Below are 56,158 nucleotides of genomic sequence, written 5' to 3' on the forward strand. Positions count from 1 at the left end.
CGCAATCAGGGTGCGCGAGCAGGGCATCGAGCGCCGTGCTCGGTTCCGCAGCATCTCAGAACCGCTGGGGCTGCTGATAGCCCTGGTCGTTCTCCTGATCGTCTTCTCCCTGCTCAACGACCGATTCCTCACGATCGGCAACGCGCAGAACATCCTCACCCAGGCGTCCATCCCGCTCATCATCGCGGTCGGCGCCACCCTCGTCATCCTGCTCGGCTCCATCGACCTCTCCGTCGAGGGCGTCATGGGAGCCGCAGGCATGACCTGGATCCTCCTCACCGCGAACTCGCGAGGAGGCGAGGGTCTCGGAGCGTGGGCCTGGGTCATCGCGCTCGGCGTCGCCCTCCTCTTCGGCCTCGCCAACGGCCTCATCTTCACGGGCCTGAAGGTCCCGTCCTTCATCGTCACCCTTGGCATGTGGTACGTCGGGCTCGGCTTCGCGACGATCCTCTACGGCCGCGACCTGTTCCCCCGCCTGGAGGACGCCGCGCTCAAGGGATGGACCTCGCAGCTAACGCTCGGCCTCCCCAACGCCTTCTGGCTCGCCCTGCTCGTGATCGGCATCGGGCTCGCCGTCGTCCGGTACACGCGCGTCGGCCGCGTCGCCCTCGCGATCGGCAACAGCGAGACCATCGCCCGCGCAGCCGGACTCCCCGCCTTCCGCGTCAAGGTCGCCGTCTTCGCGATCGCCGCCGTCCTGAGCGGCCTGGGCGGCATCCTCGCCACAATCCAGCTCGACATCGGGTCGCCGCTCGTCGGCTCCGGCCTCCTATTCATCGTCATCCCGGCCGTCGTGATCGGCGGCACGAGCCTCGGCGGCGGCAGGGGCGGCATCCTCCGCACCGTGCTCGGCGTCTTCCTGCTCACGGTGCTCAACAACGGCCTGATCCTCTCGGGCGTCGACACGAGCTGGCAGTCGGCCGTCTCCGGCGTGATCCTCGTCGCCGCGATCGTCTTCGCGGCGTGGTCGCACCGCGACCGCCTGGGGGTGGCGAAGTGACCGCTCGAACCGCAGCCGACGCATCCGCCCGCACCGCCCACGAGAACGAGGTGACCGCCATGAGCGACACGACCCCGGTGCTCCGCCTGTCAGGGATCTCGAAGACGTTCGGCATGAACAAGGCGGTCGACTCCGTCTCGTTCGAGATCCTGCCCGGCGAGGTGATCGGCCTCATCGGCGAGAACGGTGCGGGCAAGTCCACCCTCCTGAAGATGCTCTCCGGCAACTACCGCCCCGATGCCGGCACGATCGAGGTCAACGGCGCCCCGCAGACCTTCCGCGGCCCGGCCGACGCGCTCCGCAGCGGCATCGGCGTCGTGCACCAGGAGCAGTCGCTCTTCACGAACCTCACCGTCGCCGAGAACATCGAGATCAACACGCCGGCCGGGCGCGGCGGAGTCAGCCGCCTCGGGCTCTACAACTGGCGTCGCCTCAACCGCGACGCGGCCAGGGCGCTCGAGCTCATCGGATCGAAGCTTGACCCGAACACCCGGGTGAGCGACCTCACCTTCGTCGACCGGCAGATGGTCGAGATCGCCCGCGCGATCCGCGTGAGCGCCTCGAGCCACACCCCGCCGCTCGTCATCCTCGACGAGCCGACGGCGATCCTCGAGCGCACCGAGACCGAGATCCTCGAGCGCGAGATCAGCAAGTTGCGCGACATCGGGTCGGTCATCTTCGTCTCGCACCGCCTCGACGAGGTTCTGCGCATCTGCGACCGCGTGCTCGTCATGAGCAACGGGCGCCTCATCGCCGACCGCCGCTCGCGCGAGACGAACGAGGACGAGCTGTTCCGCCTCATGGTGGGCCGCGAGGTGCACGCCGCGCAGCGCGCCCGCTCGAGCGTCGCACCCGGCACGACCCCCGTCATCGCGGTCTCGGAGCTCGCCCGCACGGGAGAGTTCGCGGACGTCTCGTTCGACGTCTACCCCGGCCGGGTCCTCGCGGTACTCGGCACTAGCGGCTCCGGGCGCGAGTCGCTCGTCCGCACGATCTTCGGCGCGGAGGCGGCGACGTCGGGCACCGTCGCGATCGGGGGGGATGCCTCGGCCAGGCCGTCGATTCAGCGCTCGGTCAGGAGCGGCATCGGCTACCTGCCCGCCGAGCGCAAGACGGAGGGCATGGTGGGTGAGATGCCCGCCGACGAGAACCTCACGCTCACGCACCCCGGCCGCGCCGCGGTCGGCCCGTTCGAGCTGCCCCGCCGCCGCCGCGCGATCGCCGCCGAGTGGTTCGAGACACTCGACATCCGCCCGCGCACCCCCGAGCGCCAGCTCGGCGAGTTCTCCGGCGGAAACCAGCAGAAGGTCGTACTCGCCAAGTGGCTCAACTCCGACGAGCTGCGCGCGCTCCTGCTCGACCACCCGCTGCGCGGCCTCGACCCGGGGGCCGCCGAGACGGTCAACGAGCAGGTGCGCGCCGTGTGCGACGCCGGGACGGCGATCGTGCTCATCCCCGACACGATCGAGGAGGCGCTCGAGATTGCGGACGACATCATCGTCATGCGCGACGGCCGAGTCTCCGGCCGGTACGACCTCGGTCACGACGATCCCACCACGCTCGACCTGCTCGAAAGGATGCTGTGATGAGCACCACGGTCACGGAGGCCACGCCCACGACGGACGCCGCGCCTCGCCCCCGCCGTAGGATCCCCGGTCGCCACGCCTGGCAGGCCGTCGGCCCGATCGTCATCTTCGTGGCGATGCTCGTCGTCGTCGCCATCCTCACCCCGGCATTCATCGGCGGCGGCGGCCTCGCGATCGTCGCGACCTCGTCGGCGCCCATCCTCCTGCTCGCCCTAGGGCAGGCGATGGTGCTCAACGTCGGCTCGATCGACCTCTCGAACGCGGCGATCGCCCTGCTCGGCGCGATCCTGCTGGCGCTGACCCTCGGGCCCGTCGCCGGGGCGGCCCCGCTCGTGATCCTGCTCGCCACGACTCTCTTCGGGGCGGTCAACGGCTTCCTCGTCGCGACCTTCCAGGTCCCGTCGTTCGCACTCACGCTCGGCACGCTAGGCATTTTCCAGGCGGCGGCTCTCGTCCTGAGCGGGCGGACCACCGTCTACGTCTCGGCCAACAGCGAGGTCACCTCGACGCTGTACCAGACCGGTATCGCGAACGTGCCTATGACCTTCTGGATCGCGGTCGTCTTCGCCGTCGTGCTGTGGGTCATGATGCGCTACACGCGCGTCGGGCGCGGCCTGACCGCGATCGGGAAGAACGAGTCGGCCGCGATCTTCTCGGCCGTGCGCACGCGCAGCCTCAAGGTGCTCGCCTTCGCGCTCTCCGGCTTCGCCGCCGGACTCGGCAGCATCGCGATCATCGCGCAGGCCGGGTCGGCCTCCCCGAGCGGGCTCGGCAGCGACCTGCTGCTGCCCGCGATCGCCGCGGCCCTCATCGGCGGCACCTCGATCTCCGGCGGCGTGGTCAACCCGCTCGCCGTGATCTTCGGAGCCCTCACCGTCGCGCTCGTTCCGATCGCGTCCGCCGCGATCGGCATCCCCACCCAGGCGCAGAGCCTCGTGTACGGCGTCGTCATCATCGCGATCGTCGCCCTCACGATGTCGCGCAACAAGTCCAGCATCGTCAAGTAACCAGCGAGAGGAATCCACCGTGACCACGACCGAACTCATGGAGGCGAAGAACACCGGCGTTCTCGCCCACCTCGAGCCCCGCGAGGTGTTCCAGTTCTTCGAGGTGCTCACGAGCATCCCCCGCGGGAGCGGCAACGAGGAGCGGATCGCGAACTGGGTCCTCCGGTTCGCCGAGGCCCACGGCCTCGAGGCGTCGAAGGACGACGCACACTGCGTGCTCGTCCGCAAGCCCGGCCAGGGCGGGCTCGAGAACGCCGCACCGCTCGTTCTCCACGGCCACCTCGACATGGTGTGTGAGAAGGCGGAGGGCGTCGAATTCGACTTCGAGAACCAGCCTCTGAGCCTCCTCGTCGACGACGAGTTCATCTCGGCCGACGGCACCTCGCTCGGCGCCGACAACGGGATCGGCGTCTCTTACATCCTCGCGCTGCTCGCGTCGACGGACCTCGCCCACCCGCCGCTCGAGGCCGTGCTCACGGCCATGGAGGAGAAGGGCAAGGTGGGCGCCGGCCAGTTCGACGTCTCCCGGCTCTCCGGCAAGCGCATGATCGACTTCAACTGGATCACCGACAAGGAGATCCTCGCCGGCTGCTCGGGCGACGTGACCTTCATCGTCGATGTGCCGGGCGAGCTCGAGCCGACCCCGGCCGATCTCGACGCGGCACGCTCGCTCGACGTGCGCGGCCTCAACGGCGGCCACTGCGAGTTCGACATCCAGCTCGAGCGTGCGAACGCCCTGCAGGTGCTCGCCCGCGCCGTGCGCAGGCTGACACAGTCGTTCGACGTGCGCATCGCGCAGCCCTACGGCGGCGCGCAGAACAACGCCATCCCCGCCGACGCCTCCGCAGTGCTCGTCTTCCGCTCCTCCGACGCCGCCGCGATCGAGGTGGCGCTCGCCGAGCTCGACGGCGAGCTGAAGAAGGAGTACGAGCTCGCCGATCCGGGCATCCGCGTCGAGCTCACAGGGGCAGAGCGCCCGGAGACCGTGTTCTCCGCCGCCGCGACCGAGCGCCTCATGTCGCTCCTCCGCCTCATCCCGCACGGCGTCGTGAGCTGGAACCTCCACGTGCCCGGCCGCGTCGAGACGTCGAACAACATCGGCACCGTCCGCCCGACGGCGAACGGCGCGCGCATCATGTCGACCATCACCTCGGCGCTCACCTCGCGCAAGCACGAGCTGTGGGATCGCATCCGCGCAGCCGTCGACCTCGCGGGCGGCGGCGTCACCGCCGAGCTCTTCGGCCTCGACGCCCCCGAGTTCCCGTACCGCCCCGACTCGCAGCTGCTCGCGACGGCCTCGCAGGCCTACCGCGACGTGCTCGGCGCCGAGCCGAACGTCGAGGTGTCGCAGTGCTCGCTCGAGCTCGGCATGTTCAGCCGCCGCGTGCCGGTGGAGGACATCATCTCGATCGGCACCGAGCTGCACGCCCTGCACTCGCCCGCCGAGAAAGTCAACCACCGCTCCGTCGAGCGCGTCTGGCCGCTCATCAAGGAGGTCGTCTCGCGGCTCTGATCGCGGATGCTCGACCCTCGTGGCCCGGATCGCGCACGCTTCCGGGCCACAAGCCGTTCCCGGGGCTGCGCGCCTCGAGCCGGCTCGATCAGGAGGTCGCGGGACCGTGCTCGACGAGGTACTCGGCCGACTCCTCGTCGGTCACGAGCACGTTGATCCATCCGCCGCGGACGGCTGCCAGCAGCGCGCGGTGCTTGCTCTCGCCGCCGGAGACGGCGATGCGCTGGTCTGCTCGCCGGAGCTGCTCGAGCGTGACCCCGACCACGTGAGGGTCGAGGTCACCGTCGATCGGTGTCCCGTTCTCGTCCATGAAGCGCAGGTTGATCTCGCCCACGGCGCCGAGCTCGCGGGCGTGCGCGAACTCCTCCTCCGTGAAGAAGTTGTCGCCGGCGACCAGCGGCGCGACGACCGTGGCGTTGCCGATTCCGACGAGCGCGATGTCGAGCTCGTCGAGCGCGTCGAGCGCCTGGCGGGCGAACGGGTCGTTGGCGAGGATGGCGTCGCGCACCTCGACCGAGGGCGCCACGCCATGCACGCGGAGGAACACCGGCTCAGCATCCGTGAGTCGCGCGAAGCGCTCCGTCGCGGTGGTGGCCTCGTGCTGGACGGTCGGCTGGCCGACACCGCCGAGCATCTCGACGATGCGCGTCGCCTTCCCGTGCGAGAAGCGGGGCAGGTTGTCGACGAAGCGCCGCATCGATCGACTCCAGGAGGTGAAGCCGATCGTCTTGCCGTCGATGGGGTACGAGCGGAAGACGCTCGCGAGCGCCCGGCCGAGGGTCTCGGTGCGCTGCGACTCCGACTCGCCGGAGGCGTCGACGATGTGCACCTCGCGGAGCCCGAACATCGTCTCGACGCGGTCCTCCAGGTCGGCGTTGAGACCCTGGGGCGTGACGACGACCGTGCGGACGATCCCGGCGCCTTCGGCGGCGGAGAGCAGGCGCGAGACGCGAGCCTGGGAGACGCCGAGCGTTCGAGCGATCTCCGTCTGCACCAGACCGCGCGTGTGATAGAGGTGCGACACCTTCGTCATCATCCTGAGCTGGTCGAGGTCCCGATTGTCGATGGGCATCGCGTCCCCTTCCTGTTGGCGGGCGAGTGTGCTGGAATGGGCTCGCTGAGAGCTCCTCGATTCGATCGGTCCGTCGGACCTCGATACCCCCTCAGTATACGGAATCCTTAGTCCTTTTTTGACTGAAAATTCAAGGATTTCCGTTCTCTCGCCCGTCGCCATCATCGGCGATCTGACGCGCGTGCTGAGCGGCGGCCATCGAGGCGACACTATGCGGGCGCCAGCGCTCACCCCGCTGCCGCGGCTTCGGGGTCACGGAGGGCTCGACCCGCTTGACGGCGGTGGCCAGATCGGCCTTGACACGGTGTCCTGCGATGCCTACTCTCGAACCATGCCGAATGAGAATTCGGTCACTGAATAGAATTTCAGACGGTCAGCGACGACCGAGAACCACAGGAGCGGAACCGGCCATGAGCCTCTTCGAGAGCATCAGCGACCCGACCGATCTCGACGCTCTGCGCCGAGTCGTGGCCGAGTCGACGCGCCCCGAGGCACTGGTCCCGCTCGGCATCGACCGGCTCGCGATCGGCCCGGGTGCCGCGCTCGCCGTCGCCGATGAGCTCCACCGTCTGATCGATCGCCGGAGGATCCGCGCGACTCGCATCCACGTGCTGCTCATCGCGGACGCCACACTGATCCGCCGGGGCGAGGCCGATCTCAAGGCCCTGGTCCGCAACCAGCTCGACGATCACGGGTTCGCCGTCGAGACGCTCGTGCTCGGCGACCGCGAGCACTCCCTCCACGCCGACGACGATGCCCTCGACGCTGCGGCGGCCGCGGCCGCCCGCGTCGACGCCGTCGTGTCCGTCGGCTCCGGAACGATCAGCGACATCGCCAAGGTCGCGACCGACCGCGCCGGGGGCATCCCGTTCATCCTCGTGCAGACCGCCGCCTCGGTCGACGGCTACACCGACAACGTTTCCGTCATCCTCCGGGCGGGCGCGAAGCGCACGATCCCGTCCCGCTGGCCGGACGTCGTGCTCGCCGACACGACGACGATCGCGACGGCACCGACCGCGCTCAACACCTCCGGCTTCGGCGAACTGCTGTCGCTGTACACGGCCCCGGCCGACTGGTGGCTCGCGTCCCGCATCGGGCTCGACCCGAGCTTCCACGAGACGCCGCGCGACCTCCTGCTCGCTTTCGCGGGATCTCCGCGCGAGTGGGGCGCGGGCCTCGCCGACGGGGCGCCCGCCGCCGTCGAGCAGCTCACGCGCGTCCTGGCGATCCGTGGAATCGGGACGGGGATCGCCGGGACGACCGCGTGCCTGTCGGGGGTCGAGCACCTCGTCAGCCACATGCTCGACATGCACGCCGCCGCGCGCGGGCTCGAGACCGGCCTGCACGGCGCCCAGGTCGGCGTCGCGTCGCTCGTCGCCGCCGCGGCCTGGGAGCACCTGCTCGCCCGCCTCGCGGCCGAGTCCGCGACCCGTCGGCCGGTCGATCGCGACGCGGCCCGTGCGTCAGTCGAGGCGACCTTCGCCTCGCTCGATCCGAGCGGGGCCCTCGCGGGCGAGTGCTGGGCCGATGTCGCGCGCAAGCTCGACGCTGTAGAGGCCGCCGGCGACCGCATCGACGCGGTCCTCGCCGAGCTCCCGACCTCCGTCGCCGCGGGCGAGCCCGCCCTCATGCCCGTCGACGACGTCGCCGCCGCTCTCCGCGTCGCGGGCGCCGCCGCGTCCCCGGCCGAGCTGCAGGGGTGGATCGACGACGACATCTGGCAGTGGGCCGTCGCCCACTGCCACCGCATGCGCAACCGGTTCACGGTGGTCGATCTCCTCGACCTCCTGGGCTGGTGGGAATCCGCCGACGTGGGCGCCGTCCTCCGTCGCGCCAAGCAGGCCGGCGAGGGGGTGCTCGCATGACCGCGACTGCGGTTCCAGTCCGCTCGCATGCGGCCCCCCTCGTCGTCGCCGTGGACTGCTCGACGACGAGCGCCAAGGCGATCGTGTGGGATGCCGCGGGCGCCCGCGTGGCGAGCGCGCACGCGCCGCTCCCTCTCAGCACGCACCAGCCCGGCTACGGGGAGCAGGACCCCGCCGATTGGTGGAGCGCAACCGCCGAGGCCATTCGCGCCGCGGTCGATGGCATCGATACCGATCGCGTCATCGCCGTCAGCGTCACTCACCAGCGCGAGTCTTTCGCGTGTCTCGATGAATCCGGCGCGGCCGTGCGCCCCGCGATGCTCTGGCTCGACGTGCGGGCCCGCGAGCAGGTCGAGCGCTTCGGCACCAACCGCGTGCACGCGCTCACTGGAAAGCCCGCCAACCCGACTCCCGCTTGGTACAAGCTCCTCTGGATCGCCGAGCACGAGCCCGAGACGCTCGTCCGCACGCACCGCATCGTCGACGTGCACGGCTATCTCGTTCAGCGGATGACCGGGCTCTGGGTCACCTCGATCGCGAGCGCCGATCCGCTCGGGCTCGTCGACCTAGTGACCGGCGACTACTCCGACGAGCTCCTCGACGCGGCGGGCGTGCGCCGCGATCAGCTCTGCGAGCTCGTGGACCCCGGCACGCGCATCACTACGCTCACGGAAGACGCTTCGGCCGAGCTCGGCCTGCGCGTTGACACCGTCGTGATCGCCGGCGCGGGCGACGGTCAGTGCGCCGGGCTCGGGGCAGGGGTCACCGAAGCGGGGCGCGCTTACCTCAACCTCGGCACCGGACTCATCGCGGGCATCGTGAGCGAGAGCTACGCGCCGAGCGCCGCGTACAGGGCGCTCACCGGCGCCGTCCCCGGCACCTTCGACTTCGAGCTCTTCATCGGCGCGGGCACCTACATGGTGACCTGGTTCGTCGACACGTTCCTCGAGCCGCCGGGCGTGGGTGGTAGCACGCCCGGCGGACTCGAGCTCCACTGGGAGCAGCAGGCGGCGATGATCGCGCCGGGCAGCGACGGACTCGTGGTGGTGCCGTACTGGAACGGCGCCATGACGCCGTACTGGGACGCCCGTGCGCGCGGCATCATGGTCGGCCTCACCGGCGCACACGGCCGCGCGCACATCTACCGCGCCATTCTCGAGGGCATCGCCTTCGAGCTGCGGCTGTGCGTCGAGCACGCCGAGGCCGGGCTCGACCGCCCGGTCTCCGAGTTCGTGACGATGGGCGGCGGCTCGCGCAGCCCGTTCTGGTGCCAGTTGCTCGCCGACGTCCTCCAGCGCCCGATCGTCCTCGCGGGCGAGGACGAGGCGACCTGCCTCGGCGCCGCCATGCTCGCCGCCGCCGGTGCCGGCATCCACGACGGCATCGAGGCCGCGTCGGCTGCGATGAGCGCACTCGGCCGCCGCTTCGAGCCGGATGCATCGGCCCCGGCGATCTTCAACGGCCTCTACGCAGGCTACCGCGCCGTGTATCCCGCGCTCGCCCCGGTCTTCCCCACTCTCGGCGGGGTCGCCGCATGAACGCCATCTCCGTAGCGGAAGTCGCGGTGCGGCTGAGCTCGCCCTCGCGCTTCTACAGCGCCTATCTCTTCGATCTCGACGGCACCATCTACCTGGGCGACGAGCTGCTCCCCGGAGCGCGTGAGCTGCTCGCGGCGCTGCGGTCCCGCGGCGCGCGCACGGTGTTCCTCTCCAACAACCCGACCAAGGATCCGGCGATGTACGTCGAGAAGCTCCGGCGCCTCGGCATCCAGGCCGAGCTCGGCGATGTCGTCAACACGGTCGTCTCGACGGTCGGCTGGCTCACGCGGAACCACCCGGGTGCGACGGTGTTCGCGATCGCGGAGGAGCCGCTCGTCCGCGCGCTGCGCGAGGCGGGCATCCGCATCTCGGAGGATCCGGCCGAGATCGACATCGTCATCGCGAGCTACGACCGCGCGTTCGACTACCGCAAGCTCCAGATCGCGTTCGACGCCATCTGGCAGAACAAGCGCGCGCAGCTCATCACGACCAACCCCGACCGGTACTGCCCGTTCCCGGGCGGTCGCGGCGAGCCCGACGCCGCAGGCATCGTCGCCGCGATCGAGGCGACCACGGGCATCACGTGCTCGGCCAACATGGGCAAGCCCGACCGCATCATGATCGACACCGTCCTCGCCACCCTCGGCGTGCCAGTCGAGGACGCGATCATGGTCGGCGACCGCCTCGGCACCGACGTGCGCATGGCCGTCACCGCGGGCATGAACTCGGCGCTCGTGCTCACGGGCGACAGCACGCTGCACGACGTGCAGGCGACGCCCTCCGCCGAGCGCCCCACTTTCGTGCTCGACCGCATCGACCGCCTCCTCCCCGAAGGGACGAGCCCGTGCGGCAACGACTGACCCTCATCCACCTGATCCCAGCCGGCGAGAGCGTCGGAGAAAGGGGGTTCCCATGGAAACCCTGAGCATCGACACGTTGCTCGAGATGCAGCGGCGCATGCTGCGCATCCGCGCCTTCGACGAGCGCGCCTCGAAGATGGTCAAGCGCGGCCACATCCCCGGCACGGTGCACACGAGCATCGGCCAGGAGGCGCAGGTCGTCGGCGCCACGATGGCTCTGAGCCCCGGCGACTACACGACCGGCAACCACCGCAGCCACGGCCACCCCATCGGCATGGGCTCGCCCCTCGGCCCGCTCATGGCCGAGCTCGTGGGCAAGGCCACGGGCGTCTGCAAGGGCAAGGGCGGCTCGCTCCACCTGGCCGACTTCGCGGTCGGCAGCCTCGGAGAGTCGGGCATCGTCGGGTCGAGCATCCCGATCGCCATGGGGGCCGCTCTCAGCGCGAGCGTCCGCGGCACCGAGCAGGTCGCCCTCGCGTTCTTCGGCGACGGCGCCGCCAACCAGGGCGTGCTCTACGAGTCGATGAACCTCTCGGGCGTGTGGAACCTGCCCGTGATCTTCCTGTGCGAGAACAACCAGTACGCGCTCAGCACTCCCGCGCACACGGTGACGTCCGGCGTCATCGCCGACCGCGCCGCCGGCTTCGGGATGCCCGGCATCCGCGTCGAGGACGGCCAGGACGTCCTCGCCGTCCACGACGCCGTGTCGACCGCGGTCGCGCGGGCGCGCGCCGGCGAAGGCCCCTCGCTCATCGAGGTCGTCACCTACCGCTACAACGAGCACTCCGAGGGCCTGCGGCTGGGCACCGACTACCGCCCGGCCGACGAGCGCGAGGCGTGGCTCAAGAAGGACCCGATCCAGCTGTTCCGCGAGCACCTGCGGTCGCAGGGCGTCTCGGCCGACGAGCTCGACGCCATGGAGGCGGAGGTGCTCGCCGAGGTCGATGAGGCGGTGGCCTTCACCGACGCGAGCCCCTACCCCGATCCCTCGGTCGCGTTCGACGACCTCTACACCGATACGGAGTACGCAGCATGACCGTCATGAGCTTCCTCGGCGCGATCGGCGCCGCACAGCGCGAGGCGATGGACGCCGACGAGCGCGTGATCATCTTCGGCGAGGACGTCGAGGCGAACGTCTACGGCACCACCGGTGCGGGCAAGACGCGCTCCGACAAGGGGGACTTCCTGCAGATGTACGGCCGCAACCGCATCCGCAACACTCCCATCTCGGAGGAGAGCATGGTGGGTGCCGCCGCGGGCGCCGCGATGACGGGCCTGCGCCCGATCGTCGACCTGTCGTACTCGTCGTTCCTGTACATGGCGATGGACCAGTTCGTGAACCAGGTCGCCAAGAACCGCTACATGTTCGGCGGCCAGGCCTCGATGCCGGTGGTCTTCCGCTCGGCGATGTTCTACGGCCTCAACACCGGAGCCCACCACTCCGACCGTCCGTACCCGATGTTCATGAACGTGCCGGGCCTCAAGATCATCGCGCCGGCAACGCCGACCGATGCCAAGGGCCTGCTGCGCTCCGCGATCGACTCGGACGACCCCGTGCTGACCTTCGAGGCGTGCCTGCTCTGGGGCAGCAAGGAGGACGTGCCGGAGGAGGAGTTCTGGATCCCGCTCGGTGAGGCGCGCACTGCTCGCGAGGGCACCGACGTCACAGTCGTCGCCATCTCGAGCTCGGTGCCCGAGGCCGTCGCGGCCGCCGAGGCGCTCGCCGCCTCGGAGGGCGTCTCGGTCGAGGTCATCGACCCGCGCACGCTCGTGCCTCTCGACCGCGACGCGATCCTGCGCTCGGTGCACAAGACCGGTCGGCTCGTCGTCGCCGAGCCCGCGCACCGTACCTGCGGCGCGGCTGCCGAGATCAGCGCCCACGTCGTCGAGGAGGCGTTCGGAGTGCTCAAGGCTCCGATCGTGCGCGTGACGGCACCCGACATGCAGATCCCGTTCAGCACGGCGCTCGAGAAGCAGATGTACCCCACCCGCCACACCATAGAGGCCGCCATCCGGCGCGTCCTCGACCTCCCCGCCTCCGCCGAGGCGACCGAGCTCGCGTCCGCGAGCGCGCAGTAAGCAGAGCACAGAAAGAGAAGAAGAGATGGCACGAGTAGAGGTTCTGCTCCCTCAGTGGGGCATGGGCATGAGCGAGGGCGCGATCGTCGAGTGGCTCAAGAGCGTCGGCGACCGCGTCACCGAGGACGAGCCGCTCGCCGAGGTCGAGGCCGAGAAGGTCGAGGAGACGCTGGAGTCGCCCGCGACCGGCACGCTCGTTGAGATCCTCGTCCCCGCCGGGGGAGACCCCGTCGAGGTCCGCACGGTCGTCGCCGTCATCGAGACCGACTGATCGCACAACGGAACCCGCCGGTGAAGGCCGACCGGCATCCCCTCATCGAAAGGACGACCCCTATGTCAGCGGTCACCCCTCGCGAGATCGTGCTGGCCGCCCAGGCGGGCGGCTACGCGGTCGGCGCGTTCAACATGCACAACCCCGAGACGACGCAGGCGCTCATCCAGGCGGCGCAGCTCGCGGAGGCGCCCGTGTTCCTGCAGATCGGCCGCGCGATCGTGCCGCACCTCGGTCTCGCCGAGGCGTACCGCATGGTGCGCCACGAGCTCGACCGCTCGGGGCTGCAGGCGCCCATCCACCTCGATCACGGCACCTACGACGAGGTCTTCGAGGCGATCCGGCTCGGGTTCGACTCGATCATGTTCGACGGCTCGCACATGCCGTTCGAGGAGAACGTCGCCGCGACCAAGCACGTCGTGACCGTGGCGCACTCGTTCGGCATCCCCGTCGAGGCCGAGCTCGGCAGCATCCCCGATGCGAGCGACTCGATCGACTGGGAGTCGCACTACACGAAGGTCGACGAGGCAGATCGCTTCGTCGCCGAGACGGGGGTCGACTTCCTCGCGATCTCGGCGGGGGTCATGCACGGCGTCCCCGACCTCGAACCGAAGCCGCTCGCGATCGAGCTCATCGAGCGCATTCGCGACGTCACGAACGTGCCGCTCGTGCTCCACGGTGCGTCGGGTGTGCCGGCGGACGAGCTGCGCCAGGCGACCGCCGCTGGCGTGCACAAGTTCAACGCCGACACCGACCTCCGCCACGCGTTCCGCCGCGGTCTCGAGCAGGTGTTCGCCCAGGGAGACCGCCAACTGGAGGAGGCCATGGCCGAGGGCCGCCGTCAGATGATCGAGGCGACGATGGAGAAGATGCGCGAGTTCGGCGCCGCCGGTCGAGCGCGTCGCCCTGCCCCCGAGATGGCCGCGGTATGAGTGCCGCGGTCGAGTTCGAGGAGGGCGTGACCACGCCGCTCACGGGCATCCGCCGCACCGCCGCGCGGCACATGGTGAAGGCGTGGGCGGCACCCGTGTTCCACCTCACGGTCGAGGTCGACATGGGCGAGGCCGCGCGCGTCAAGGAGATCTCCCCGGGCGCGACCGTCACCGACGTGCTCGTGCGCGCTGCGGCCCGCGCGCTCGTGGCCGTTCCCGAGGTGAACGTCCTTGTGGGCGAGGATGCCGTGGTCGCCTTCGCGCGCGCCAACGTCGGCATCGCGGTCGCGACCGGGAAGGGACTCATGGTTCCCGTCGTGCATGGCGCCGACGCCCTGTCGATCGATGAGATCGCCGCTCGTCGCAGCGAGATCGTCGGTCGCGCCCGCGAGGGCGCCCTCACCCGGGACGACATCACCGGCGGAACCTTCACGATCTCGAACCTCGGCATGATGGGCGTCGCGCGCTTCGACGCGATCGTCAACGTCCCGCAGGCCGCGATCCTCGCGGTCGGCGCGACGACCGACCGCTACGTGCTCCGCGACGGCGAGGCGCAGTGGCGCCCCATCGCCGACCTGACCCTCACGTGCGACCACCGCGCCCTCGACGGCGCGACGGGCGCGCGCTTTCTGAACGCCCTCGCGGTGGAGCTCTCCGCTCCGCTCGGCTGAGGCGCAACGTGACGACGACCACCGCACTCCGGGCCGCGGCGCGGGGATCTGATCGGGATCCCTCGACGGTCGTCGTCAACGGTCGGCTCGAGCAGTCGCCCGACCCCGGCTCGCTCCCTGCGCGAGCGAGCCGGGGCACCCTCCTCCTCCGAGACGACTCATCGCGTGGCGCCGTCACCGACCTCGCCGACTCGGTGCGGCTGCTGAGCGCCGTCGCGCAGTCGGGTGCCCACGACCGCGTCGTCCGGGTCTACCGCCCATGGCCGACCGTCGCGCTCACGCGCCGCGAGCGTCTCATGCCGGGCTTCGACGCCGCGTGCGTCGCCGCGCGCGCCCGCGGATTCGAGCCCGTCGTGCGCCCGACCGGCGGCCGCGCGGTCGCCTATGACCCGAGCTGCCTAGTCGTGGACGTCGTCGATAGCGAGCGAAGCGGTCGCGGGGACGCCACGAGCGCCTTCGTCTCGATCGGCGAGCGCTTCGTCGACGCTCTCATCGAGGTCGGCGTCGACGCGCGCCTCGGCCCGGTTCCGGACGAGTACTGCCCCGGCGACTACAGCGTCAACGCGCGCGGAGCGGTCAAGCTCGTCGGCACGGCCCAGCGCGTCGTCCGCGGCGCGCGGCTCGTGAGCGGGTCGCTGCCTCTCGGGTCCGTCGACGCTCTCGTCGAGGTCCTCACGGCGGTCAACGCGGCTCTCGACTTCGAATGGAACCCTGCGACCTTCGGCTCGGTCGCGCTCGAGGTGCCCGATGCCCGACCCGTCGACGTCGAGGAGGCCATCATCGAGAGCCTGCTCCTCGGCGATGCGGTGCCCGCCACGCTCGTCGAGCTGCTCCGCCCCTGACGCCCGGCGCACCTCTCGGCGCAGGCCGCCGACCGTGCGCTAGGGCCGCGGGCGCCTCGGCAGCGACCGCGTGGCGGCTACGGCGTCGGACCAGCCCTCGTAGAGCCACTCGCGCTCGTCGGCGCTCATCGTCGGCTCGAACACCCGGTCGCACGACCACCGGTCGGCGATGCTCTCGACGCTCCAGAGGCCCGCACCGGCACCGGCGAGATGCGCGACGCCGAGGGCGGTGCGCTCGAGCCCGTGCGGGCGCTCGACGGGGATCCCCAGGATGTCCGCCTGGAACTGGCACAGGACGTCGTTGACGACGGCTCCGCCGTCGACGCGCAGCGACGGGATGCTCACCCCGCCCCGTAGCAGAGCGTCGACGTTGTCCCGTGTCTGGTACGCCATCGCCTCGATCGCCGCGCGAACTACGTGCGCCGAGGTCGACTCGAGCGTGAGACCGACGATCGTCGCGCGCGCGTTCCGATCCCAGTGCGGATCGCACAGACCGGCGAATGCGGGCACCATGTACACCCCGCCGTTGTCGGGCACGCTCGCCGCGAGCGACTCGGTCTGGGTGGCGTAGGAGAAGAGTCCCAGCTGGTCGCGCAGCCACTGGATGGTCTGCCCGCTATGGAAGACGACGCCCTCGGCCTCGTAGGTGATGCGGTCGCCGATGCCCCATGCGACGCTGCTCGACATGCCGTCGAGGATCCGCGGGCGACCGCCGACGTTCACGGTGAGGACCCCTGCAGTGCCGAAGGTGTTCTTCGCCATGCCCTCAGCGATGCACGCCTGCCCGAAGAGCCCCGCCTGCTGGTCGCCGAGGATGGCGTGGACGGGGACGGGCCGCGGCGAGGAGCCCGGCAGGACGCTCTCGGCGAGGTCGCCGAACCACGCGTTGGAGGGGCGGACCTCCGGCATCAGCGAGACGGGGATGCCGAGCATCCCGCACAGCTCCTCGTCCCACGTGGCCGTCTCGATGTCGAGAAGCGCGGTGCGCGAGGCGGAGCTGGCATCGGTCGCGTGCGACGCGCCTCCCGTGAGGTTCCAGAGCAGCCATGTGTCGACGGTGCCGACGGCGAGGAGACCGCGCTCTGCGTCCTCGCGCACGCCCGGCACGTTCTCCAGGAGCCAGGCGATCTTGCCGGCGGAGAAGTAGGAGTCGTTGCGAACGCCCGTGCGACGGCGGAACTCCTCGTCGAGCCCAGCCTCCGACCAGCGCCGCACGATGCCGTCGGTCTGCTTCGACATCCACATGATCGCGTTGTGCGCGGGGCGACCGGTCGCGCGGTTCCAGATCACGCACGATTCGCGGTGCGTCGTGAGTCCGACCGCAGCGACGTCGGCCGCCGTCGCGCCCGCTTTCGTCATCGTCTGCCCGATCGAGAACGCGAGAGCGCCCCACAGCTCCGCAGGGTCGAGCTCGACCCACTCCGGTCGTGGGAAGAGGGGCGTGATCGGCACCGACGACTCGGCGACGGTCGCGCCGTCGAGGTCGACGAGAACGGCGCGGGCGCTGCTCGACCCTTCGTCGAGTGCCAGGACGTAGCGTGGGCTCATCATCGAACCTCTCGCGGCTGGGGAGTCGGTCACGTGGTCAGGGCGCCGTGGCGGCAGCCGGCACGCGCAGGTGGTCGAGCCAGCGCTCGTAATCCGCGATCTGCGCGGATCGCTCAGCGGCATCCCAACCGAGTCGTTCGCCGAGGATCTCCGCGGCTCTCTCCACTCCGCCGCGGCCGTGGCCCGGCTCGAAGGCGAGCAGGATCCGCCGAGCGAACACATCGGCGAGCGTCGTCGCGAACTCCTCCTCGACCGCGAGGACGAGCTCGGCGGCGATCGCGGGGCTCTCCGGGTCGAAGCGTTCAGCGAGCGCAGGTTCGCGCCGGGCGATCTCGAGCACGCGCTCGGCCCGCACCCCGTAGAGGTCCAGCAGGCGCTCCGCGGTGTCGGCGTCGACGCTCGCGTCGCGCAGGAACGCCGCACGGAAGGCGCCGAGGTCGGCGACGCGCGCACCGGGCAGCGGCACCTCCTTGGAGACAGTCCCTCCCCGGCGGCCAAGAAGCTTCATGACGTCGTCGACGGCGTCCTCCGCGAGCTGGCGATAGGTCGTGAGCTTGCCGCCGACGATCGAGAGCAGCCCGGGCTGGCCCCTCTTCGCGTGGTCGACGACGATGTGGCTGCGGGGGATCTTCCACTCCGGCACGCCCGGCACGTAGGGGAGCGGGCGCACTCCGCTGTAGGTGAACAGGATGTCGTCGCGCGTCAGCTTCGCCTCCGGCATGAGGGTGTTCGCCTCGGTGAGCAGGTAATCGATCTCATCGACCTCGGCGCGCGCGGCGTCGGGCTCCTGATCGAACAAACGGTCCGTGCATCCGATCAGGTACCGACCCATCCACGGGATCACGAGGACGAGACGCTGGTCGGTCTGGGACTCGTAGTAGACGACGTCGGTCGGCGCCCCCGGGAAGGCGTCGACGATGATGTGGCTGCCCTTCGAGCCGCCGATGAGGCGGGGCGCGGCCTCGGTGCCATCCCCCTCGACGTCGTTCACGCGGTCGACCCACGGCCCGGCTGCGTTGATGACGACGGATGCTCGGAGCTCGGCCTCGCGGCCGTCACGCGTCTGCGTGCGCACGCCAACGACACGTCCATGCTCGCTCACGAGACCGGTCACGCACTCATGGGTGCGGATCACGGCCCCGGCTCCCGCGGCGGCGATCGCGAGTTCGACGCACAGCCGTTCGGCGTACTCGACCTGCCCGTCGGTGAACAGTGCCGCGCCGCTCAGGCCGGCCGCGGACATCCCTGTGAACCGCTCGCGCACAGCGCTCGCCGAGAGGATGCGGTGCCACGCGACCGACTTGTCGAAGGAGAGCACGTCGTACGCGAGCATGCCGAGGCGGATGAGCCACGACGGGCGCTTGTTGCGGGAGTAGAAGGGCATGATCAGTCGCACGGGCTTGACCAGGTGCGGGGCGAGCCGGAAGAGGCGCTCGCGCTCCTTGAGGGACTCCCGAACGAGGGGGACGTCGCCGTGCTCGAGGTAGCGCAGGCCGCCGTGGACGAGCCGCCCGGACCACGCGGAGACGCCGAAGCACAGGTCCTCCTGCTCGACCAGCGCCACGTGGAGACCGCGCTCGGCGGCGTCCCGTGCGATGCCGAGGCCGTTGATGCCGGCTCCGATCACGATGACATCGAAGGGAGCGGGGGGTGCCTGGGCGGGTGCGGCGGTCATGCGGGCGGCTCCTCGTCGAGATCGCTGTCGAGTGCTCTGCACGTTTATGCAAGCATTGTATGAGCATTCAGTTTCTACTGATTCTAAGACCGCCGCCGGGCACTGTCAACACGATCGACGCCGCCCAGCGCTCGTGCCGCGACCCCTCGTCGACATCCTCGCACCGGCCCGCGGAGGCGGGCACCTGCCGCCCGGCGACCCGTCCAGACCGCGCGAGTACCGTGGAACCCATGGCCGACCGTCACCACCGACCCGTGCGCGTTCCGAGCGCGCACTTCGAGGCCTACGAGGGCGGACCCGACCCGGCCGTCGAGCTGCGCATCGCCCACGACAGCGCGCGCGCTCTCGTTCATCGGGTGCGCGCGAGCGACGACCCCGACCTCATCGAGCGCATGGTGGCCTACACCGACGAGCACGGGCTCGACACGCTAGCCGAGCTGTGGTCGCGTGCCGGAGCGCGGTCGCTGCCGGGCGCACTGTGGCGGCTGTCGCTGCTGCGCGCTCTCATCCGGGCAGACCCGGCGGGCACGGCGCTGCTGTTCCAGCGCGGCAGCGAGGTGCTCTCGACGGCGGATGTCGTGGTCGCCGGAGCGGAGGCCCCCACCGGGCCCGATCAGATCAGCGACCTCGCCGACGCCGTGCTGCGCGGCGCGTACGTCGGCGACTTCGCGATCGCCCTCGAGCGCGCCGCCGCCTTCTGCCGCACCGCCTCAGCCGGTGCCGCCGACCTCGCCGACGACTCCGACTCCGTCGACGACGCGCGAGCGGCCGACCTCACGACGCGCGCTGCGCGGCTCGCCGCCTCGGGCCGAGACTTCTCCGCGTGCGCGCGCCTCGAGCGCGCCGGCGACCTCGACTGACTCGTCCTGACCCGCTGGCGGCGCCGCCTGCGCCCCGTTCGGGTCGGGCCCGATGCGCAACTCAGGAGCCGAGTGCCCGGTCGGCCCCGGCGCGCCCGCGACGACGCGCATGTTCGTTCACCTTTTCTGAGTTGCGCATCCCGAGGCCGAGAGAGACGACCAGGACCGGCCGAACATCGCTACCAACCACGCAGCCTCCCGAACCTGGACGCCCGCGGAATGCCGCAGGCGACCCCGCCGTTACACTCGTCAGTGCCGGTCCGCAGTAACCCCGGGCTCCAACTTCAGCCGCTTCGAGCGGCCACGCGCCGAGAGGCGTTCTGCGGGCCGGCACTTCTGTGTCCGGATGCTGCGCCCGGCCATCTCGCCGCCCGAGCGTCCCCGTCCGCCCCTCCGGCCGCTCGCCGTCCCGGCCGGCCGCCCACCAGCCCGCCTGCCTCGTCGCGACGCTTCGCCGCGGTCACTCCTCTCTCGTGAACCCCGCTCACCCATTCCGTACTTATCGAGGCGCGGCGAAGGCGTCACCCGTTCCGCGAGCCCGATGCCCCGCCGCGCACCTCGCGCACCTCGCGAACCTCGCGAACCTGAGAGTCCGCCGAACTCGCCCTCCACGCGCAATCCCCCGGGCCGAGGGTGCCGAATCCCTTGCATGTCAACCACCACTCGGACCCTCCGCCCCGGGCGAGCACGCCTCGCCGGCCTGCTGATGATCCCTGCGGCTCTGCTCGTGCTCTCGGGATGCGCCTCCGCGGCGCCGACCGAGGGCGCTCCAGGGCAGCAGAGCGAATCGGCTCCGGCCGACGAATCGTCGTCCCAGGGCGAGAACGAGGTGATCTCCATCGGGCTGAAGTTCATGCCCGAGACGATCACGGTTCCCGTCGGCACCACGGTGACGTGGACCAACGACGAGACGATCGGGCACACGATCACCTCGGGTGCATGGGGCGACATCAACGAGAGCACGGGCATCCGTGGGTCTCAGTCGGCCGACGGCCTCTTCGATCACGATCTCGCTCCGAAGGGCCAGGAGGGCGACACCTTCACGTTCACCTTCGACGAGCCGGGGGAGTATCCGTACTTCTGCGAGCCGCACCTGGCGATGAACGCCATGGTCATCGTCGAGGGCTGATCACGAAGACGCACGACCGCACGTTCCGCAACTGCACACACAGAGCACCACTCACAATCAAGGAGCACACAATGCGCAAGACCACTGCTTTCGCCGGACTCGGCCTCGCCGCCGCGCTCGTCCTCACCGGCTGCTCGGCGACCGCCGAGGAGACCGCCGAGGAGCCCATGACCTCGGAGGAGAACGAGGTGGAGGAGGCGCCCATGATCGACACCGTGAACAGCGACGGCTCGAACCTCCGCGCTCAGCTGACCGCGCTCCTCGCCGACCACGTGTACCTCGCCGGTGCCGCGATCGACCAGGCGCTGCAGGACGGCGGAGACCTCACCACCGAGCAGGTCGGCGCCGCCGTTGCCGCGCTCGACGAGAACTCCGTCGAGGTCGCCGCGCTCGTCGGCTCCGCCTACCCGGACGCCGAGCAGCCGTTCCTCGACTCGTGGCGCTCGCACATCCCGTTCTTCGTGAACTACACGGTCGCGAAGGCCACGGGAGACCAGGCCGGCGTCGACCAGGCTGTCGCCGACCTCGGCGGCTACGCCGTCTCCTTCGGCCAGCTGATCAACTCCGTCGTCCCCGAGCTGCCCGCCGAGGCCGTCCAGGGCGAGCTGGAGATGCACGCGCAGACGCTGCTCGCGGCGATCGACGCCAACATCGCCGGTGACCCGGCGTACTTCGGACTCCTCAAGGAGGCCGCGAGCCACATGCCGATGACCGCTGCGGCGCTCGCCGGTGGCATCGCGACGAACCTCGAGCTCCAGTAACCCTCGAGTACCTGCAGTAACCGCACCACCTCGGCCGGTGGAGGTCGCCCTAGGCACCTCCACCGGCCGTTCCCGTTCCCGCCCGCAGCACATCGCCCGAAGGACAAGGACACCCCATGCGCGCACTCCGCTGGGCGGCCACCGCCGCTCTCGCAGTGGCCCTGATCGTCAACGCCGTGATCCACTTCCGGCTCGCCACCCCGTTTGACGCCGTTGCGGGAACCCTGGTCACCCAGGGCGACCTCTTCCGCATCCAGGCCATCGCGAACCTCGCCGTCATCCCGCTCGTCGCCATCGTCCGTCGCCGTTGGGCGGATACTCTCGCCCTCGTCTTCGCAGCCGGCGGAGCCGCACTCATCGTCGTGACCGCTCTCGTCCCACTCGACCTGTCGGCGATCGGCATGCCCGTGCTCTTCGAGCCCGCCTACTACCCGGACAAGACGACAGCCCTCATCGCTCAGCTCTTCGCGGTGGCGGCTGCGGGCGCGCTCCTCGTGCTGCGACGTCGACCGGCCAGCACCGGCAATCGGTCGCGATCCGGGGAGACCGGCACCGCGGACGCCGGGTCATGACCCTCCTCGCGGCTCACACGCGTCGCCATCGGGTCGCGTCCCCGGCTCCCCAGAGACCGCCGAGCAGACCGCGGGATCAGCGTCGACCTGGGATGCTGGTACTCGTGAGCACCCAATCCGCGTCCGAGCGCGATCCGCTGGCCGACCTCGACGTCACCAACACGCTGCTGCAGCGCGTGGCGACCGGAGACCAGCGGGCCTTCAGCGACCTGTACGACCTGACGGCCTCGCGCATGCTCGGCCTCGTGCGGCACGTCCTGAAGGACCACTCGCAGTCGGAGGAGGTGGTTCAGGAGGTGATGCTCGAGATCTGGCAAACCGCGAGCCGTTTCGATCCGAATAAAGGGAAAGCGGTGACCTGGATGCTCACGATGGCCCATCGCCGAGCGATCGATCGCGTGCGCAGCGCGCAGTCGAGCCGTGACCGCGACACCAAGGTGGGCATCCGCGATCTGGACCGGGAGTTCGATTCCGTCTCGGAGAGCGTGGAGATCCGCGTGGAGCACGACCGAGTGGAGAAGGCGCTGTCTCGACTGACCGACCTGCAGCGACAGGCCGTCGAGCTCGCCTACTACGGAGGCTACTCGCACAGCGAGGTGGCCGAGATGCTGAGCGTGCCGATCGGCACGGTCAAGACACGATTGCGCGATGGCATGATCCGCCTGCGCGAAGAAATGGGGGTGGCATCATGAGCCGCTCTGGTACCCACGACCCGGCCGACCCGCGGCGCTCCGGCGCCGACGACGTCGACACCGACTTCGACTTCGACTACGACGAGTTCGGCGACGTCGCGACCGAGCTCGCGCTCGCCCTCCCGCCCGTCGACCCCTCGCCTGACCTGAAGACACGACTTATGGCGCAGGTGGCCGCGACTCCGCAGGTCGCACCTCTGCCCACTACGGCGCTCAGGACGGCGCCGGCAGATCCCGGGCCGTTTCCGATGACGGATGCCCGGCCCGCGTCGCCCGCCGAGGAGCGCGCTCGCGCCCGCTGGTTCACGCGCACCTCGGCGACTCTGGTCGCTGCGGCGGCCGCCGTCGCCCTGTTCTTCGGGGGAGTCGTCACCGCGAACGTCCTGTCGCCCGCCGACGACTCCGCGCAGCAGCTCGCGGCGATCGTCGCGGCGCCCGACGTGCAGACCGTCGTGGCGCCCGTCACCGAGGGCGGAAGCGCGACGCTCGTGAGCTCCGAGTCGCTCGGACTCTCGGCGATGGTGTTCGACGGCCTGCCCGAGCTGAGCGCCGACCAGGCGTACGCGCTCTGGTACATCACCGACGGCGAGCCGACGCCGGCCGGGCTGTTCACGGTCGAGGCGAACGGCGAGGTCGTCCAGGTGCTCGACGGCGACTTCCAGGCAGGCACGATCGTCGGGGTGACCGTCGAGCCGAGCTCCGGCAGCCCGGCACCGACGACGTCCCCGATCGTGGCGATCCCGACGGAGGCGTAGGCGCCGCCGCAACATCCGCAGCGACGAAGGGCCCGGGAGGAGAGGCGGGTTCTAGCGATCCCCGCAACACCCTGAGGTTCAGGGAGTTGCGGGGATCGTGGTTTCTCAAGAGTTGAAGGTGCAGTTCTTTCAAGCGCTCGATCGGGAGAGCGGCAGCATCACTGCTGCGGCTCGTGTGGTGGAGGTCAACCGTCACACCGCCTACGGGTGGGCAAGGAAAGCGGGCCTTCGCGGCCTTGGGAAGTCAGGAGTGGGCCCGCATCCCGGCCGCGGGGATTACGAGCGGTTGCGCGCTGCGGGTGTTCGGCGGCGCGACGCCGCGGCGTGGGTCGGTATCAACGAGCGCACAGCGCGGGACTGGGACAAAGGGATCCGGAAAACGGGCAACGCGCGCCTGCACCCGGATGGGCGCCGGGTGGATTACAACACGGGTATGACCACCATTGTTGATGTGACGGTGCCCGTGAGGGCGCTTGAGGCGCAGTTGCATCCGCGGTTTCTGACGTTGGCCGAGCGGGAGCAGATCGCGGACCTGCATCGGCAGAGTGCGTCGCTGCGTGAGATCGGTCGACAGTTGGGCCGGCCGGCATCGACGATCAAGCGGGAGCTGGATCGCCGGTCGGATGTTGGCTCTTACCGCCCCTACGCCGCTCACCGCTCCTGGGTCAAGAGCCGCGCCAGGCCCAAGAACAGCAAGCTCGCCGCGGACAGCGCGTTGCGCGCGTTCGTCGTCGACAAGCTGCGGGTGCGGTGGTCGCCAGAGCAGATCTGTCACGCTCTGGTGAAGGACTTTCCCGATGACGAGAGCATGCGCGTGAGTGCTGAGACGATCTATCAGGCGATCTACGTTCAGGCCCGCGGCGGCCTGCGCCGCGAGATCGCCGCGGCGCTGCGCACTGGACGCACCCGCCGAAAGCCGCACAGACTCCCCGAGCAACGCACGCCGCGATTCACCGACCCTATGGTGATGATCTCCGACCGGCCGGCGGAGGTTGAGGATCGTGCCGTTCCCGGGCACTGGGAAGGGGATCTGATCGTCGGCACCCGCAGCGGCTCCGCGATCGTGACGTTGGTGGAGCGAACCACCCGATATGTGATGCTGGGACACCTGCCCGGCGGACACAGCGCCGAAGAGGTTCGTGACGTTCTCGTGCCGCTGATCACGAGCCTGCCCGAGCATCTGCGCGGCTCGTTGACCTGGGACCAGGGCAGCGAGATGGCCGCTCATAAACAGTTCTCGATCGAGACGAACGTGCCGGTGTATTTCTGCGATCCTCACTCGCCCTGGCAGCGCGGCTCGAACGAGAACACCAACGGGCTGCTGCGTCAGTACTTCCCGAAGTGCACCGACTTGTCCATCTTTGGTGCGGAGGACCTTGAGCATGTTGCACAGGAGCTCAACGGCCGCCCGCGCAAAACGCTCGGCTGGGATACCCCAGCCGAGCGTTTGCGTGATCTGCTGACGACGCCATAAGTCGCCAGGTGTTGCGAGGACCCCTAGATTCCGCCAGACTCCCGGGCCCTTCGTCGTGCAGTCATGCGGTCTACCCGAACTTGCCGGAGACGTAGTCCTCGGTCGCCTTGACGCTGGGGTTGGAGAAGATGATGCGCGTGTCGTCGTACTCGATGAGCTTGCCGGGGTGGCCGGTGCCGGCGATGTTGAAGAACGCGGTGCGATCGCTCACTCGCGAGGCCTGCTGCATGTTGTGCGTCACGATGACGATCGTGTAGTCCTGCTTGAGCTCCTCGATGAGGTCCTCGATGGCGAGGGTCGAGATGGGGTCGAGGGCCGAACAGGGCTCGTCCATGAGGATGACTTCGGGCTCCACGGCGATCGCGCGCGCGATGCACAGTCGCTGCTGCTGCCCGCCCGAGATGCTCGCGCCCGGCCGCTCCAGGCGATCTTTGACCTCGTTCCAGAGGTTCGCGCCGCGCAGGGAGCGCTCCACGAGCTCGTCGGCGTCCGACTTGGAGATGCGCCGATTGTTGAGCTTGACCCCGGCGAGCACGTTGTCGCGGATCGACATCGTCGGGAAGGGGTTGGGGCGCTGGAACACCATTCCCACCTGCCGGCGGACGAGGACGGGGTCCACGCCCGGGCCGTAGAGGTCGTCGCCATCGATGAGGACCTGCCCCTCGACGTACGCCCCCGGGATCACCTCGTGCATGCGGTTGAGTGTGCGAATGAACGTCGACTTGCCGCAGCCGGAGGGGCCGATGAAAGCCGTGACGCTGCGGGGCTCGATGAGCATGCTCACGTCCTCCACCGCCTTGAACTTGCCGTAGTAGACGTTGAGGTCGTTGACTTCGATGCGCTTGGACACGTGGGGTCGGATTCCTATCGGGTCGATCGGTGGCTCAGCGGCCGAGCTTGGGGGCGAAAAAGCGGGCAATCAGTCGCGCAAGGAGGTTGAGCGCCATGACGATGAGGATCAGGGTGAGCGCGCCCGCCCAGGCGCGGTCGAGGTAGGCCTGCGTGTCGACGCCCTGGTTGGCGTACGAAGTGAAGACGAACACCGGGAGCGACTGCATCCGATCGGCGAACATGTTCGTGTTCATGCTCGCTGTGAAACCGGCGACGATGAGCAGAGGCGCCGTCTCGCCGATGACGCGTGCGATCGCGAGCATGATCCCCGTCGCGATGCCCGCCGCCGACGTCGGGAGCACGACGTTGAGGATGGTCAGCCACTTCGGCACCCCGAGCGCGAACGACGCCTCGCGGAGCTCGTTGGGCACGACACGCAGCATCTCCTCGCACGATCGCACGACAACCGGGATCATCAGGACGGCGAGAGCGGTCGCTCCTGCGAAGCCCATGCGGACGCCCGGGCCGAAGAAGATGGCGAAGAGCGAGAAGGCGAAGAGCCCGGCAACGATCGAGGGGATGCCCGTCATGACGTCCACGAAGAAGGTGATCGCCCGCGCGAGGGGGCCACGCCCGTACTCCACGAGGTAGATGGCCGTGAACAGCCCGATGGGGATGGAGATGATCGCGGCCGTCCCGGTCATGAGCAGCGTGCCCACGATCGCGTGGACGGCGCCTCCGCCCTCGCCGACGATGTTGCGCATCGAGAAGGTGAAGAACTCCGCGTCGAAGCGCTCCGAGCCCAGGATGACGACGGTGGAGACGAGCGAGACGAGCGGGGTCATCGCAATGAGGAACGCGCCCGTCACGAGCGCCGTGACGAGGCGGTCCGTCGCCTTCCTGGAGCCCTCGATCTGGCGGCTCAGTATGACGATCATCACGAGGTAGGCGAGCACCCCGAGCGCGACCGTGCCGACGAGGGAGAACTCCTCGCCGCTGGCCATCGAGATGAGGGAGACAACACCCGCGGCTCCGGCGATCGAGAGCCCGAGGACGACCCAGGGGGTGCGGGGATGGAGCTGACCCTGCGTGAGGGTCTTGGGCATCGAGACGGTGGTCGCCACGTCAATTCGCTCCTGAGAAGTCTTTGCGGCGGTTGACGATGTAGCGGGCGATCGAGTTCACGATGAGGGTGATCACGAACAGAACGAGCCCCGTGAAGATAAGCAGGTTGACGTTGACGCCGTACGACTCCGGGAAGCTCAGCGCGATGTTCGCCGCGATCGTCGAGGGGTTGGTCGACTGCAGGAGAGCGAAGGATACGATCGCGGTCGGCGACAGCACCATCGCGACGGCCATGGTCTCGCCGAGCGCACGGCCGAGACCGAGCATGGCCCCCGAGATGATGCCGGGGCGGCCGAACGGCAGCACCGACATCGTGATCATCTCCCATCGCGTCGCGCCGAGGGCGAGGGCGGCCTCCTCGTGGAGTACGGGGGTCTGCAGGAAGATCTCGCGGCAGATGGCGGTCATGACCGGGAGGATCATCACGCCGAGCACGATGGACGCGGTGAGGATGGTGCGACCCGTGCCGGAGACGGGCCCGGAGAAGAGCGGGATCCAGCCGAGGTTTTCGGTCAGCCAGGCGTAGGCGGGCAGAACCGCCGGGGCGAGAACGCCGATTCCCCAGAGTCCGTACACGACAGAGGGCACGGCGGCGAGCAGGTCGATGATGTAGCCCAGGAACTGCGAGAGCCGCCGAGGCGCGTAGTGCGAGATGAAGAGCGCGATCCCGACGGCGAGCGGCAGGGCCATCGCCAGGGCGAGAGCAGACGACCACAGGGTCCCGAAGACGAGCGGCCAGACGTAGTCCCAGAGCGACGGCGGAGAGCCGATGAACTTCTCCGGGTCGACGACCAGGGCGGGCAGGCTCTGCGCGATGAGGAAGACCGCAACGAGGGCCAGGATGACGAGGATCGCCGCGCCGGACGCGAGCGAGGTCCGGGAGAAGACGATGTCGCCGAGGCGCTGCTTCGCTTTGAGGGGGGTCGTCTGCGGTGGCGCTTCGGTGGCTGTCATCGTCGCGTCGTTCCTTATGGGGGAGGGTGCGGGAGAGGGGGCTGGGGCGGACGGCCCGCGGTTCAGTCTGACGGCAGTGGGGTGCGGAGGCAACTGCGCCCGCACCCCACCGATGTCATCGGCTGTCAGCTCAGCTGATCGCCTCGATCGCCGCGCTCACACGCTCGAACAGCGCGTCCGAGATGGGCGCCGAGCCGGCGTCCGCCGCGGAGGCGGCCTGGCCCTCAGGGCTCGCGAGGTAGGTGAAGTAGGCCTTCACGAGCTCCGCCTTGGTCGCGTCGTTGTAGGTCTCGCACCCGATGCTGTACGCGACGAGCACGATCGGGTATGCAGCGGAGTCGGGCGTGCGGTCGAGCTCGATGCTCAGGTCGACGTCGGCGCGACCATCGATGAACGGCGAGGCGTCGACGATCGCCGCAGCGGCCTCCGGCGAGAACGGCACGAACTCGTCGCCGATCTGCACAGCGACCGTGCCGAGTCCGCCGGCGCGCGAGGCGTCCGCGTAGCCGATCGTGCCGGTGCCGTTGGTGACGGCATCGACGACGCCCGACGTGCCCTGCGCGGCCTCACCCGACTCGAACGGCCAGACGCCGTCCGGCTCCTCGGTCCAGACCGACGGAGCGGCCTGGAAGAGGTAGTCGGTGAAGTTCTCCGTCGTGCCCGAGTCGTCCGAGCGGTGCACGGCCGTGATCGCGAGGTCCGGGAGCTCGACGCCCTCGTTCAGCTCGGCGATGGCCGGGTCGTTCCAGTTGGTGATCTGCTCAGCGAAGATGCTGGCGATGACATCGGCGCTCATGTTGAGCGACTCGATGCCTTCGAGGTTGAAGATCACGGCGATCGGCGAGATGTACAGCGGCAGCTGCACGATCGCCGAGTCGGGGGCGCACGCGGTGAACTCGATCTCGCCGCCGAGCTCCTCGTCGTTGAACGCGCGGTCGGAGCCGGCGAAGTCGGAGCCGCCGCCAGCGAAGGTCTCGCGTCCGGCACCCGATCCGGTCGGGTCGTAGCTGACGGTCACATCGGGGTTCGCGGTCTGGAAGCCGGCGATCCAGGTCTCCTGCGCTGCGCCCATGGACGAGGCGCCGGCGCCGACGAGGTTGCCGGAGAGGCTCGAGGGGGCCTCGCCCGACTCGGTGGGGTCGGCGGGGGCTGCGCCCTCGTTGGCGGCGCATCCGCTCAGCACGATGGCGCTGGCGGCGATGAGAGCGGTGAAGCCGCTCGCACGCGTGATGTTCACTGTGTTCCCTTCGGGGATTGGTGACGGGTTCTGCGCGGCGCAAGGGATGCCGCACGAGGTCCGACGCTACGAAGCGCTGGTGTCCAGCGTCGGCCAGGTCGGTGAACGGAAGGTGAACGAGCGGGGAACTGCTACAGCGCCGACGAGTGCGTCTCGACGGCCACGAGCCACGGAGTCGCGCTCTCGAGCGAGAAGTGCAGGACCGAGTACTCGCCCGTGCCCAGAGCCGCGCTGCGCCGCAGGTCGCGCGTGGCGGTGGCGCAGCCGAGGGATGCCGCGGCCTCGATGATCTGGGGGATCACGGGGCCGTGCGAGCACATGACGACCGACTGGCGCTTGGCGACCCGCTTCGCGACGGCCGCGCGGACGCGCCCGCCCTCCCCGGTCCACGCGTCCTGGCTGAGCGTCGTCGACGCCTTCACGTCGAGCCCGGTGACCGCGGCGGTCGGCCCGATCGTCGATAGGCACCGGGCGGCGGTCGACGAGACGAGGCGTTCGGGTCCGTAGGCGGCAATGCCGCCCGCGACTGCGAGCGACTGCTCGATGCCGCGGTGCAGCAGGGGGCGCGTGTGGTCGGGGCCGTCCCACCGCTCGGGCGGCATGGCCTTGCCGTGCCGCAGCACGACGAGCGCGAAAGTGCGCGCGTGCCCCGCCTCGACCTGCGCGGCGAAGCGGTCGAGCACGTCGGCGTCGTGCTCGTAGGTGAGGTGCTTGGCGGCCTTCGCGATCGGCAGCCACTCGAGGGCGAGGATCTCGCCGTTGGCCTCGTAGGCGTGCCGCTCAGCGGCCCCGGGGTCGACCTCCGCCGACCAGTAGTGCACGATCTTGCGCCGCCCGTTCGGCAACGAGTACTCGACGGCGCCGAGCGGAGCGCCGAGGTCGACGTCGAAGCCCGTCTCCTCCTGGATCTCGCGCACCGCGGTCTGCGGCAGCGTCTCGCCGGGGTCGACCTTCCCCTTGGGGATCGTTACGTCCTTGTGCTGGGTGCGGTGCACGAGCAGCACCCGCACCTTGCCGTCGACGAGCTTCCACACGACCGCCCCCGCAGCGACGACGGTGTCCGTCAGGACGTCGAGCCGAGCATCCGTCGGGCTCATCGGGCGCCGCCGAGCCGGCGTCGCGTGGTCACGGTGGTCATCACGACATTCTGCATGTCGGCGAGGGCGCGGCCCTCGTCGTCGCGGTGTCGGCGCTCCCACTCGCCGTCGGGACGCAGAGCCCACGCGCTCGTCGAGTCGCTCATCGCGAGATCGAACATCGCGTCGACCTGAGCGAGGTGGAGCGGGTCGGTCAGTCGGACGAGCACTTCGATGCGGCGGTCGAGGTTGCGGTGCATCATGTCGGCGCTGCCGATCCAGACGTGGGGCTCGCCGCCGTTGCGGAACGAGAACACGCGCGAGTGCTCGAGGTAGCGGCCGAGCACGCTGCGCACGCGGATGTTGTCGCTCGCCCCCTCAAGCCCGGGCACGAGCGTGCAGATGCCGCGGACGACGATGTCGACTGGCACGCCGGCGTTGCTGGCGCGGTAGAGCGCGTCGATGATCGCCTCGTCGACGAGCGAGTTGACCTTGATGCGGATGCCCGACTCGCGCCCCTCCCTCGCGGCCTTGATCTCGCCGCTGATACCGCGGAGCAGCCCGCGCCGCAGGTAGCGCGGCGCCACGAGGAGGCGCTTGTACTTCTTCTCGATCGCGTAGCCGGAGAGCTCGTTGAACAGCCGCGTGAGATCCTTACCCACCTGCGGGTCGGCGGTGAACAGTCCGAGGTCCTCGTAGATGCGGCTCGTCTTCGGGTTGTAGTTGCCCGTGCCCACGTGCGAGTAGTACTTCAGCTCGCCGTTCTTCTCCTGCCGCACGACGAGCGCGAGCTTGCAGTGGGTCTTCAGCCCGACGAGGCCGTAGACGACGTGAACGCCCGCCTTCTCGAGCTTGCGGGCCCACTCGATGTTGTTCTGCTCATCGAAGCGCGCTTTGATCTCCACGAGCGCGAGCACAGCCTTGCCGGCCTCGGCAGCGTCGATGAGCGCTTCGACGATGGGGCTGTCGCCGCTCGTGCGGTAGAGCGTCTGTTTGATGGCGAGGACGTTCGGATCGCGCGCCGCCTGCTCGAGGAAGGCCTGCACGCTCGTCGCGAACGACTCGTAGGGGTGGTGGACGAGGACGTCGGAGCGCCCGATCGCGCGGAACAGGTCGGGCGTCGCGTTCGGCTCGCTCGGCTGCAGCTGCAGGGGCGTGACGGGCACGTGCTTGGGGTACTTCAGGTGCGGCCGATCGAGCTTCGAGATCTCGAAGAGCCCCCCGAGGTCGAGCGGGGCAGGCAGCCGATAGACCTCCTGCTCGGTGATGCCGAGCTCGCGCACGAGCAGCCCGAGGGTCAGGTCGTCCATGTCGTCGGTGATCTCGAGGCGGATGGGCGGGCCGAATCGCCGGCGGAGCAGCTCGCGCTCGAGGGCCTGGATGAGGTTCTCGGTCTCGTCCTCCTCGATCTCGACGTCCTCGTTGCGGGTGACACGGAACTCGTGGTGCTCGAGGATCTCCATCCCGGGGAAGAGCTCGCCGAGGTGATGGGAGATGAGGTCCTCGAGGGTGAGGAAGCGCTGCAGCCCCGAGCCGTCGTCGGGCAGCGGCACGAAGCGCGGCAGTACCTGCGGCACCTTCAGCCGCGCGAACTCGACCTTCTCGGTCTTCGGGTTGCGGACGCGCACCGACAGGTTGAGCGAGAGCCCCGAGATGTAGGGGAAGGGGTGGGCGGGATCGACGGCGAGCGGCATGAGGACGGGGAAGATCTGCCGCGAGAACGTCTGATCGACCTGGATGCGGTCGGCCTCGTCGAGGTCCGCCCAGTTCTCGATGTGGATGCCCGCATCGTCGAGCTCGGGCTTCACGAGATCGTGGAAGCAGAGGGCGTGCCGATGCTGGAGCTCGAGGGCCGTCCTGTTGATGTCGGCGAGGACATCCGTCGGGGCCCGCCCGATGTTGGTCGGCACGGCGAGGCCCGTGACGATGCGCCGCTTGAGGCCGGCGACGCGGACCATGAAGAACTCGTCGAGGTTCGAGGCGAAGATGGCGAGGAAGTTCACGCGCTCGAGCAGCGGGATGGACGGGTCCTCCGCGAGCTCGAGCACGCGCTGGTTGAAGCGCAGCCAGCTGAGTTCGCGGTCGAGGTAGCGCTCCAGCGGCAGGGTGCCGTCGTCGACGCTCGTGGTCTCGTCCCAGTCGTCGAGGAAGTCGCCACCGACGCCCCCGTCGACCTGGTAGCTCGAATCGGTGCGGTACTCCTCGTCCTGCATGCGCACATCATGCCAGGGCAGTGCGTCGGGCCGGTGTCGCGTCGCCCGGTCAGTTGCCGGCTCGGCGGGGGGGCTCGTCGCCCACGGCCTCGCCGGGCGCGACCGCCGTGTCGGCGGGGTCGCGCTGGGCGCGGCTCGCGGCGAGGAACGGGATCGCGATCGCCGAGATGACGCCGCCCCAGAGGAGCGAGAACCCGTAGCCGCCGACGTCGGCGGCGCGCCCGAGAGCGGGCTGGATGGCGACGCCGCCCGCGCTGCCGAGAAGGGAGTGGAACGACAGCACCGTCGCGCGCTGGGCCGAGGGGATCATGTCGTTGAGGTACGCACGCTGCGCCGGCTGCCCGATCGACGAGGCGATGCCCCACGCCGCTAGGAGTGCGATCGCGACCCACAGCTCGCGCACGAAGAAGAACGCGACGAGCACCGCGGCGGAGGCAGCGGCCGAGGCGAGCAGGAGCGTCGTGCGGCGTCGGACCAGTCGGCGCACGACGGGAGCGAGGGCTCCGCCCGCGATCGAGGCGCCGGAGATCACGGCCGCCGCGAGCCCGGCGAGCGCGTACGCCCCGTCGTCACCTCCGAGCTCGAGCAGGTAGGGCTGCAGCGCGTAGAAGGCGTAGATGCCGACGCCCGTCGTGAACGGCGCGGCGATCATCAGCCAGCGTATGGGCGGCCGCCCGAGCCCGTGCCGCCCCGAGTCCCGCATGACGTCGCGCACGGCGGCGCCCGGCGTCGCGCCGCGTACGGGCGTGAAGCCGAGGTCGCGCATGAGGACGGCGGCGATCACGAGCATCGCCACGAGTAGGCCCGCGCGCACGAGGAACGGCACGCCGAGGTCGGTCGCCTGCGCGATCACGCCGCCCGCGACCGAGCCCGTGAGCATCGCGACGCCCGCGACGACCTGCGCGCGGCCGAAGACGGACTCGAGCGCGCCGCGGTAGCCGGTCGCCTGGAGGGCGTCGACGAGCCAGGCGTCGACGGCGCCGGAGAAGAAGGTGAAGCCCAGGCCCAGCAGCACGGAGACGATCGCCCAGGCCCAGAACGGCGCCTCCTGCACCCACAAGCACCAGTACATGACGGTGGTGACAGCCAGGACGACGGTGCCGAGCAGGTACGACGCGCGCCGGCCCCACGTGTCGGCGACGACCCCGGTCGGGATCTCGAAGATCACCATCCCCGCAGTGAAGAACGCGTTCGCGGCGAAGGCCTCGAGGTTCGAGAGCCCCGCGTCGAGCAGGAAGAGCGTGTTGATGCCCCAGATGAACGACGCTGCCAGGGTGCTCCCGAGAGTGAGCGCGTAGTACGTCCCCTCGACGCGGCGCGGGGTCGGCGCTCGTCGGGTCATGCGCGCGCCGTCTCAGCGGGCGGTGCCGGGGTCGCCGTGCGCGGCCCGGCGGCGCGCGGGGCGAGCGTGACCGCGAAGCCGAGCGCGATCGCCGCGCCGACGACCTGGGCGACGATGAAGGGCCCGGCGCTCGCCGGGGCGATCCCGGCGAAGGTGTCGCTCGCGACGCGCCCGATCGTGATGGCGGGGTTCGCGAAGCTCGTGGAGCTCGTGAAGAAGTACGCGGCGCCGATGTACGCGGCCACCGCCGGGGCGATGAGCGCGTCCTTCTCCTGTCGGATGAGGAGCAGGATGACCGCAATCAGTCCCGCCGTCGCGATGACTTCGGCGAGGAGGGTCGCGGGCTCGGCGCGGTCGGTCGTGCTGAGCGCGACGGCCGGCAGCCCGAACATCAGGTTCGCGAGCGCGGCTCCGGCGAGGCAGCCCGCGACCTGCGCGGGGATGTACACCGCGGCGTCGACGCGCCCGATGCGGCGCAGGGCGAGCATGACGAGGGTGACCGCCGGGTTCAGGTGCGCACCGCTGAGCCCACTGAGCGCGGCGATGAGCACAAAGAGCCCGAAGACGGTCGCGATCGCGTTCATGAGCAGCTGCACGCCGACGTCGTCGGTGAGCCGCGTCGCCATGACGCCCGAGCCGATGACGACGGCCGCGAGACCCGCGGCACCGAGACCCTCGGCGAGAGCGCGTCGCCCGAGGGCGAGCGGAGCGGGCGCGGGGTCGGCGGCGGCGATCATGGTGCGATGCTACGCCCGTTGATAGACTGTCGTCTATGAGTGGAGAGGCGATGGGGGATGGCGCGCTCCGCGCGCTCACCGACCCGACCCGCGCGGCGATCGTCCGTCTCCTCATCGCCGCCCCTGACGGGCGCGCCACCGTCGGGGCGCTCGCGGACGCGCTCGAGCTCACCCAGCCCACCGTCTCGCACCACATGGCGCGTCTGCGCGATCTCGGCCTCGTCACGGGCGAGCCGGAGGGGCGACGGGTCTGGTACTCCGTCGCGCCGGACGAGCTCGATCGCGTCTCAGACGTGCTCGACACCGCTCCGGCGGCGCGCATGACCGGCCATGTGCTGCAGCGCATCATCGGCGACCTTGCCGTGCGGTTCGATGGCACCTTCTCGCGAGGCACCGTCGAGCGATACGTGCTCGAGAGCTACGACCTCCTTGCGGACGGCGCGCGCATCACGCGCTTCCTGCCTTCGCTCACCGCACGGTTCGCGGCCGATCGCCTGGGGGCGCTCGCCGCCGTCGAGCGCCGCGACGAGACCGATCGGCCGCTCGAGGTGCTCTTCGTCTGCGTCCAGAATGCGGGGCGCTCTCAGCTCGCCGCAGCCATCCTGCGCCAGCTCGGCGGCGATCGGGTGAGCGTGCGCACGGCCGGCTCGGCCCCCGCCGACGCGGTGCGCGCCTCCGTGATCGCCGCGCTCGACGAGATCGGCGTGCCGCTCGGCGGTGAGTTCCCCAAGCCGCTCACTGACGAGGCCGTGCGGGCCGCCGACGTCGTCGTCACGATGGGGTGCGGCGACGCGTGCCCGGTCTACCCGGGGCGGCGCTATCTCGACTGGGCGGTCGAGGACCCGGTGGGGAAGCCGCTGGAGGACGTGCGTCGCATCCGCGACGACATCGACGCTCGTGTGCGGGGGTTGCTCGGCTCCATCGCGTGAACAGCCGATGAACTCGGCGTCAGCGGACGTCAATCGCATAGATCACGGTCTATGATTACGAGCATGAGCGATCAGCGCATCCCCACCGTCCTCTTCGTCTGCGTGCACAACGCCGGCCGCTCGCAGATGGCCGCCGGCTACCTGCAGCACCTCGCGGGCGACCGCGTGCAGGTGCTCTCCGCGGGATCGGCGCCGAAGGAGCAGATCAACCCCGTCGCGATCGACGCCATGGCGGAGGAGGGCATCGACATCGCGCACAACGTGCCGAAGGTGCTCACGACCGAGGCGGTGCAGGAGAGCGACGTCGTCATCACGATGGGCTGCGGCGACGTGTGCCCCGTCTTCCCCGGCAAGCGCTACGAGGACTGGGAGCTCGACGACCCGGCCGGGCAGGGGATCGACTCGGTGCGCCCCATCCGCGATGAGATCAGGCGCCGCATCGAGGTGCTTGTCGGCGAGATCCTCCCCGCCTGATGAGCGAGCCCACCGGGGCGGTGCCCGACGTCGTCGGCCGCATCGGCGAGCGGCTCAGTGAACGCTACCGCGGCATCTTCAATGCCCAGACCGTGCAGGCGGTCGTCGACGGCAGCTACCTCCTGCTCGCGCGTGACGCGAAGGTGACGCAGTTCCTGCCCTCGCTCACGGCGCACTTCGCCGGTGACCGGCTCGCGGCGCTCGCCCGCGCCGACGGACTCGTCCCCTCTGAGACGCCCTCCGTCCTCTTCGTGTGCATCGAGAACTCCGGCCGCTCGCAGCTCGCGGCGGCCGCCATGCGCGCGATGGCGGGCGATGGCGTCATCGTCATGAGCGCGGGCTCGCAGCCCGCTGTCCGGATCGCTCCGGCCGTCGCCGAGGTGCTCGACGAGGTCGGCATCCCCGTCGTCGACGAGTACCCCAAGCCCCTCACGGAGGAGCTCGTCCGCGGCGCCGAGTACGTCATCACGATGGGCTGCGGGGATGCCTGCCCCGTCCTCCCGGGGCGCCGCTACGAGGACTGGCCGATCGCCGACCCGTCCGGCGCGGGCCGCGCGGGAATGCGCGTCACGCGCGACGCGATCATCGCGCACGTCGAGGGCCTGCTGGCGGAGATCCGCGCGGATCGCGCGGGGCGAGGCTGACCGCCGCCCCCCGCGTCCGCGCCCATTTCGTCCGTCCCGCCCGAGCGCACGTCGTCCTGTTCCGGGCGCCTCGTCCTCATTCGGGCGCACGGACTGCCCGGATCAGTACGGAGTGCGTCAGGGCGCGAGCGGCACGCGGCCGGGGGCGCAAAAGCAGCGCGCAGACTCGCTACGAGTCGACGCGATGCGCCGTCTCCTCCTCGTGGAGAGTGAAGCGGTAGCCGACGTTGCGCACGGTGCCGATGAGCGACTCCATGTCGCCGAGCTTCGCGCGCAGGCGCCGCACGTGCACGTCGACCGTGCGGGTGCCGCCGAAGTAGTCGTAGCCCCACACCTCGCTTAGCAGCTGCTCGCGCGTGAAGACCCGGCTGGGGTTCGCGGCGAGGAAGCGCAGGAGCTCGAACTCCTTGAAGGTGAGGTCGAGCGTGCGGCCGTGCACCTTGGCCGAGTAGCTGGCCTCGTCGATCACGACGCCGGAGGCCTTGATCATGTTCGATCCGTTGTCGCGCGACTGGCGGCCGATCGCGATGCGGAGCCGGGCATCCACCTCGGCGGGCCCCGCCGCGTCGAGGATGACGTCGTCGATCCCCCATTCGGCGGTGACGGCCGTGAGGCCGCCCTCGGTGATGACGAGGAGGAGCGGCGAGCCGGCGCCCGTCGCGGTGAGGATCTTGCAGAGCCCCTTCGCGGCGGCGAGGTCGGCGCGGCCGTCGACGATGATGGCGTCGGCCGGCGGCGCGCCTACGAGGGCCGCAGGCTCCGCCGGAATGATGCGGACCCTGTGGCTGAGGAGTCCTAGCGCGGGCAGAACGTCGCTGTTCACCTGCGAGGTCAGGATCAACAGCTGAGCCACTCGTCCTCCAGGGTGTCAGGCTCAGTCTACAAGCGCTCTAGCATGGGGGGATGCGCCGGACCCTCGCGACCGCGATCCCCGTCTGGGTGGCCGTCGTCGCGGGGGTCGTCGTCCTCGTGACCGTCGGGCGGCCCGAGGTGTGGCTGCCCTCCGTCCCCGTCATCGGCGCAGGCGCATTGCTCCTGACGTTCCTCGTGCAGGTGAGCCTGCAGTCGAAGGACGGTCTCGTGAAGCGGATGCTCGTCAGCGTGACGGGCGTCGTGGCGATCCTCGCGATCGCCTCCTTCGCGATGCTCCTCTCAGTCGGCAGCGCGTAGACTGAGCGCATGCTGCTCGCGATCGAAATCTTCTTCCTCGGCCTCCTAGGTCTGGCGTCGCTCGCGATCGGCGGCGTCTCCATCGTGGTGCTGCGCAACCTCTACCGCGGCCAGCGCTGACATCGGCGGCGTCGTGTTCAACCTCGACACGAGCCTGCCAGCCGAGCTCGCTCCGCTCTCGTGGCTCATCGGGGTCTGGGAGGGCACGGGCGTCGTCCACTACGACGACGCCGGCACCACTCGCGAGCACGAGTTCGGCCAGCGCGTGAGCTTCAGCCACGACGGCCTGCCCTACCTCAACTACTCGTCCACGACGTGGATCCTCGACGAGTCGCTCACCCCCCTCAACGCCGAGGCCGGCTACTGGCGCTTGCACCGACCCTCGCAGCCGGGCGACCCCGGCCCCGGAATGCTGCCCGGCGTCGGAGACCGCCCCTACCCGAGCGCCGAGGCCGTCGAGACCCTGCGCACGTCGCGCGGCGACTTCGAGATCGAGGTCGCGCTCATCCACCCCGGCGGCGTGAGCGAGCTCTACCTCGGCACCGTCGACGGGCCGCGCATCGACCTGCAGACCGACGCCGTCATGCGCTCGGCGAGCGCGAAGGAGTACGCCGCCGCGACGCGCCTCTACGGCCTCGTCGACAACCGGCTGCTCTGGGCGTGGGACATCGCCGCGCTCGGCAACGACCTCCGCACCCACGCCTCGGGGACGCTGACCCGTGTCGACTGAGTCCGCCTTCCTGAGTCTCCCCGGCGCGGTCGCCGGCGGGGCGGGCGCGGCCGACGGCATCGTCACCGCGGCCCACTACGGCGACCCCGTCTCCGAGCAGCGGATGCTCGCCGCGGGCCGCGCGATCGTCGACCTCTCCGACCGCGGCGTCGTGACCGTCACGGGCGACGACCGCCTGCGCTGGCTCGACTCGCTCACCTCGCAGGCCGTCGGGCAGCTCGCGCCGGGATCGAGCGCGGAGACTCTGCTTCTCGACCCGCAGGGGCGGCTGGAGCACAGCATCCGTCTGCTCGACGACGGCGCGACGGCGTGGCTGCTCGTCGACGGCGAGCAGGCGCTGCCGCTTGCCGCCTGGCTCGATCGCATGCGGTTCATGATGCGCGTCGAAGTCGCCGATGCCAGCGCCGAGTGGGCGACGATCGGGCAGCTGCAGCCGGAGGGCGCCCGGCTGCTCGTCTCGCCCGCCGAGCCGAACGGCATGCCGCTCGTCTGGCGCGACCCGTGGGTCGACGTGCAGGTCGGCGGCTGGCAGTACGCGGGCGTCGAGACGCACCCCGGGGCGGAGTTCCCCGCGGTCGAGGTGCTCGTTCCTCGCGCGTCACTGCCGGGGCTCGTGGCGGGTCTGCAGGCGGGGCTCGCCCACGTCGCCGGCTCGCTCGCTCTCGACGCGCTGCGCATCGCCGCCTGGCGCCCGCGGCAGAGCGACCTCGACGAGCGGTCGATCCCGCACGAGTTCGACTGGCTGCGCTCGGCCGTGCACCTGTCGAAGGGCTGCTATCGCGGGCAGGAGACCGTCGCGAAGGTCCACAACCTCGGGCACCCGCCCCGCCGACTCGTGATGCTGCACCTCGACGGCACGCTCTCGCTGCTGCCCGCGCCCGGCTCGGCCGTGCTGCGCGACGGCGTCGAGGTCGGCCGCGTAACCGCCGCGGCGCGCCACCACGACCTCGGGCCGGTCGCGCTCGCCGTCGTGAAGCGCTCCCTCGCCGTCGACGCCCCGCTCGTCGTCACCGCCGAGGTGCCAGGCGCCGACGGCGCCGCCACCGGCGAGACCGCCGAGATCGCAGCCGCCCAGGAGGTCGTCGTGCCGCCCGAGGCGGGCGCGACCGCCGGGGTGCCGCGCATCCCGCGCCTCGGCGCCGTCCGCCGCTAGCGTCGAGTCGTGACGGTGTCGGCGCGCGCGGCCAGCGGAGACGACCGTGGCTGAGCACCGCGATGCGATGGCGCGGCTGGAGCGCAGCATCCGTCGCCGCATGGATGCCCGCATCGCCGCCCAGCGCGTCGTGCGCTCGCTGCCGGCGATCGCGCAGATCGTCGTCGCAGCGGTCGCGGCCTACGCCATCGCGACGTACGGTCTCGGGCACGAGCTGCCCCTCGTCGCCGTGACGGTGACGATCGCGGCGCTCGGTCTCGCACGCGATGCCAGGCCGCGCCGGGTGCTGGAGACCGTCGTCGGCATCTCGGTCGGGATCGCGGTGTCCGCGGTGCTCGTCGTGCTGCTCGGCCAGGGCGTGTGGCAGATCGCGGTGATCCTCGGCGTGACGCTCGTCATCGCGCGGGCACTGTCGCCGTCGGCCGCGTTCGCGATCGCCGCGGGCGTCCAGTCGATGCTTGTCGCGGTGCTGCCCGCCCCCGAGGGCGGGGTGTTCGCGCGCGTGCTCGACGGACTCATCGGCGCGGTGGTGGCGCTCGTCGTTACCGCGCTCATCCCGCGGCTCGACGTGCTCCGCTCGCGCGGGGAGTCGCGCGCGCTCTTCTCCGTGCTCGACCAGGCGCTGACCGGGCTCGCCGACGCGCTGCGGCGCGGCGACGAGCCCGCCGCCGACCTCGCGCTCGCGCGCAGTCGTCGCACGCAGCCTCTCGTCGACGAGTGGACGCAGACCCTCGAGTCGGCGCGCGCTGTCGCCGCCTACTCGCCCTGGCTCCGCCGCGGGCGGGCGCGGCTCGCCGCCGAGGCCGACCAGCTCGCGGCCGCCGATCTCGCCACGCGGCACGTGCGGTCGATCGCGCGGCGCGTCGACATCCTCGTGCGCGACGGCGTCGAGCGCCCCGGCCTCGCGGGGCTGCTCGACGAGGCCGCGGTGATCGTGCAGGCGCTCGGCCGCAGCGTCGACGACCCTGCCGAGCGTGACCGGGCGCGGCTGCTCGGGCTCGCGATGGCCGGCGAGCTCGCGCCCGAGCTGGTGCCCGGGGCGGTGACGGTGCCCGACCAGGTGATCGTCGTGCTGCTGCGCTCGCTCGTGTTCGACGTGCTCGTCACGGTGGGCCTCACGCCCGAGCAGGCGCGGCAGGCACTGCCGCCGATCTAGGGCGGGCGGAGTTCGCGGGCCGCGCGCCTGCCCGACCGCGCCGTGCCGCGGTGCCAAATGCAGGCGGCGGCCGCCCCTGCCTCGGCGTGTCGCGGCGACACGCCGGCGTCGCCAGCACGGGATCCTGCATTCGGCATTCGGCATTCGGCACCCGGCACCCGGCATGCGCGGTGGGCCCGGTCGACGCGAACGCGCCTACTCGTCGATCGCGAGCGCCCCGTCGCGCGGCGCTACCGCGGCCCACGGCAGCGTCAGCTCCCCGAGCCGCCAGCGCGTCACTCCGTCGCGCACGGGCCAACCGGCATCGCGCAGCCCCTGCACAGCGGCGACCCAGCGCTGCCGGGCCGAGAACGTCGCGAGCGGGGCCTGCCGCGCCCACTGCGCGTCGAGCGCCCGCAGCAGTTCATGCACGCGCTCGCCCGGCACGTTGCGGTGGATGAGCGCCTTCGGCAGCCGCTCGGCGACGACCGACGGACCGCCGACCTCGGCGAGCGAGTCGAGGTGCAGCGCGATCGTGAAGGTCTCGGGCCCGTTCGCGGCGACGGCTCCCGCCGAGCCCGACGAGGGCCCGGCCACTCCCGGCGCGCCGCCCGCCGCCCCCGCCGCCCCGGCGGCCCGCAGCCCGATCCAGCTCCCGACCCGGCCGACCTCGTTGCACGTGCCTTCGAGCAGCAGTCCGCCGGGCTGCAGTCGCGCGAGCATCGTTGCCCAGGCCTCGGCGACCTCGGCCTCGTCGTACTGCCGAAGCACGTTCGCCGCGCGGATCACGGCGGGCCGGGCATCCCCTGCAAGAGGCGTCTCGAAGCCGCCGACCGCGAACGCGAGCCCCTCGCGCGCGAACGGCGCCGCCGCGGCGACGCGCGCCGGGTCGATCTCGATGCCGACGACGCGCACATCCGAGCGCACGGACCGCAGGCGCGACAGCAGCTCGAGCGGGGTGCGGTGCGAGGCGCCATAGCCGAGGTCGACGACGAGCGGGTCGGCCGCGTGCCGCAGCGCGGGGTGCGCGGTGATCCAGCGGTCCATGCGGCGCAGGCGGTTGACACCGGTCGTCCCGCGCGTGATGCGGCCGCTGGCACCGCGCGTCGCCGTCATGCCGTCATTCTCGCGGATGCCCGGCGCTGGCTAGGCTGGATGCCATGTCGCACACGCTGATCCTGCTCCGTCACGGCCACTCCGTCTGGAACGAGAAGAACATCTTCACCGGCTGGGTGGACGTCGAACTGACCGAGCAGGGCCGCGCCGAGGCGCGCCGCGCCGGCGAGCTCATCGCCGAGTCGGGCCTCGCCCCGCGCATGCTCTACACGAGCCTCCTCAAGCGCGCGATCCAGACCGCGAACATCGCGCTCGACGCCGCCGACCTCGACTGGCTGCCCGTCAAGCGCAGCTGGCGCCTCAACGAGCGCCACTACGGCGCGCTGCAGGGCCTCAACAAGGCCGAGACCCTCGAGAAGCACGGCGAAGAGCTGTTCATGACCTGGCGCCGCAGCTTCGACACCCCGCCGCCGCCGCTCGACGACGACGCCGAGTACAGCCAGGTTCATGACCCGCGCTACGTCGGCATCGACGGCGAGGTGCCCCGCACCGAGAGCCTCAAGCTCGTCATCGACCGCATGCTGCCCTACTGGGAGAGCGACATCACGAAGGACCTCGCGACGGGGCAGACGGTGCTCGTCGTCGCGCACGGCAACTCGCTGCGCGCGCTCGTGAAGCACCTCGACGGCATCGGAGACGACGAGATCGCGAGCCTCAACATCCCGACGGGAATCCCCCTCGTGTACGAGCTCGACGACGACTTCATGCCGATCAAGCCCGCCGAGTACCTCGACCCGGAGGCCGCCGCCGCCGGCGCCGCCGCGGTCGCGAGCCAGGGCAAGAAGTAGGCGAGGGGCCACCGCGCCCATGCTGCGCTTCGCGGTCGTCGCCTTCCTCGACGACGTCGCGCTCGAGGCCGAGTTCGACGCCGATGAGGTGCCCCTCCACGTGAGCCTGCTGGGCGCCGCATCGACCGAGGCCGACCTCGACCAGGTCGTGTCGGCGGTCGAGGCCGCGTACTCGAGCCACGGCGTGTTCGTCGCGCGCGGCGGCGATGACGAGCTCGTGGGCGCCGACGAGATCGAGGCGACGCTCGTCGACGACGACGGCGATCTGGCGGATGCCCACCTCGCGCTCGTCGTCGACCTGCGAGATCTCGGGGTCCGCGTCGACGACCCGAGCCTCGTCGCCCGGCGGTATCGGCCGTTCGTGGCCGTCGCCGCCGAGTCGGATGACCGCGCGGGCCGCATAGAGCGCGGCGAGCGCCTCGAGCTCCGCGCCGTCGCGGTGCTCGACCTCGCCCCCGACGGCGACCCCGACCGGGTGTGCGTCGTGGATCAGTTCCCGCTGCTGTAGCAGCGGGAACCATGAGTCACTGTCCGCTGCTTTAGGAGAAGGGCCCCACCATGACGCGCATCGCCCGCATCGAGATCAGCGGCACCGGGCCGAACCTCCTCGACCCCGACGTGATGGGCGCCCTCGAGCGGAGCATCCTCGACGCCGACGCCGACCCGGAGATCACGGGCGTCCTCCTCACGGGCGCGGGCGACAGCTTCTGCGGCGGACTCGATGTCGCCGCGATCCGTGCGGGCGCCGACCCGGTCGCCTTCGCGAGCGCGCTCGTGAACCTGCTGCGGATCTTCCCGACGCTCCGCACTCCGATCGCCGCGGCGGTGAACGGGGATGCCGTCGCCTCAGGAGCCTCGATCGTCGCCGTCTGCGACTACGCCGTCGCGACCCCGAGCGCGCGTCTTGGCACCTTCGAGGTGAGCGTCGGGGTCTGGCCGATGATCGCGCAGGTCCCGCTCGTGCACCGCATCGGGCCGCGCTTCGCGATGGAGAACATCGGCTCGGGCGAGCCGTTCACGGCCGAGCGGGCGCGCGAGGTGGGCCTCGTCAACGCCGTGCGCGAGCCGGCCGCGGTCGAGTCCGCGGTCGAGTCGTGGCTCGAGGCCGCCTCGCGCGGGGGAGCCGCGGTGGCCGCGGGCCGCCGCGCGTTCTACGAGCTCGGCGAGCTCGGCTACGACGACGCGCTGCAGTCGTCGCTCGAGCGCTTCGCGGCGATGTTCCGCGACAAGGCCTGACGCGCGTCCGCCCGGCTCGTCGCGGAGACTGGCTAGTCGCCCTGCGGCACCCAGTCGCCGGTCGCGAGGTACTGGACCTTCTTCGCGATCGACACGGCGTGGTCGGCGAAGCGCTCGTGGTAGCGCGAGGCGAGGGTCGCATCGACCGTGTCGACGGCCTGACCCTTCCACGTCTCGCCGAGGACCTTGTCGAAGACGCTCAGATGCAGGGCATCGACCTTGTCATCCTCGTTGCGGATCGCCTCGGCGATCTTGACGTCCTCCGTCGTGAGCAGCTCGACGAGCATGCGCGCGATCTGGACGTCGAGCTGGCCCATCTCGGCGAAGGTCGGGCGCAGGCTCTTCGGGACGACCTTCTCGGGGAAGCGGTATCGCGCGAGCTGAGCGATGTGCTCGGCCATGTCGCCCATTCGCTCGAGCGAGGCGCTGATGCGCAGGGCGCTCACGACGATGCGGAGGTCGCGGGCGACGGGCTGCTGCCGGGCGAGGATGTTGATCGCGAGCTCGTCGAGCTCGGCGGCGGCGATGTCGATCTTGTCGTCGTCGGCGATGACGGTCTCGGCGAGCGAGACGTTCGACTCGGTGAAGGCCCGCGTGGCGTTCTCGATCGAGATGGCGACGAGGGTCGAGATCTCGACCAGGCGCTCCTGCACCTCTCGCAGCTCCTGCTGGAAAACTTCGCGCATCGCGTCACGTCCTAGTTCTGTTTCTTCCGGGCGGCACAGTCGTCGCCCAATCTGGCCACCTTCGGTGAACGCCGGGTGACTCGAGGGTGAACTCTCGCGCACCGGCGACCGGCGCCCCCTCCCCGGTGATCCAGGGCGGTGAGTGGTGTCTAATCTAGTGCTCATGGACTCGGCACTGCTGGTGCCCCTCGCGCTGCTCCTCGGCGCGATCATCGGGGGAGGCGCCGTCGCCACGGTCGTCGCCGCAGCCCGGCGGGGCCGTGTCGCGGCCGAAGTGGTGTCGACCGCGGTGCCCGACGGCGTCAGCCACGTCCTCGAGGTCCTCGACTCCGCGGGGGTCGTGCTCGATCCGAGCAACAACGTCGTCAAGGCGAGCCCCGGCGCCCTGACTCTCGGGCTCGTCTGGCAGTGGTCGCTCGTGCACGCGCCGCTCATCGAGCTCGTCGACCGCGTGCGGCGATCGGGCGATGCCCTGACGGAGGACGTCGACATCGCGCGCGGACCTCTCAGCGATGCGAGCATCCACCTCACGGTGCGCGTCGCGCGCCTGGGCACGCGCTTCGTGCTGCTGCTCGCCGAGGACCGCACCGAGTCGGTGCGCCTGGAGGCGGTGCGACGCGACTTCGTGGCCAACATCAGTCACGAGCTCAAGACCCCGATCGGGGCGATCAGCCTGCTGGCCGAGGCGCTCGAGCAGGCTTCGGACGACCCTGAGCAGGTGCGGCGGTTCGCCAAGCGCATGAGCAAGGAGTCGAAGCGCCTGGCGCACATGACGCAGGAGATCATCGAGCTCAGCCGCCTGCAGGCGGCGGACGCGCTCACGGATCCCGAGATCGTCGACGTCGACCGCGTCATCCAGGCGGCCATCGACCAGAACCGCGTTGCCGCCGAGTCGAATCGCATCTCACTCGTCTCCGGCGCGGCGAGCGGCGAGCACGTGTGGGGCGACGAGGGCATGCTCCTGACCGCCGTGCACAATCTCATCATCAACGCCGTGCAGTACTCGCCGTCGCCATCGCGCGTCGGCATCGGCGTCACGGCGCACGACGACGTCGTCGAGATCGCGGTGACTGATCAGGGCATCGGGATCCCCGAGGAGGATCTCGACCGCGTCTTCGAGCGCTTCTTCCGCGTCGACCAGGCCCGTGCCCGCGCGACCGGCGGCACCGGCCTCGGCCTCAGCATCGTGAAGCACGTCGTGCAGAACCACGGAGGTGACGTGCGCGTCTGGTCGCAGCCGGGCCACGGCTCGACCTTCACCCTCCGGCTCCCGCGGGCGACCGCGGACTCCCCGACCACCGCCCTCCCGTCGAAAGCACGCACATGACCCGCATCCTCATCGTCGACGACGAGCCTTCGCTCAGCGAACCCCTCGCCTACCTGCTCGGTCGGGAGGGGTACGAGACGGCCGTCGCAGAAGACGGCCCGGCCGCGCTCGCGGAGTTCGAGAGCACCGGCGCCGATCTGATCCTGCTCGACCTCATGCTCCCCGGGCTCCCCGGCACGGAGGTCTGCCGCGAGATCCGCCTCCGGTCGAGCGTGCCGATCATCATGCTCACGGCGAAGGACAGCGAGGTCGACATCGTCGTCGGGCTCGAGCTCGGCGCCGACGACTACGTGACCAAGCCGTACTCGACGCGTGAGCTCCTCGCGCGCATCCGCGCCGTCCTCCGCCGTCGCGTCGACGACGTCGACATCGACGACGGCACCCTCGAGGCGGGGGGAGTCCGCGTCGACGTCGACCGCCACCAGGTGAGCGTGAACGGCCGCGAGATCGCGATGCCGCTCAAGGAGTTCGAGCTGCTCGAGCTGCTGCTGCGCAACGCCGGCCGCGTCCTCACGCGGGGGCAGCTCATCGATCGCGTGTGGGGCGCCGACTACTTCGGCGACACCAAGACGCTCGACGTGCACGTCAAGCGCATCCGCTCGAAGATCGAGGCCGACCCGTCGAACCCGCAGCTTCTGCTGACGGTGCGCGGGCTCGGCTACCGCTTCGAGGCGTAGCAGGCGGCGGATGCTCGGCGCGGGTCGCCCGAGGCGCGAGCCGCGCCCGCCCGCCTAGGAGCTCGGGACGTAGAGCTCGTACTCGGGTAGCGCGCCGTCGAGCACGGGGACGAGCAGCTCGCTGCCCGGCTCGTCGCCGTACTGGAAGAAGACGGGGTAGAGCGCACCCGGGGTGACCTCGACGCCCTCGATGATGATCTGCTGCTGCTCCGGGCCGCCGAGAACGGTCGAGCCGCTCCCGTCGACGAGCACGCGCTCGCTCTCGCGGCCCGACTCGCCCTCCCACTGGATGGTGACGGCCCTGTCGGAGTCGCTCTGGTTGACGAGCGAGACGACGAGATTCAGCGTCTCGCCGTCCTCCGTGATGAGCAGGGCGTTGCGGACGGCGATGTCGCCGACCACCGTGCCGGTGCCGTCGCTGGGCTCGTAAGGGATGTTCGTGGCGATCTCGGCGTCGAAGGTGCAGCCGGTCGTTCCCACCATCAGCGCCGCGGCAAGGGCAGTCGTCATCGCCCAGCGGTTTTTCACGAATAGCCTCCAGAGCCCGTCGAGTCGGCGGTCGCCGGCGCGGAATCCACGTCTGCCCAGGAGCGACCTCCCCCAGTCTAGCCAGGTCGTGCGCGCCCTACCGCGCACCGCCGCCCTACATCCGAGCGCGACCCGCCCGGGGATGCTGAGAAATGCCTGTGGTAGAATCGAGGTTCTGCGGAAGGACCACCATCCATGATTTTCCAGGTCGGCGAAACGGTCGTGTACCCCCATCACGGGGCCGCAACCATCACCGAAGTCAAGACCCGAATCATCAAGGGCGAAGAGAAGCTGTATCTCAAGCTCAATGTGACTCAGGGCGACCTCACCATCGAAGTCCCTGCTGACAACGTCGACCTCGTCGGCGTTCGCGACGTGATCGGCCAGGAGGGCCTCGACAAGGTCTTCGAAGTTCTCCGCGCCCCCTTCACCGAGGAGCCGACCAACTGGTCGCGCCGCTACAAGGCCAACCTCGAGAAGCTCGCGTCGGGCGACGTGATCAAGGTCTCCGAGGTCGTCCGCGACCTCTGGCGTCGCGATCAGGATCGCGGCCTCAGCGCGGGCGAGAAGCGGATGCTCGCGAAGGCGCGACAGATCCTGATCTCCGAGCTCGCCCTCGCCGAGAAGACGGACGAGGAGAAGGCCTCGAGCGTCCTCGACGAGGTCCTCGCGTCCTGATCCGTGGCGCCAGCCGGGTCCGTGGCGATCGTTGACGCCTCCACCGCTCCGGCGGTCGGCATCGTCATCGTCGCCGCGGGCAGCGGCACGCGCCTCGGGCATCCCGAGCCGAAGGCGTTCGTCGTCGTCGGCGGCCGATCCCTCCTCGAGCGCGCCCTCGAGGCATCGTTCTCGCTGAGCGAGCCCGCCTCGATCGTCGTCGTCGCGCCCGCCTCCCACCGCGCCGGGGCCGAGGAGATCGCGATGCGCGTCGCCGGCGCCGCGCGCGACAGCGTTCGCGTCGTCGTCGGCGGCGCGACGCGCCAGCAGTCCGTCGGCGCGGGACTCGCGGCGCTGCCGGAGGGCACGCGCGAGGTCCTCATCCACGATGCCGCGCGGGCGCTGCAGCCCGTCGCGGTGTTCGAGCGCGTCGTCGCCCGCATCCGCGCCGACGGCGTGGGAGTCGTCCCCGCCCTCCCCGTCGTTGACACGATCGCCCGTCGGGCCGCCGACGACCGGGTCGTGGAGCCCGTCGATCGCGCGGACCTCGCGGTCGTGCAGACGCCGCAGGGGTTCCCCTTCCCGCTCTACCGTGCGGCGCTCGCCAGCGCAGCGGCAGACCACACCGACGACATGGGCGTGCACCGCGCCGCCGGGCAGCCCGTCGTCGTCGTGGAGGGCGACGCGCGCGGCTTCAAGATCACGACCCCGTGGGATCTCCGGCGCGCCGAGCAGCTGCTCGGCGCCGAGCGGCCCGCGCTGCGCTCGGGCATCGGCATCGACGTGCACGCGTACGATGAGCGCGCTCCGCTCTGGCTCGGCGGCCTGCACTGGCCCGAGGAGCCCGGGCTCGCCGGCCACAGCGACGGCGACGCGATCAGTCATGCGATGTGCGACGCGCTGCTCTCCGCCGCCGGGCTCGGCGACATCGGCTCGCGCTTCGGTGTCGATGATCCGCGCTTCGCCGACGCGCGCGGCGAGGTGTTCGTGACCGCGACGCTCGGGCTCGTGCGCGCCGCGGGCTTCGAGGTCGTGAACGTCGCGGTGCAGATCGTCGCGCGTCGGCCGCGCTTCGCTCCACGCCGTCTCGAAGTCGAGGCCCTCCTCAGCCGGCTAGTCGGAGCGCCCGTGAGCGTGTCGGCGACCACGAGCGACGGGCTCGGGTTCACCGGCCGCGGGGAGGGCGTCACGGCGGTCGCGACGTGTCTGCTCGTCGCGACCCCCGCCGCCGCCGACCCTCGCCGATAGGCTGACCCGCGTGAGTGTGCGCCTGTACGACAGCCTGCGGCAGGCCGTCGTCGACTTAGAACCGCTCGAGCCCGGCCGTGTCGGAATGTACGTCTGCGGCCCCACCGTGCAGTCGGCCCCGCACCTCGGCCACGTGCGCAGTGCCCTCGTCTACGACCTCTGGCGGCGCTGGCTCGCCCATCGCGGTTTCGCCGTCACGTTCATCCGCAATGTGACCGACATCGACGACAAGATCCTCGCCAACGCGACCGCCGACGAGCCCTGGTACGCCGTCGCGTACCGCGTCGAGCTCGAGTTCGCGGCCGCGTACCGCGCGATCGGGATCCTGCCGCCGACCTACGAGCCGCGCGCCACCGCATCCATCGAGAACATGCACGCGATCATCGTCGCCCTCATCGAGCGCGGGCACGCCTACGCAGCCGACGACGGCTCGGGCGACGTGTACTTCGACGTGCGCAGCTGGCCCGCCTACGGCGAGCTCACGCGCCAGTCGCCCGACGACATGGAGGACGCCGGCGACGCGCCCACGCGCGCCAAGCGCGACCCGCGCGACTTCGCCCTCTGGAAGGGCGCGAAGGCCGACGAGCCGACGAGCGCGCACTGGGCCTCCCCCTGGGGCGCTGGCCGGCCCGGCTGGCACATCGAGTGCTCGGCCATGGCGCAGCGCTACCTCGGGCACGCGTTCGACGTCCACGGAGGCGGGCTCGACCTGCGGTTCCCGCACCACGAGAACGAGCTCGCGCAGTCGCGCGCGGCGGGCGACGGCTTCGCGCGGCACTGGGTGCACAACGGGCTCGTGACGGTCGGCGGGCAGAAGATGTCGAAGTCGCTCGGAAACTCGGTGTTCGCCGCCGACCTGCTCGCCTCGGCGCGGCCCGCCGTCGTGCGCTACTGGCTCGGCTCGGCCCACTACCGCTCGTCGATCGACTACACCGAGGGCTCGCTCGTCGAGTCGGAGGCCGCGCTCGAGCGCATCGAGACTTTTCTCTCCCGCGCCGCGAAGCGCCTCGACGGCACGCGGTTCGCCGAGCTGCCGGCCGAGGTGCCCGAGGCGTTCGCCGCGGCGATGGACGACGACCTCTCGACCCCGTCCGCGCTCGCCGCGCTGCACGAGACCGTGCGCTCGGGCAACGCCGCTCTCGACGCCGACGACGTGGCAGCGGCGGGTGCGGCGCGGGCCGCGGTGCTCGCCATGGTCGCCGTACTCGGGCTCGATTTCGAGGCGGCGGATGCTCGGGGCGGGGCCGATGCGACGCGCCGGGCCCTCGCATCCCTCGTCGATCGCCTCATCGTCGAACGCCGTTCCGCGCGCGATGCGCGAGACTGGAGCACTGCCGACCGCATCCGCGACGACCTCGCGGCGGCCGGCATCGTGGTGGAAGACACCCCCACGGGAACCGACTGGAGTATCGATGGCTAAGCCCGCACGCCCCGGAGCGAGCAAGAAGAAGAAGGGCCCGACCGTCGGTTCGGGCGGTCAGGGCAGGCAGGCGCTCGAAGGCCGCGGCCCGACCCCGAAGGCGGAGGACCGCTCCTGGCACGTCGCCGGCAAGCGCAAGGCCGCGCAGGAGCGCCTCGAGGCGGCGCGCTCGCGCACCGGGCGCGGCGGCTCCGGCGGCGGCAAGCCGACGGGCGGCAAGCCGTCGGGGGCGACCTCGACGAGCGGGGGCCCTCGATCGGCGAAGAAGTCGGGCGACGCGGAGGTGCTGAGCGGTCGCAACTCGGTGCTCGAGGCGCTGCGGGCGAAGATCCCCGCCTCGACCCTGTACCTCGCGGCGCGCGTCGAGATGGACGATCGCGTCAAGGAGGCCCTCGGCCTCGCCACGAAGCGCGGGATCCCCGTGCTCGAGATCATGCGTCCCGAGCTCGACCGGCTCACCGGGCCCGACTCGGTGCACCAGGGCATCGCCCTCACAGTGCCCGCCTACCAGTACGCGCACCCGCTCGATCTCGTCGAGGCCGCGACCAAGCGGGGGCAGGCGCCCCTCATCATGGCGCTCGACGGCGTGACCGACCCCCGCAATCTCGGGGCGATCATCCGCTCGACGGCCGCGTTCGGCGGGCACGGCGTCATCGTCCCTCAGCGCCGCTCGGTCGGCGTGACGGCGGCGGCGTGGAAGACCTCGGCCGGTGCCGCGGCGCGCACGCCCGTCGCGATGGCGCCGAACCTCACGCAGACGCTCAAGCAGCTCAAGAGCGAGGGGCTGTTCATCCTCGGCCTCGATGGCGACGGCGACGTGTCGCTGCCCGACCTCGAGCTCGCCGACCGGCCGATCGTCATCGTCGTCGGGAGCGAGGGCAAGGGCCTCTCGCGCCTCGTGACCGAGACGTGCGACGCGATCGTGTCGATCCCGATCACGGCGGCGACTGAGTCGCTCAACGCGGGGATCGCGGCGAGCGTGACGCTCTACGAGGTCGCGCGGAGGCGCTCGCTGCGCTGAGCGGTGCGTGCTCGGACGCGGGGCGACCTCCCCTCGACGGGGGCACCGTGTCACGCTACGCTCGAAAGTGTTCATTGATAGTGAACACCTTCGAGGGAGAATCATGGATCTCAGCGGCCTGCGCATCGCCGTCATCGGCACCGGTGCGAACGGTGCCTCCGTCGGCGCCGACCTCATCCGCGCCGGGCTCGACGTTACCTTCATCGAGCAGTGGCCCGCGCACGTCGAGGCCATGCGCGACCACGGCCTCACCGTGCACCTGCCCGATGAGACGCAGGTGACCGAGGTCCGGCCGTTCCACGTCTGCCAGGTCGCCGAGCTGCGCGAGCCGTTCGACATCGTGCTCTCGTCGGTCAAGACCTACGACACGCGCTGGACGGCCGAGCTCATCCGGCCGCTCATGCGCGAGACCTCCGTCTTCGTCGGCCTGCAGAACGGCATGACGATCGACGCGGTCGCCGAGATCCTCGGCCCGGAGCGCTCGATCGGGTGCGTGCTCGGCATCGCCGCGAACATGTACGAGCCGGGTGTCGTGGTGCGCGAGTTCGCCCCCGCCGACACGTGGTTCTCGGTCGGCACGTTGTCGGGCGAGCGCACCGAGCGGCTCGAGCAAGTCGCAGCCGTCCTCTCGCACGCCGCGCACGTCGAGATCGCCGACGACATCCGCTCGGCGAAGTGGATGAAGCTCATCGCCAACATCCCCGAGATGCTGCCGTCGGCGATCCTCGGCGTGCCTCTTCTCGAGGCGGCGCGCACGCCCGGCGTGCGACCCGTCATGGACGCCATGTCGCGCGAGGCCTACGCGCTCGCGATCGACCTCGGCATCACGATGATGCCGACCCTCGGCAAGACGGCCGACCAGGTGCCCGATTCGGACCAGTACGCGCTCGACCTGCTGGACACGATCCTCGAGAGCTTCTCGCGCCCGACCACCCGGGTCGCGGTGCTGCAGGACTGGGAGAAGGGGCGGCGCGCCGAGCTCGACGCGTTCAGCGGGTACATCGTCGAGCAGCGCGCGCGGCTAGGCGGGCGCGCGCCCGTCAACGAGGCCGTGTTGCGCATCGCGGAGCGCGTGGAGCGCGGGGAGCTGACGCCGTCTCCGGCGAACGTCGACCTCCTCGTCGGGGCCCTGGGCGCTTGACAGACTGCATGCGATCGCATTGACTTGTGTTCACCGTCGGTGAACGAGACCGCACCACGAGCACGTCCTGAGGAGTCGAAGATGACCACCCGCTACGTCGTCCGCACGTCGGAGGAAGCCGATTACCGCGACCCGGGCCCGCTGGCGCCGGACTCGAGCAGGTACACCCGCTGGTGCGCCGTCGGCTACGCGGACGGCGCGGTGCACACCGACTTCGGGATGTCCCGTCTCGAGCCCGGGGGGGTGGTCCCCACCCACCTCCACTCCTTCGAGGAGTCCTTCCACCTCGTCGAGGGCGAGGTCCTCCTCGTGACGCCCGAGGCGACCGTCCACCTCGTGGCCGGCGACTACGGCGTCATCCCGCTCGGAGTCCCGCACTCCTGGCACTCGGTCGGCGAGACCGCCGCCGTGTGGAGCGACATCTACTCGCCGCCGCCTCGCGTCGAGCACGGCTCTGACACGTACCGCGTCGCGGACATCGAGCCGACGACGCCCATCAAGGTCGACGCGCGCGACCCGCGCACGCGATCCTTCGGCGCGATCACCACCGAGCAGATGAACCCGGGCCGGCAGTCGCAGGAGCTCCTCGCCCAGTCGGCGAGCATGCGCACCGCGCTGCTCGTCTACAGCGGCATCTCGCTCAAGATGATGGTCGACAGCGACCTCGGCTCGGTGCTCCACACCATGTTCATGGTGCAGTACGAGCCCGACGGCGTCGCCGGCCCCCACGATCACCCGCTCGAGGAGGCGTACCTGATCATGGACGGCGAGGTCGACGCGACCTTCGATGGCCACGAGGTGCGCATGAAGCCGGGTGACATCGCCTGGGCCGGCGTCGGCTGCGTGCACTCGTTCAAGGCGGTCGGCGAGCCGGTGCGCTGGCTCGAGACCCAGTCGCCCCAGATGCCACCGCGCCACGCCTACCGCTTCGCGCGGGACTGGAACTACCTCACCGAGAAGCTCGGTGCCGAACAGCTCAAGGAGGAGCAGTGACCCAGAGAACCATCCTCGTCGTCGGCGGAACATCCGGCATCGGCCTCGAGATCGCCAGGGAGGTCGTCGCCCGCGGCGACCGCGTCATCCTGACCGGGCGCGACAAGGAGCGATCGGAGTCGATCGCCGCCTCGCTCGGGGAGGGTGCGAGCGGCCTCGCCGTCGATATCTCGGAGCCTGAGGCGATCGTCGAGAGCCTCAAGCCCGTCGAGGAGGTGCACGGCCTCGTCCTGGCCGCGATCGAGCGCGACGCGAACAGCGTCCGCGAGTACGACATCGCCCGCGCCCGCCGCCTCGTGACCCTCAAGCTCGTCGGGTACACCGAGACCGTGCACGCACTCCTCGACCGGCTGCCGGCGACCAACGACACGGGCATCGTGCTCTTCGGCGGCCGCGCGAAGGACGCTCCCTACCCGGGATCGACCACGGTCGCGACGATCAACGGCGGCGTCGAGGGCCTCACGCACTCGATGGCGCTCGAGCTCGCGCCGATGCGCGTCAACGGCCTGCACCCCGGCATCATCGGCGACAGCCCGTTCTGGGCCGACAAGCCGAGCGCGGTGCTCGAGGGCTACGAGTCGCGCACGCCGGGCGGCAAGCTCGCGACCATGGCCGACATCGTCGGCGCGACGATGTTCCTGCTCGACAACAAGGGCATCTCGGGGACGAGCCTCTACGTCGACCGGGGCTGGCGCCTCACCTAGTCGCGCGCGCCGCCCGCCGGACGTCCCGGCGGGCGCGCGCCCAGCATCCCTCGCCGGTCGGCGACGACGGCGAGGGATGCTGCCGCCAGGACGAGCGCGACGGCGAGGATCCCGACCGCGGTGTAGCCGCCGACCGCCACGAGCTGGGCGGCGACCGCCGTCGCGATCGCGCCCGCGAAGAAGGTCGCGCCCATGAAGACCGTGTTGGCCCGGCCGTTCTCGCTCGGGTCGACCGAGGCGAGCGCGGTCGCCTGCGTCGAGACTTGCTCGCTGTTCATGCCGACGGAGACGAGGAACAGCCCGAGGAGCAGGACGGGCAGGGAGCCGGGGGCGATCGTCACGAGGGTCACGCCGATCAGCGCGGCGCCCACGCACGTCGCGAGAGAGCGACGGGGCCCGACGATCGCGTGCACCGACGCAGCCGCGATCGTGGCGACGCCGCCGGCGAGGCCGGCGAGCCCGAGGAGGGCCGCCTGCGAGACCGAGAGGCCGAGAGCCTCTACCGCGTGGACGGTCGTCATCGACCACAGCGCGATGAACGCGGCGAACACGAGGACGTGGATGCCCGTCATGATGCGCAGCGTCGAGGATCGGGCGGCGACGCGGGGGATCGACGCGAGGATGCGGCCGTAGGCGGGCGGGTCGCTCGGCGCGTCGCGCGGTGAGAACCGCAGGCTCAGCGGGACGAGCGCGAGGACGAAGAGCGCGCACGCGACGAGGGCTCCGCGCCAGCCGATCGCGTCGGCCACGGCGCCGAGAGCTGTGCGGACGATGAACAGGCCGACGATGAACGAGCCGAGGAGCACGGCCGTCGTGCGGGCGCGCACTGCGGGAGGGGCGAGCCGCAGCGCGGAGGAGACGAGGATCTGGCCGATCGTGGCGGTTCCTCCCGCGATGAAGCACAGGGCCACGAAGAGCCAGAAGCTCGGCGCTAGCGCAGCCCCGGCGAGTGCGACGGCCGTCGCGACGAGCTGCGCGGTCACCTGCCGGCGCGCCGAGTAGCGGTCGCCGAGGGAGACGAGGAGGACGACGCCGAGGGCGTACCCTGCCTGGATCGCGATCGCGGCCGCGGCGGTGGCCGAGCCGCCGACGCCGAACTCGGCGGCCACGAGGGTCTGGATGGGCTGGGGGATGTAGATGACGGCCACACCCGTTGCCGCGATGACCGCCATGACCGACACGCGTCGGCCCCAGTCGCGCTCGTTGTCGCTCATCCGCGGATCCTTCCTGGAGATTCGGCCCGAACACTCGATTTATGCGGACGAATGGATCTAGTATTTCATTCAGGCTGTACATAGCCGTACACCATCAGTGAATTGCTCAACGAGGAGGAACTCATGACCGATGCCGTCGCGCCCCGCGCGGAGGACTTCGTTCCCGGTCGACCCGTCGTGTTCCGGAACGCCACGGTGATCACGGTCGATTCCGCCGGCGTTCTCGAGAACGCCGACGTGCTCGTCATCGATGACACCATCGCCGGAGTCGGGCACGACCTCGAGGTGCCGGCAGGCGCGCTCGAGATCGACGCCAAGGGCGGGATCGTCATGCCCGGCATGATCGACACCCACCGGCACATGTGGCAGACCGCGCTGCGCGGCTACGGTGGCGACTGGGCGCTCAGCCAGTACTTCGTCTTCTACTACCTCACGTGGGGTCACGTCTTCCGCGCGGAGGACATCGCCGCGGGCAACCAGCTCAGCGCGCTCGAGTCGATCGACGACGGCGTGACGACGACCGTCGACTGGTCGCACGCCCTGCGCACGCCCGACTACGCCGATGCCGCCGTGGAGGCTCTGAAGAGCATCCCTGGACGATTCGTGCTCGCGTACGGCAACTACCTCGGGGCTCCGTGGGAGTGGATGAACGAGCCCGGCTTCCGCACGTGGGTCGAGAACTTCAAGGCTGACGACATGATGGGCCTGCAGGTGGCCTTCGACGTCAACTCGGGGCCCGACTTCCACGAGAAGGCCGCCTTCGAGGCCGCCCGCGAGCTCGACCTGCGCGTCACGACACACGCAGGTGTCTGGGGCGTCAACGGCGACCCGAACATCGAGTACATGTACGACCACGGCTTCATGACCGACAAGGTCACGTACGTGCACGCGAGCTCGCTCGGCCCCGACAGCTATCACAAGATCGCGGCCACGGGCGGCACGATCTCGAT

Annotated in this window: 56 protein-coding genes (2 of these 56 cut by a window edge); 40 read left to right on the forward strand and 16 right to left on the reverse strand. The window is 70.6% G+C overall.

The genetic code is table 11. The features are described 5' to 3' along the window. The 4 genes in view from FHX53_RS08865 to pepD are tightly spaced (at most 19 nt apart) and all read left to right on the forward strand, a layout consistent with a single transcriptional unit that may run on beyond the window. Positions 1-1,000, forward strand: the 3' portion of a protein-coding gene (locus FHX53_RS08865; protein WP_182490988.1) for an ABC transporter permease. Its footprint begins 50 nt before the window's first position; only the last 1,000 of its 1,050 coding nucleotides appear in the window; its start codon lies off the left edge, out of view; it ends in the stop codon at positions 998-1,000. Continuing rightward, positions 997-2,586 carry an ATP-binding cassette domain-containing protein gene (locus tag FHX53_RS08870; protein WP_182490989.1) on the forward strand — a complete coding sequence of 530 codons (1,590 nt, stop codon included), beginning with the start codon at positions 997-999 and terminating at the stop codon, positions 2,584-2,586. The genes FHX53_RS08865 and FHX53_RS08870 overlap by 4 nt, the downstream gene beginning before the upstream one ends. Continuing rightward, positions 2,586-3,593, forward strand: coding sequence for an ABC transporter permease (locus FHX53_RS08875; protein ID WP_182490990.1), 1,008 nt, complete (start codon positions 2,586-2,588; stop codon positions 3,591-3,593). The genes FHX53_RS08870 and FHX53_RS08875 overlap by 1 nt, the downstream gene beginning before the upstream one ends. A 19-nt stretch (positions 3,594-3,612) precedes the next feature. Further along, positions 3,613-5,106, forward strand: a complete 1,494-nt coding sequence (pepD, locus tag FHX53_RS08880; protein WP_182490991.1) for a beta-Ala-His dipeptidase — start codon at positions 3,613-3,615, stop codon at positions 5,104-5,106. 88 nt (positions 5,107-5,194) lie between these two features. Here pepD and FHX53_RS08885 read toward each other — a convergent pair whose 3' ends face one another. Then, on the reverse strand, positions 5,195-6,178 hold the full coding sequence (locus FHX53_RS08885; RefSeq protein ID WP_182490992.1) for a sugar-binding transcriptional regulator: 984 nt from the start codon (positions 6,176-6,178) through the stop codon (positions 5,195-5,197). 410 nt (positions 6,179-6,588) lie between these two features. Between FHX53_RS08885 and FHX53_RS08890 the strand changes: the two genes are divergently transcribed. The 9 genes from FHX53_RS08890 to FHX53_RS08930 all read left to right on the forward strand — a co-directional run bounded on the left by FHX53_RS08890 (position 6,589) and on the right by FHX53_RS08930 (position 15,236). After that, entirely contained in the window at positions 6,589-8,043 is a 1,455-nt protein-coding gene (locus tag FHX53_RS08890; RefSeq protein WP_182490993.1) for an iron-containing alcohol dehydrogenase, read from the forward strand. After that, positions 8,040-9,581, forward strand: coding sequence for a xylulokinase (locus FHX53_RS08895; RefSeq protein WP_182490994.1), 1,542 nt, complete (start codon positions 8,040-8,042; stop codon positions 9,579-9,581). Before FHX53_RS08890 ends, FHX53_RS08895 begins: the two co-directional genes overlap by 4 nt. After that, on the forward strand, positions 9,578-10,441 hold the full coding sequence (locus FHX53_RS08900; RefSeq protein WP_182490995.1) for an HAD-IIA family hydrolase: 864 nt from the start codon (positions 9,578-9,580) through the stop codon (positions 10,439-10,441). The genes FHX53_RS08895 and FHX53_RS08900 overlap by 4 nt, the downstream gene beginning before the upstream one ends. A 52-nt stretch (positions 10,442-10,493) precedes the next feature. After that, positions 10,494-11,477 (forward strand): thiamine pyrophosphate-dependent dehydrogenase E1 component subunit alpha, encoded by a 984-nt coding sequence (locus FHX53_RS08905; RefSeq protein WP_220476337.1) that lies wholly within the window; start codon positions 10,494-10,496, stop codon positions 11,475-11,477. Beyond that, a complete protein-coding gene (locus tag FHX53_RS08910) occupies positions 11,474-12,520 on the forward strand; it encodes an alpha-ketoacid dehydrogenase subunit beta (protein WP_182490996.1) in 1,047 nt (348 codons plus the stop codon). Before FHX53_RS08905 ends, FHX53_RS08910 begins: the two co-directional genes overlap by 4 nt. A 25-nt stretch (positions 12,521-12,545) precedes the next feature. Continuing rightward, on the forward strand, positions 12,546-12,791 hold the full coding sequence (locus FHX53_RS08915) for a biotin/lipoyl-containing protein (RefSeq protein ID WP_182490997.1): 246 nt from the start codon (positions 12,546-12,548) through the stop codon (positions 12,789-12,791). A 62-nt stretch (positions 12,792-12,853) separates the two neighbouring features. Further along, positions 12,854-13,723, forward strand: coding sequence for a class II fructose-bisphosphate aldolase (locus FHX53_RS08920; RefSeq protein ID WP_182490998.1), 870 nt, complete (start codon positions 12,854-12,856; stop codon positions 13,721-13,723). Continuing rightward, the gene (locus FHX53_RS08925) at positions 13,720-14,394 is read left to right on the forward strand and encodes a 2-oxo acid dehydrogenase subunit E2 (RefSeq protein WP_182490999.1); all 675 of its coding nucleotides are present in this window, start codon (positions 13,720-13,722) and stop codon (positions 14,392-14,394) included. The genes FHX53_RS08920 and FHX53_RS08925 overlap by 4 nt, the downstream gene beginning before the upstream one ends. An 8-nt stretch (positions 14,395-14,402) precedes the next feature. Then, complete coding sequence (locus FHX53_RS08930) at positions 14,403-15,236, forward strand: lipoate--protein ligase family protein (RefSeq protein ID WP_182491000.1); 834 nt, start codon at positions 14,403-14,405, stop codon at positions 15,234-15,236. A 39-nt stretch (positions 15,237-15,275) separates the two neighbouring features. Here the strand turns inward: FHX53_RS08930 and FHX53_RS08935 are convergent, their stop codons facing one another. Next, positions 15,276-16,784, reverse strand: coding sequence for an FGGY family carbohydrate kinase (locus FHX53_RS08935; protein WP_182491001.1), 1,509 nt, complete (start codon positions 16,782-16,784; stop codon positions 15,276-15,278). Positions 16,785-16,821: 37 nt separating this feature from the next. Beyond that, the gene (gene glpD / locus FHX53_RS08940; RefSeq protein ID WP_182491002.1) at positions 16,822-18,459 is read right to left on the reverse strand and encodes a glycerol-3-phosphate dehydrogenase; all 1,638 of its coding nucleotides are present in this window, start codon (positions 18,457-18,459) and stop codon (positions 16,822-16,824) included. A 230-nt stretch (positions 18,460-18,689) separates the two neighbouring features. Between glpD and FHX53_RS08945 the strand changes: the two genes are divergently transcribed. From FHX53_RS08945 to FHX53_RS08975, 7 genes are all read left to right on the forward strand, one after another. After that, complete coding sequence (locus tag FHX53_RS08945) at positions 18,690-19,319, forward strand: DNA-directed RNA polymerase subunit beta (protein ID WP_182491003.1); 630 nt, start codon at positions 18,690-18,692, stop codon at positions 19,317-19,319. A 649-nt stretch (positions 19,320-19,968) separates the two neighbouring features. Continuing rightward, positions 19,969-20,448 carry a cupredoxin domain-containing protein gene (locus FHX53_RS08950; RefSeq protein WP_182491004.1) on the forward strand — a complete coding sequence of 160 codons (480 nt, stop codon included), beginning with the start codon at positions 19,969-19,971 and terminating at the stop codon, positions 20,446-20,448. Positions 20,449-20,519: 71 nt separating this feature from the next. Next, positions 20,520-21,209 (forward strand): hypothetical protein, encoded by a 690-nt coding sequence (locus tag FHX53_RS08955; RefSeq protein ID WP_182491005.1) that lies wholly within the window; start codon positions 20,520-20,522, stop codon positions 21,207-21,209. Positions 21,210-21,325: 116 nt separating this feature from the next. Further along, complete coding sequence (locus FHX53_RS08960; protein WP_182491006.1) at positions 21,326-21,781, forward strand: hypothetical protein; 456 nt, start codon at positions 21,326-21,328, stop codon at positions 21,779-21,781. 92 nt (positions 21,782-21,873) lie between these two features. Beyond that, positions 21,874-22,473, forward strand: a complete 600-nt coding sequence (sigK, locus tag FHX53_RS08965; RefSeq protein ID WP_182491007.1) for an ECF RNA polymerase sigma factor SigK — start codon at positions 21,874-21,876, stop codon at positions 22,471-22,473. Continuing rightward, positions 22,470-23,228 (forward strand): anti-sigma factor, encoded by a 759-nt coding sequence (locus tag FHX53_RS08970; RefSeq protein ID WP_182491008.1) that lies wholly within the window; start codon positions 22,470-22,472, stop codon positions 23,226-23,228. The genes sigK and FHX53_RS08970 overlap by 4 nt, the downstream gene beginning before the upstream one ends. A gap of 286 nt (positions 23,229-23,514) precedes the next feature. Beyond that, on the forward strand, positions 23,515-24,702 hold the full coding sequence (locus tag FHX53_RS08975) for an IS30 family transposase (RefSeq protein WP_182491128.1): 1,188 nt from the start codon (positions 23,515-23,517) through the stop codon (positions 24,700-24,702). 70 nt (positions 24,703-24,772) lie between these two features. On the opposite strand, the gene pstB is transcribed toward FHX53_RS08975, so the two are convergent. From pstB to FHX53_RS09015, 8 genes are all read right to left on the reverse strand, one after another. After that, positions 24,773-25,552, reverse strand: coding sequence for a phosphate ABC transporter ATP-binding protein PstB (gene pstB, locus FHX53_RS08980; RefSeq protein WP_182491009.1), 780 nt, complete (start codon positions 25,550-25,552; stop codon positions 24,773-24,775). Positions 25,553-25,586: 34 nt separating this feature from the next. Further along, positions 25,587-26,639 (reverse strand): phosphate ABC transporter permease PstA, encoded by a 1,053-nt coding sequence (gene pstA / locus FHX53_RS08985; RefSeq protein ID WP_182491129.1) that lies wholly within the window; start codon positions 26,637-26,639, stop codon positions 25,587-25,589. Positions 26,640-26,658: 19 nt separating this feature from the next. Then, complete coding sequence (pstC, locus tag FHX53_RS08990) at positions 26,659-27,612, reverse strand: phosphate ABC transporter permease subunit PstC (protein WP_182491010.1); 954 nt, start codon at positions 27,610-27,612, stop codon at positions 26,659-26,661. A 130-nt stretch (positions 27,613-27,742) separates the two neighbouring features. Further along, positions 27,743-28,849: an extracellular solute-binding protein gene (locus FHX53_RS08995; protein ID WP_182491011.1), complete on the reverse strand. Its 1,107-nt coding sequence runs from the start codon at positions 28,847-28,849 to the stop codon at positions 27,743-27,745. Between the two features lie 131 nt (positions 28,850-28,980). Further along, the gene (locus tag FHX53_RS09000; RefSeq protein WP_182491012.1) at positions 28,981-29,946 is read right to left on the reverse strand and encodes an NUDIX hydrolase; all 966 of its coding nucleotides are present in this window, start codon (positions 29,944-29,946) and stop codon (positions 28,981-28,983) included. After that, a complete protein-coding gene (locus FHX53_RS09005; protein ID WP_182491013.1) occupies positions 29,943-32,138 on the reverse strand; it encodes an RNA degradosome polyphosphate kinase in 2,196 nt (731 codons plus the stop codon). The genes FHX53_RS09000 and FHX53_RS09005 overlap by 4 nt, the downstream gene beginning before the upstream one ends. A 49-nt stretch (positions 32,139-32,187) precedes the next feature. Beyond that, a complete protein-coding gene (locus FHX53_RS09010; protein WP_182491014.1) occupies positions 32,188-33,480 on the reverse strand; it encodes an MFS transporter in 1,293 nt (430 codons plus the stop codon). Then, positions 33,477-34,217 (reverse strand): aquaporin, encoded by a 741-nt coding sequence (locus tag FHX53_RS09015; protein ID WP_182491015.1) that lies wholly within the window; start codon positions 34,215-34,217, stop codon positions 33,477-33,479. The genes FHX53_RS09010 and FHX53_RS09015 overlap by 4 nt, the downstream gene beginning before the upstream one ends. 35 nt (positions 34,218-34,252) lie before the next feature. Here FHX53_RS09015 and FHX53_RS09020 point away from each other — a divergent pair, with 35 nt between their 5' ends. From FHX53_RS09020 to FHX53_RS09030, 3 genes are all read left to right on the forward strand, one after another. Further along, entirely contained in the window at positions 34,253-35,146 is an 894-nt protein-coding gene (locus FHX53_RS09020; protein ID WP_246335606.1) for a metalloregulator ArsR/SmtB family transcription factor, read from the forward strand. A 63-nt stretch (positions 35,147-35,209) separates the two neighbouring features. Next, positions 35,210-35,620 carry an arsenate reductase ArsC gene (locus FHX53_RS09025; RefSeq protein ID WP_182491016.1) on the forward strand — a complete coding sequence of 137 codons (411 nt, stop codon included), beginning with the start codon at positions 35,210-35,212 and terminating at the stop codon, positions 35,618-35,620. Next, positions 35,620-36,264, forward strand: coding sequence for an arsenate reductase/protein-tyrosine-phosphatase family protein (locus FHX53_RS09030; RefSeq protein WP_182491017.1), 645 nt, complete (start codon positions 35,620-35,622; stop codon positions 36,262-36,264). The genes FHX53_RS09025 and FHX53_RS09030 overlap by 1 nt, the downstream gene beginning before the upstream one ends. Positions 36,265-36,433: 169 nt before the next feature. Here FHX53_RS09030 and FHX53_RS09035 read toward each other — a convergent pair whose 3' ends face one another. Continuing rightward, entirely contained in the window at positions 36,434-37,117 is a 684-nt protein-coding gene (locus tag FHX53_RS09035) for a winged helix-turn-helix domain-containing protein (protein ID WP_182491018.1), read from the reverse strand. Positions 37,118-37,167: 50 nt separating this feature from the next. Here FHX53_RS09035 and FHX53_RS09040 point away from each other — a divergent pair, with 50 nt between their 5' ends. The 4 genes from FHX53_RS09040 (at position 37,168) to FHX53_RS09055 (ending at position 40,473) form a co-directional block, all read left to right on the forward strand. Next, entirely contained in the window at positions 37,168-37,434 is a 267-nt protein-coding gene (locus tag FHX53_RS09040; RefSeq protein WP_182491019.1) for a hypothetical protein, read from the forward strand. Positions 37,435-37,567: 133 nt separating this feature from the next. After that, positions 37,568-38,164 carry a heme-binding beta-barrel domain-containing protein gene (locus FHX53_RS09045; protein WP_182491020.1) on the forward strand — a complete coding sequence of 199 codons (597 nt, stop codon included), beginning with the start codon at positions 37,568-37,570 and terminating at the stop codon, positions 38,162-38,164. After that, positions 38,154-39,317: a CAF17-like 4Fe-4S cluster assembly/insertion protein YgfZ gene (gene ygfZ, locus FHX53_RS09050; protein ID WP_182491021.1), complete on the forward strand. Its 1,164-nt coding sequence runs from the start codon at positions 38,154-38,156 to the stop codon at positions 39,315-39,317. The genes FHX53_RS09045 and ygfZ overlap by 11 nt, the downstream gene beginning before the upstream one ends. 46 nt (positions 39,318-39,363) lie before the next feature. Next, entirely contained in the window at positions 39,364-40,473 is a 1,110-nt protein-coding gene (locus FHX53_RS09055) for an FUSC family protein (RefSeq protein WP_182491022.1), read from the forward strand. Positions 40,474-40,668: 195 nt separating this feature from the next. Here FHX53_RS09055 and FHX53_RS09060 read toward each other — a convergent pair whose 3' ends face one another. Further along, on the reverse strand, positions 40,669-41,568 hold the full coding sequence (locus FHX53_RS09060; protein WP_182491023.1) for a class I SAM-dependent methyltransferase: 900 nt from the start codon (positions 41,566-41,568) through the stop codon (positions 40,669-40,671). A 44-nt stretch (positions 41,569-41,612) separates the two neighbouring features. Between FHX53_RS09060 and FHX53_RS09065 the strand changes: the two genes are divergently transcribed. The 3 genes from FHX53_RS09065 to FHX53_RS09075 are packed head-to-tail and all read left to right on the forward strand — an operon-like array spanning position 41,613 to position 43,592. After that, positions 41,613-42,356 carry a phosphoglyceromutase gene (locus FHX53_RS09065; protein ID WP_182491024.1) on the forward strand — a complete coding sequence of 248 codons (744 nt, stop codon included), beginning with the start codon at positions 41,613-41,615 and terminating at the stop codon, positions 42,354-42,356. 19 nt (positions 42,357-42,375) lie between these two features. After that, the gene (locus tag FHX53_RS09070; protein ID WP_182491025.1) at positions 42,376-42,864 is read left to right on the forward strand and encodes a hypothetical protein; all 489 of its coding nucleotides are present in this window, start codon (positions 42,376-42,378) and stop codon (positions 42,862-42,864) included. A 50-nt stretch (positions 42,865-42,914) separates the two neighbouring features. Continuing rightward, positions 42,915-43,592, forward strand: coding sequence for an enoyl-CoA hydratase/isomerase family protein (locus FHX53_RS09075; RefSeq protein ID WP_182491026.1), 678 nt, complete (start codon positions 42,915-42,917; stop codon positions 43,590-43,592). 32 nt (positions 43,593-43,624) lie between these two features. On the opposite strand, the gene phoU is transcribed toward FHX53_RS09075, so the two are convergent. After that, a complete protein-coding gene (gene phoU / locus FHX53_RS09080) occupies positions 43,625-44,278 on the reverse strand; it encodes a phosphate signaling complex protein PhoU (protein WP_182491027.1) in 654 nt (217 codons plus the stop codon). Between the two features lie 163 nt (positions 44,279-44,441). Here phoU and FHX53_RS09085 point away from each other — a divergent pair, with 163 nt between their 5' ends. Both FHX53_RS09085 and FHX53_RS09090 read left to right on the forward strand, forming a co-directional pair. Then, positions 44,442-45,605, forward strand: coding sequence for a sensor histidine kinase (locus FHX53_RS09085; protein WP_182491028.1), 1,164 nt, complete (start codon positions 44,442-44,444; stop codon positions 45,603-45,605). Continuing rightward, complete coding sequence (locus FHX53_RS09090) at positions 45,602-46,282, forward strand: response regulator transcription factor (protein ID WP_182491029.1); 681 nt, start codon at positions 45,602-45,604, stop codon at positions 46,280-46,282. The genes FHX53_RS09085 and FHX53_RS09090 overlap by 4 nt, the downstream gene beginning before the upstream one ends. A gap of 54 nt (positions 46,283-46,336) precedes the next feature. Here the strand turns inward: FHX53_RS09090 and FHX53_RS09095 are convergent, their stop codons facing one another. Beyond that, on the reverse strand, positions 46,337-46,792 hold the full coding sequence (locus tag FHX53_RS09095; RefSeq protein ID WP_182491030.1) for a hypothetical protein: 456 nt from the start codon (positions 46,790-46,792) through the stop codon (positions 46,337-46,339). Positions 46,793-47,005: 213 nt separating this feature from the next. On the opposite strand from FHX53_RS09095, the gene FHX53_RS09100 reads away from it, so the two are divergent. From FHX53_RS09100 to FHX53_RS09130, 7 genes are all read left to right on the forward strand, one after another. Beyond that, complete coding sequence (locus FHX53_RS09100) at positions 47,006-47,488, forward strand: CarD family transcriptional regulator (protein WP_182491031.1); 483 nt, start codon at positions 47,006-47,008, stop codon at positions 47,486-47,488. Positions 47,489-47,491: 3 nt separating this feature from the next. Then, positions 47,492-48,715 (forward strand): 2-C-methyl-D-erythritol 4-phosphate cytidylyltransferase, encoded by a 1,224-nt coding sequence (gene ispD, locus FHX53_RS09105; protein WP_182491032.1) that lies wholly within the window; start codon positions 47,492-47,494, stop codon positions 48,713-48,715. 10 nt (positions 48,716-48,725) lie between these two features. After that, complete coding sequence (gene cysS, locus FHX53_RS09110; protein WP_182491033.1) at positions 48,726-50,135, forward strand: cysteine--tRNA ligase; 1,410 nt, start codon at positions 48,726-48,728, stop codon at positions 50,133-50,135. Next, positions 50,128-51,156, forward strand: a complete 1,029-nt coding sequence (gene rlmB / locus FHX53_RS09115) for a 23S rRNA (guanosine(2251)-2'-O)-methyltransferase RlmB (RefSeq protein ID WP_182491034.1) — start codon at positions 50,128-50,130, stop codon at positions 51,154-51,156. The genes cysS and rlmB overlap by 8 nt, the downstream gene beginning before the upstream one ends. A gap of 103 nt (positions 51,157-51,259) precedes the next feature. After that, positions 51,260-52,297 carry a ketopantoate reductase family protein gene (locus FHX53_RS09120; protein ID WP_182491035.1) on the forward strand — a complete coding sequence of 346 codons (1,038 nt, stop codon included), beginning with the start codon at positions 51,260-51,262 and terminating at the stop codon, positions 52,295-52,297. Positions 52,298-52,378: 81 nt separating this feature from the next. Then, entirely contained in the window at positions 52,379-53,290 is a 912-nt protein-coding gene (locus tag FHX53_RS09125) for a cupin domain-containing protein (protein ID WP_182491036.1), read from the forward strand. Continuing rightward, a complete protein-coding gene (locus tag FHX53_RS09130) occupies positions 53,287-53,994 on the forward strand; it encodes an SDR family oxidoreductase (RefSeq protein WP_182491037.1) in 708 nt (235 codons plus the stop codon). The genes FHX53_RS09125 and FHX53_RS09130 overlap by 4 nt, the downstream gene beginning before the upstream one ends. Here the strand turns inward: FHX53_RS09130 and FHX53_RS09135 are convergent. Continuing rightward, positions 53,991-55,208: an MFS transporter gene (locus tag FHX53_RS09135; RefSeq protein WP_182491038.1), complete on the reverse strand. Its 1,218-nt coding sequence runs from the start codon at positions 55,206-55,208 to the stop codon at positions 53,991-53,993. The two genes, FHX53_RS09130 and FHX53_RS09135, sit on opposite strands and share 4 nt — an antisense overlap. Before the next feature lie 123 nt (positions 55,209-55,331). On the opposite strand from FHX53_RS09135, the gene FHX53_RS09140 reads away from it, so the two are divergent. Then, positions 55,332-56,158: the 5' portion of an amidohydrolase family protein gene (locus tag FHX53_RS09140; RefSeq protein ID WP_182491039.1), read on the forward strand. Its footprint extends 625 nt past the window's final position; 827 of the gene's 1,452 nt are visible here — the first part of the coding sequence; it begins with the start codon at positions 55,332-55,334; the stop codon falls past the right edge of the window.

It is taken from the genome of Microcella alkalica (assembly GCF_014137945.1).
GTDB lineage: Bacteria > Actinomycetota > Actinomycetes > Actinomycetales > Microbacteriaceae > Microcella > Microcella alkalica.

Bases quoted from the DNA above. Each gene is read 5' to 3' on its own strand.
- FHX53_RS08875 (WP_182490990.1), top strand. From the start codon at position 2,586: ATGAGCACCACGGTCACGGAGGCCACGCCCACGACGGACGCCGCGCCT.
- FHX53_RS08885 (WP_182490992.1), bottom strand. From the start codon at position 6,178: ATGCCCATCGACAATCGGGACCTCGACCAGCTCAGGATGATGACGAAG.
- FHX53_RS08890 (WP_182490993.1), top strand. From the start codon at position 6,589: ATGAGCCTCTTCGAGAGCATCAGCGACCCGACCGATCTCGACGCTCTG.
- FHX53_RS08895 (WP_182490994.1), top strand. From the start codon at position 8,040: ATGACCGCGACTGCGGTTCCAGTCCGCTCGCATGCGGCCCCCCTCGTC.
- FHX53_RS08900 (WP_182490995.1), top strand. From the start codon at position 9,578: ATGAACGCCATCTCCGTAGCGGAAGTCGCGGTGCGGCTGAGCTCGCCC.
- FHX53_RS08905 (WP_220476337.1), top strand. From the start codon at position 10,494: ATGGAAACCCTGAGCATCGACACGTTGCTCGAGATGCAGCGGCGCATG.
- FHX53_RS08910 (WP_182490996.1), top strand. From the start codon at position 11,474: ATGACCGTCATGAGCTTCCTCGGCGCGATCGGCGCCGCACAGCGCGAG.
- FHX53_RS08915 (WP_182490997.1), top strand. From the start codon at position 12,546: ATGGCACGAGTAGAGGTTCTGCTCCCTCAGTGGGGCATGGGCATGAGC.
- FHX53_RS08920 (WP_182490998.1), top strand. From the start codon at position 12,854: ATGTCAGCGGTCACCCCTCGCGAGATCGTGCTGGCCGCCCAGGCGGGC.
- FHX53_RS08925 (WP_182490999.1), top strand. From the start codon at position 13,720: ATGAGTGCCGCGGTCGAGTTCGAGGAGGGCGTGACCACGCCGCTCACG.
- FHX53_RS08935 (WP_182491001.1), bottom strand. From the start codon at position 16,784: ATGAGCCCACGCTACGTCCTGGCACTCGACGAAGGGTCGAGCAGCGCC.
- glpD (WP_182491002.1), bottom strand. From the start codon at position 18,459: ATGACCGCCGCACCCGCCCAGGCACCCCCCGCTCCCTTCGATGTCATC.
- FHX53_RS08945 (WP_182491003.1), top strand. From the start codon at position 18,690: ATGGCCGACCGTCACCACCGACCCGTGCGCGTTCCGAGCGCGCACTTC.
- FHX53_RS08950 (WP_182491004.1), top strand. From the start codon at position 19,969: ATGTCAACCACCACTCGGACCCTCCGCCCCGGGCGAGCACGCCTCGCC.
- FHX53_RS08955 (WP_182491005.1), top strand. From the start codon at position 20,520: ATGCGCAAGACCACTGCTTTCGCCGGACTCGGCCTCGCCGCCGCGCTC.
- FHX53_RS08960 (WP_182491006.1), top strand. From the start codon at position 21,326: ATGCGCGCACTCCGCTGGGCGGCCACCGCCGCTCTCGCAGTGGCCCTG.
- sigK (WP_182491007.1), top strand. From the start codon at position 21,874: ATGCTGGTACTCGTGAGCACCCAATCCGCGTCCGAGCGCGATCCGCTG.
- FHX53_RS08970 (WP_182491008.1), top strand. From the start codon at position 22,470: ATGAGCCGCTCTGGTACCCACGACCCGGCCGACCCGCGGCGCTCCGGC.
- pstA (WP_182491129.1), bottom strand. From the start codon at position 26,639: ATGCCCAAGACCCTCACGCAGGGTCAGCTCCATCCCCGCACCCCCTGG.
- pstC (WP_182491010.1), bottom strand. From the start codon at position 27,612: ATGACAGCCACCGAAGCGCCACCGCAGACGACCCCCCTCAAAGCGAAG.
- FHX53_RS09000 (WP_182491012.1), bottom strand. From the start codon at position 29,946: ATGAGCCCGACGGATGCTCGGCTCGACGTCCTGACGGACACCGTCGTC.
- FHX53_RS09005 (WP_182491013.1), bottom strand. From the start codon at position 32,138: ATGCAGGACGAGGAGTACCGCACCGATTCGAGCTACCAGGTCGACGGG.
- FHX53_RS09010 (WP_182491014.1), bottom strand. From the start codon at position 33,480: ATGACCCGACGAGCGCCGACCCCGCGCCGCGTCGAGGGGACGTACTAC.
- FHX53_RS09015 (WP_182491015.1), bottom strand. From the start codon at position 34,217: ATGATCGCCGCCGCCGACCCCGCGCCCGCTCCGCTCGCCCTCGGGCGA.
- FHX53_RS09020 (WP_246335606.1), top strand. From the start codon at position 34,253: ATGAGTGGAGAGGCGATGGGGGATGGCGCGCTCCGCGCGCTCACCGAC.
- FHX53_RS09025 (WP_182491016.1), top strand. From the start codon at position 35,210: ATGAGCGATCAGCGCATCCCCACCGTCCTCTTCGTCTGCGTGCACAAC.
- FHX53_RS09030 (WP_182491017.1), top strand. From the start codon at position 35,620: ATGAGCGAGCCCACCGGGGCGGTGCCCGACGTCGTCGGCCGCATCGGC.
- FHX53_RS09040 (WP_182491019.1), top strand. From the start codon at position 37,168: ATGCGCCGGACCCTCGCGACCGCGATCCCCGTCTGGGTGGCCGTCGTC.
- FHX53_RS09060 (WP_182491023.1), bottom strand. From the start codon at position 41,568: ATGACGGCGACGCGCGGTGCCAGCGGCCGCATCACGCGCGGGACGACC.
- FHX53_RS09065 (WP_182491024.1), top strand. From the start codon at position 41,613: ATGTCGCACACGCTGATCCTGCTCCGTCACGGCCACTCCGTCTGGAAC.
- FHX53_RS09070 (WP_182491025.1), top strand. From the start codon at position 42,376: ATGCTGCGCTTCGCGGTCGTCGCCTTCCTCGACGACGTCGCGCTCGAG.
- FHX53_RS09075 (WP_182491026.1), top strand. From the start codon at position 42,915: ATGACGCGCATCGCCCGCATCGAGATCAGCGGCACCGGGCCGAACCTC.
- phoU (WP_182491027.1), bottom strand. From the start codon at position 44,278: ATGCGCGAAGTTTTCCAGCAGGAGCTGCGAGAGGTGCAGGAGCGCCTG.
- FHX53_RS09085 (WP_182491028.1), top strand. From the start codon at position 44,442: ATGGACTCGGCACTGCTGGTGCCCCTCGCGCTGCTCCTCGGCGCGATC.
- FHX53_RS09090 (WP_182491029.1), top strand. From the start codon at position 45,602: ATGACCCGCATCCTCATCGTCGACGACGAGCCTTCGCTCAGCGAACCC.
- FHX53_RS09095 (WP_182491030.1), bottom strand. From the start codon at position 46,792: ATGACGACTGCCCTTGCCGCGGCGCTGATGGTGGGAACGACCGGCTGC.
- FHX53_RS09100 (WP_182491031.1), top strand. From the start codon at position 47,006: ATGATTTTCCAGGTCGGCGAAACGGTCGTGTACCCCCATCACGGGGCC.
- rlmB (WP_182491034.1), top strand. From the start codon at position 50,128: ATGGCTAAGCCCGCACGCCCCGGAGCGAGCAAGAAGAAGAAGGGCCCG.
- FHX53_RS09120 (WP_182491035.1), top strand. From the start codon at position 51,260: ATGGATCTCAGCGGCCTGCGCATCGCCGTCATCGGCACCGGTGCGAAC.
- FHX53_RS09125 (WP_182491036.1), top strand. From the start codon at position 52,379: ATGACCACCCGCTACGTCGTCCGCACGTCGGAGGAAGCCGATTACCGC.
- FHX53_RS09135 (WP_182491038.1), bottom strand. From the start codon at position 55,208: ATGAGCGACAACGAGCGCGACTGGGGCCGACGCGTGTCGGTCATGGCG.